This window comes from Microbispora hainanensis, from assembly GCF_006874475.1.
GTDB lineage: Bacteria > Actinomycetota > Actinomycetes > Streptosporangiales > Streptosporangiaceae > Microbispora > Microbispora hainanensis.
The window spans coordinates 1-57,671 of sequence record NZ_VIRM01000028.1 but is presented as its reverse complement, the minus strand read 5'-3'; the positions used below and the strand labels follow the sequence as shown (position 1 = coordinate 57,671).

The 57,671-nt window shown below is 68.7% G+C and carries 40 protein-coding genes and 1 pseudogene (1 of these 41 running past the window's edge); 24 read left to right on the top strand and 17 right to left on the bottom strand.

Translation table 11 applies throughout. The features are described 5' to 3' along the window. The 6 genes in view from FLX08_RS22345 to FLX08_RS22320 are tightly spaced (at most 48 nt apart) and all read left to right on the top strand, a layout consistent with a single transcriptional unit that may run on beyond the window. Positions 1 to 73, top strand: partial view of an FAD-dependent monooxygenase gene (locus tag FLX08_RS22345; protein ID WP_142620956.1) — the 3' end only. The gene continues 1,631 nt to the left of window position 1, outside the view; only the last 73 of its 1,704 coding nucleotides appear in the window; its start codon lies beyond the left edge, outside the window; it ends in the stop codon at positions 71 to 73. 30 nt (positions 74 to 103) lie between these two features. Further along, entirely contained in the window at positions 104 to 1,564 is a 1,461-nt protein-coding gene (locus FLX08_RS22340) for a fumarylacetoacetate hydrolase family protein (protein ID WP_142620954.1), read from the top strand. 48 nt (positions 1,565 to 1,612) lie between these two features. After that, on the top strand, positions 1,613 to 3,121 hold the full coding sequence (gene hpaE / locus FLX08_RS22335; RefSeq protein ID WP_142620952.1) for a 5-carboxymethyl-2-hydroxymuconate semialdehyde dehydrogenase: 1,509 nt from the start codon (positions 1,613 to 1,615) through the stop codon (positions 3,119 to 3,121). A gap of 26 nt (positions 3,122 to 3,147) precedes the next feature. Continuing rightward, entirely contained in the window at positions 3,148 to 4,308 is a 1,161-nt protein-coding gene (hpaD, locus tag FLX08_RS22330; protein ID WP_142620950.1) for a 3,4-dihydroxyphenylacetate 2,3-dioxygenase, read from the top strand. Between the two features lie 12 nt (positions 4,309 to 4,320). Then, entirely contained in the window at positions 4,321 to 5,106 is a 786-nt protein-coding gene (gene hpaH, locus FLX08_RS22325; RefSeq protein ID WP_142620948.1) for a 2-oxo-hept-4-ene-1,7-dioate hydratase, read from the top strand. Further along, the gene (locus FLX08_RS22320) at positions 5,091 to 5,894 is read left to right on the top strand and encodes an HpcH/HpaI aldolase family protein (RefSeq protein WP_142620946.1); all 804 of its coding nucleotides are present in this window, start codon (positions 5,091 to 5,093) and stop codon (positions 5,892 to 5,894) included. The genes hpaH and FLX08_RS22320 overlap by 16 nt, the downstream gene beginning before the upstream one ends. A gap of 32 nt (positions 5,895 to 5,926) precedes the next feature. On the opposite strand, the gene FLX08_RS22315 is transcribed toward FLX08_RS22320, so the two are convergent. From FLX08_RS22315 to drmA, 5 genes are all read right to left on the bottom strand, one after another. Next, the gene (locus FLX08_RS22315) at positions 5,927 to 8,197 is read right to left on the bottom strand and encodes a GmrSD restriction endonuclease domain-containing protein (RefSeq protein ID WP_142620944.1); all 2,271 of its coding nucleotides are present in this window, start codon (positions 8,195 to 8,197) and stop codon (positions 5,927 to 5,929) included. Between the two features lie 95 nt (positions 8,198 to 8,292). After that, positions 8,293 to 9,801, bottom strand: coding sequence for a serine/threonine-protein kinase (locus FLX08_RS22310; RefSeq protein WP_142620942.1), 1,509 nt, complete (start codon positions 9,799 to 9,801; stop codon positions 8,293 to 8,295). 56 nt (positions 9,802 to 9,857) lie between these two features. Beyond that, complete coding sequence (gene drmC, locus FLX08_RS22305; protein WP_142620940.1) at positions 9,858 to 10,616, bottom strand: DISARM system phospholipase D-like protein DrmC; 759 nt, start codon at positions 10,614 to 10,616, stop codon at positions 9,858 to 9,860. Next, positions 10,613 to 12,529, bottom strand: coding sequence for a DUF1998 domain-containing protein (gene drmB / locus FLX08_RS22300; protein ID WP_142620938.1), 1,917 nt, complete (start codon positions 12,527 to 12,529; stop codon positions 10,613 to 10,615). Before drmB ends, drmC begins: the two co-directional genes overlap by 4 nt. Further along, positions 12,529 to 16,446 carry a DISARM system helicase DrmA gene (drmA, locus tag FLX08_RS22295; RefSeq protein WP_142620937.1) on the bottom strand — a complete coding sequence of 1,306 codons (3,918 nt, stop codon included), beginning with the start codon at positions 16,444 to 16,446 and terminating at the stop codon, positions 12,529 to 12,531. Before drmA ends, drmB begins: the two co-directional genes overlap by 1 nt. A 198-nt stretch (positions 16,447 to 16,644) precedes the next feature. Here drmA and FLX08_RS22290 point away from each other — a divergent pair, with 198 nt between their 5' ends. Further along, entirely contained in the window at positions 16,645 to 17,151 is a 507-nt protein-coding gene (locus FLX08_RS22290; protein ID WP_142620935.1) for a hypothetical protein, read from the top strand. A gap of 126 nt (positions 17,152 to 17,277) precedes the next feature. On the opposite strand, the gene FLX08_RS22285 is transcribed toward FLX08_RS22290, so the two are convergent. The 7 genes from FLX08_RS22285 to FLX08_RS22255 all read right to left on the bottom strand — a co-directional run bounded on the left by FLX08_RS22285 (position 17,278) and on the right by FLX08_RS22255 (position 20,804). Further along, the gene (locus tag FLX08_RS22285) at positions 17,278 to 18,057 is read right to left on the bottom strand and encodes a DUF6082 family protein (protein WP_142620933.1); all 780 of its coding nucleotides are present in this window, start codon (positions 18,055 to 18,057) and stop codon (positions 17,278 to 17,280) included. 32 nt (positions 18,058 to 18,089) lie between these two features. Further along, positions 18,090 to 18,698 (bottom strand): DUF6879 family protein, encoded by a 609-nt coding sequence (locus FLX08_RS22280; protein WP_142620932.1) that lies wholly within the window; start codon positions 18,696 to 18,698, stop codon positions 18,090 to 18,092. A gap of 4 nt (positions 18,699 to 18,702) precedes the next feature. Continuing rightward, the gene (locus tag FLX08_RS22275) at positions 18,703 to 18,972 is read right to left on the bottom strand and encodes a hypothetical protein (RefSeq protein ID WP_142620930.1); all 270 of its coding nucleotides are present in this window, start codon (positions 18,970 to 18,972) and stop codon (positions 18,703 to 18,705) included. 412 nt (positions 18,973 to 19,384) lie between these two features. After that, a complete protein-coding gene (locus FLX08_RS22270; protein WP_142620928.1) occupies positions 19,385 to 19,804 on the bottom strand; it encodes a hypothetical protein in 420 nt (139 codons plus the stop codon). Between the two features lie 84 nt (positions 19,805 to 19,888). Further along, complete coding sequence (locus FLX08_RS22265) at positions 19,889 to 20,107, bottom strand: DUF397 domain-containing protein (RefSeq protein WP_142620926.1); 219 nt, start codon at positions 20,105 to 20,107, stop codon at positions 19,889 to 19,891. Positions 20,108 to 20,253: 146 nt separating this feature from the next. Then, positions 20,254 to 20,589 (bottom strand): hypothetical protein, encoded by a 336-nt coding sequence (locus FLX08_RS22260; protein WP_142620924.1) that lies wholly within the window; start codon positions 20,587 to 20,589, stop codon positions 20,254 to 20,256. After that, positions 20,586 to 20,804 carry a hypothetical protein gene (locus tag FLX08_RS22255; RefSeq protein ID WP_142620922.1) on the bottom strand — a complete coding sequence of 73 codons (219 nt, stop codon included), beginning with the start codon at positions 20,802 to 20,804 and terminating at the stop codon, positions 20,586 to 20,588. The genes FLX08_RS22260 and FLX08_RS22255 overlap by 4 nt, the downstream gene beginning before the upstream one ends. Before the next feature lie 178 nt (positions 20,805 to 20,982). Here FLX08_RS22255 and FLX08_RS22250 point away from each other — a divergent pair, with 178 nt between their 5' ends. After that, positions 20,983 to 22,230 carry an NsdA family TPR-like regulatory protein gene (locus FLX08_RS22250; RefSeq protein WP_142620921.1) on the top strand — a complete coding sequence of 416 codons (1,248 nt, stop codon included), beginning with the start codon at positions 20,983 to 20,985 and terminating at the stop codon, positions 22,228 to 22,230. 12 nt (positions 22,231 to 22,242) lie between these two features. Next, on the top strand, positions 22,243 to 23,793 hold the full coding sequence (locus tag FLX08_RS22245) for a 5-formyltetrahydrofolate cyclo-ligase (RefSeq protein WP_142620919.1): 1,551 nt from the start codon (positions 22,243 to 22,245) through the stop codon (positions 23,791 to 23,793). Positions 23,794 to 23,887: 94 nt separating this feature from the next. Here FLX08_RS22245 and FLX08_RS22240 read toward each other — a convergent pair whose 3' ends face one another. Next, positions 23,888 to 26,755, bottom strand: a complete 2,868-nt coding sequence (locus FLX08_RS22240) for a TrlF family AAA-like ATPase (protein WP_142620917.1) — start codon at positions 26,753 to 26,755, stop codon at positions 23,888 to 23,890. A gap of 321 nt (positions 26,756 to 27,076) precedes the next feature. Here FLX08_RS22240 and istA point away from each other — a divergent pair, with 321 nt between their 5' ends. From istA to FLX08_RS22225, 3 genes are all read left to right on the top strand, one after another. Beyond that, positions 27,077 to 28,450, top strand: coding sequence for an IS21 family transposase (gene istA / locus FLX08_RS22235; protein ID WP_208761589.1), 1,374 nt, complete (start codon positions 27,077 to 27,079; stop codon positions 28,448 to 28,450). Between the two features lie 95 nt (positions 28,451 to 28,545). Further along, positions 28,546 to 29,403: an IS21-like element helper ATPase IstB gene (istB, locus tag FLX08_RS22230; protein ID WP_208761588.1), complete on the top strand. Its 858-nt coding sequence runs from the start codon at positions 28,546 to 28,548 to the stop codon at positions 29,401 to 29,403. Continuing rightward, positions 29,400 to 29,831, top strand: a complete 432-nt coding sequence (locus tag FLX08_RS22225) for a hypothetical protein (protein ID WP_142620913.1) — start codon at positions 29,400 to 29,402, stop codon at positions 29,829 to 29,831. Before istB ends, FLX08_RS22225 begins: the two co-directional genes overlap by 4 nt. 668 nt (positions 29,832 to 30,499) lie before the next feature. On the opposite strand, the gene FLX08_RS22220 is transcribed toward FLX08_RS22225, so the two are convergent. After that, positions 30,500 to 34,657, bottom strand: coding sequence for an Eco57I restriction-modification methylase domain-containing protein (locus FLX08_RS22220; protein WP_208761587.1), 4,158 nt, complete (start codon positions 34,655 to 34,657; stop codon positions 30,500 to 30,502). Between the two features lie 8 nt (positions 34,658 to 34,665). Next, entirely contained in the window at positions 34,666 to 37,809 is a 3,144-nt protein-coding gene (gene drmD, locus FLX08_RS22215) for a DISARM system SNF2-like helicase DrmD (RefSeq protein ID WP_142620911.1), read from the bottom strand. A 268-nt stretch (positions 37,810 to 38,077) separates the two neighbouring features. Between drmD and FLX08_RS43260 the strand changes: the two are divergent. Next, positions 38,078 to 40,222, top strand: a pseudogene (locus FLX08_RS43260) (DEAD/DEAH box helicase); the annotation flags it as partial. A 1,026-nt stretch (positions 40,223 to 41,248) separates the two neighbouring features. Here the strand turns inward: FLX08_RS43260 and FLX08_RS43255 are convergent. Beyond that, the gene (locus FLX08_RS43255) at positions 41,249 to 43,102 is read right to left on the bottom strand and encodes an N-6 DNA methylase (RefSeq protein WP_341874343.1); all 1,854 of its coding nucleotides are present in this window, start codon (positions 43,100 to 43,102) and stop codon (positions 41,249 to 41,251) included. 52 nt (positions 43,103 to 43,154) lie between these two features. Next, a complete protein-coding gene (locus FLX08_RS22200; protein ID WP_142620906.1) occupies positions 43,155 to 44,978 on the bottom strand; it encodes a serine/threonine protein kinase in 1,824 nt (607 codons plus the stop codon). A gap of 207 nt (positions 44,979 to 45,185) precedes the next feature. Here FLX08_RS22200 and FLX08_RS22195 point away from each other — a divergent pair, with 207 nt between their 5' ends. The 11 genes from FLX08_RS22195 to FLX08_RS22145 all read left to right on the top strand — a co-directional run. Further along, positions 45,186 to 45,824 (top strand): DUF4352 domain-containing protein, encoded by a 639-nt coding sequence (locus FLX08_RS22195; RefSeq protein ID WP_142620904.1) that lies wholly within the window; start codon positions 45,186 to 45,188, stop codon positions 45,822 to 45,824. After that, positions 45,821 to 46,852, top strand: a complete 1,032-nt coding sequence (locus tag FLX08_RS22190) for an ADP-ribosylglycohydrolase family protein (protein WP_244312810.1) — start codon at positions 45,821 to 45,823, stop codon at positions 46,850 to 46,852. The genes FLX08_RS22195 and FLX08_RS22190 overlap by 4 nt, the downstream gene beginning before the upstream one ends. A gap of 11 nt (positions 46,853 to 46,863) precedes the next feature. Further along, positions 46,864 to 47,463, top strand: coding sequence for a hypothetical protein (locus FLX08_RS22185; protein ID WP_142620902.1), 600 nt, complete (start codon positions 46,864 to 46,866; stop codon positions 47,461 to 47,463). Between the two features lie 181 nt (positions 47,464 to 47,644). After that, positions 47,645 to 49,438, top strand: a complete 1,794-nt coding sequence (locus FLX08_RS22180) for a methyl-accepting chemotaxis protein (protein ID WP_142620900.1) — start codon at positions 47,645 to 47,647, stop codon at positions 49,436 to 49,438. After that, positions 49,435 to 49,965 (top strand): hypothetical protein, encoded by a 531-nt coding sequence (locus FLX08_RS22175; protein ID WP_244312809.1) that lies wholly within the window; start codon positions 49,435 to 49,437, stop codon positions 49,963 to 49,965. The genes FLX08_RS22180 and FLX08_RS22175 overlap by 4 nt, the downstream gene beginning before the upstream one ends. Positions 49,966 to 49,975: 10 nt before the next feature. After that, on the top strand, positions 49,976 to 50,647 hold the full coding sequence (locus tag FLX08_RS22170; protein WP_142620896.1) for a vWA domain-containing protein: 672 nt from the start codon (positions 49,976 to 49,978) through the stop codon (positions 50,645 to 50,647). A 31-nt stretch (positions 50,648 to 50,678) separates the two neighbouring features. Continuing rightward, positions 50,679 to 51,554, top strand: coding sequence for a protein phosphatase 2C domain-containing protein (locus FLX08_RS22165; RefSeq protein ID WP_142620895.1), 876 nt, complete (start codon positions 50,679 to 50,681; stop codon positions 51,552 to 51,554). Continuing rightward, the gene (locus FLX08_RS22160) at positions 51,555 to 53,123 is read left to right on the top strand and encodes a hypothetical protein (protein WP_142620893.1); all 1,569 of its coding nucleotides are present in this window, start codon (positions 51,555 to 51,557) and stop codon (positions 53,121 to 53,123) included. After that, complete coding sequence (gene brxD, locus FLX08_RS22155) at positions 53,120 to 54,445, top strand: BREX system ATP-binding protein BrxD (protein ID WP_142620891.1); 1,326 nt, start codon at positions 53,120 to 53,122, stop codon at positions 54,443 to 54,445. The genes FLX08_RS22160 and brxD overlap by 4 nt, the downstream gene beginning before the upstream one ends. Next, on the top strand, positions 54,442 to 56,535 hold the full coding sequence (locus tag FLX08_RS22150) for a DEAD/DEAH box helicase (RefSeq protein ID WP_142620889.1): 2,094 nt from the start codon (positions 54,442 to 54,444) through the stop codon (positions 56,533 to 56,535). Before brxD ends, FLX08_RS22150 begins: the two co-directional genes overlap by 4 nt. A gap of 130 nt (positions 56,536 to 56,665) precedes the next feature. Continuing rightward, the coding region (locus FLX08_RS22145; RefSeq protein WP_142620887.1) for a tetratricopeptide repeat protein at positions 56,666 to 57,671 on the top strand (1,006 nt) is incomplete at its 3' end.

Below are 57,671 nucleotides of genomic sequence, written 5' to 3'. Positions count from 1 at the left end.
CGGTGCCGCGCACCGCTCGCCCCGCGCTCGGAGTGGGCAGGGCGTCGGCGTCGTCACCACCTCCACCCGCTGAGATCGTCTGCAGACGCGCGAAGGTCACACCATGAGCACCGCACATCCTTCTCTTCCCGGCCGGCCGGGGAAGATCATTGCCGTCCACGTCAGCCACGAGTCGCGCGCGGCGCAGCGCGGCCGCCGCCCCGCCGCGCCTTCGTACTTCTTCAAGCCGTCGAGCTCCCTCGCGGCCTCGGGCGACGCGGTCGAACGGCCCGAGGGCACGGAGCTGCTCGCCTTCGAGGGCGAGATCGCCCTCGTCATCGGCACGCCCGCGCGCCGCGTCGCCCCCGCCGACGCCTGGAGCCACGTGGCATGGGTGACGGCGTCGAACGACTGGGGGCTGTACGACCTGCGCGCCAACGACAAGGGGTCGAACGTCCGCAACAAGGGCCGCGACGGCTACACGCCCGTCGGCCCGCGGCTCATCGACGCGCGCGCGGTCGACCCCGCCGCGCTGCGCGTACGGACGTGGCTGAACGGCGAGCTCGTCCAGGAGGGTGAGGCCGGCGGCCTCATCTTCCCGTTCGCCCAGATCATCGCCGACCTCTCCCAGCACCTCACCCTCGAAACCGGCGACGTCGTCCTCACCGGCACCCCGGCCGGAGCTTCGGTGGCCGTCCCCGGAGACGTCGTCGAGGTCGAGGTCGACGCGCCGGGCGGGCCGAGCTCGGGCAGGCTGGTCAGCCGTGTGATCGACGGCCCCGGCGGCTTCGATCCCGCCGTCGGTTCCCTCCCCGCGGTCGACGACCTCCAGCGCGAGGAGGCGTGGGGTTCGCGCGAGGCGGCAGGGCTGCCCGCCGCCGTCCCGGTCATCTCCCCCGGGCTGCGCGACAAGCTGCTCAAGGCGCCCGTCGCCGGGCTGTCGCAGCAGCTGCGCAGGCGCGGCCTCGACAACGTCTCGATGGACGGCCTGCGCGCGACCCGGCCGGGCACCAAGCTCGTCGGCGTCGCCACGACGCTGCGTTTCGTCCCGAATCGCGAGGACCTCTTCCGCAGTCACGGCCGCGGCTACAACGCGCAGAAGCGCGCCTTCGACTACGTGCGGGAGGGCGAGGTCATCGTCATCGAGGCGCGCGGCGAGCGCGGTGCCGGCACCCTCGGCGACGTGCTCGCCCTGCGCGCCCTCGCACGCGGCGCGGCGGGTGTCGTCACGGACGGCGGCGTGCGCGACTACGCGACGGTCGCCGGCCTCGACCTGCCCGTCTTCAGCCAGGGGCCGCACCCCGCCGTGCTCGGCCGCAGGCACGTGCCGTGGGACACCGGCCTCACGATCGCGTGCGGCGGCGCCACGGTGCAGCCCGGCGACGTCATCGTGGGCGACGACGACGGCGTCGTCGTGATCCCCCCGGCGATCGCCGAGGAGGTGGCCGACGCCGCGCTCGCCCAGGAGGCCGAGGACGCGTGGATCGCCGAGCAGGTCGCCGCGGGTCACCCCGTCGACGGCCTGTTCCCCATGAACGCGGAATGGCGCGCGAAATACGAGGCGGCCACCGAGGACGGGGCCTGACGACCCGATGCGCCGTCCGATCACATCACCTCCGAACGGGAAGACCAGATGACCGACACCGCGACATCCGCCCGGCACGTCCCCGCCGGCCTGCCCGAACGCATCCGGCACTACATCGACGGCCGGTTCGCCGACTCGCTCGACGGCGACACGTTCGACGTGCTCAACCCCGTCTCGAACGAGGTGTACGTGCGGGCCGCGGCCGGCAAGAAGGCCGACATCGACCAGGCCGTCGCCGCGGCCCGCCGTGCGTTCGAGGAGGGCCCGTGGCCGCGCATGCTGCCGCGCGAGCGCTCGCGCGTGCTGCACCGCGTCGCCGACATCGTCGAGTCGCGCGACGCCCGCCTCGCCGAGCTCGAGTCGTTCGACTCGGGACTGCCGATCACGCAGGCGCTCGGCCAGGCGCGCCGCGCGGCCGAGAACTTCCGGTTCTTCGCCGACCTGGTCGTCGCGCAGGCCGACGACACCTTCAAGGTCCCCGGCCGCCAGATCAACTACGTCAACCGCAAGCCGATCGGCGTCGCGGGGCTCATCACGCCGTGGAACACGCCCTTCATGCTGGAGAGCTGGAAGCTCGGCCCCGCCCTCGCGACGGGCAACACCGTCGTGCTCAAGCCGGCCGAGTTCACCCCGCTGTCGGCGTCGCTGTGGGCGGGGATCTTCGAGGAGGCGGGGCTTCCCCAGGGCGTCTTCAACCTGGTCAACGGCCTCGGGGAGGAGGCCGGCGACGCGCTCGTACGCCACCCCGGCGTGCCGCTCATCTCGTTCACGGGCGAGAGCCGTACGGGGCAGATCATCTACGGCAACGCCGCGCCCCATCTCAAGGGCCTCTCGATGGAGCTCGGCGGCAAGTCGCCCGCCGTCGTCTTCGCCGACGCCGATCTCGACGCGGCGATCGACGCGACCATCTTCGGCGTCTTCTCCCTGAACGGCGAGCGCTGCACGGCCGGCAGCCGCATCCTCGTCCAGCGAGAGGTGTACGACGAGTTCGTCGAGCGGTACGCCGCGCAGGCCAGGCGCGTGAAGGTCGGCTACCCGCACGACCCCGCCACCGAGGTCGGCGCGCTCGTGCACCCCGAGCACTTCGAGAAAGTCATGAGCTACGTCGAGATCGGCAAGAGCGAGGGCCGTCTCGTGGCGGGAGGCGGCCGCCCCGAAGGGTTCGAGTCCGGCAACTTCGTCGCGCCGACCGTGTTCGCCGACGTCGCTCCCGATGCCCGCATCTTCCAGGAGGAGATCTTCGGTCCCGTCGTCGCGATCACGCCGTTCGACACCGACGAGGAGGCGCTCGCGCTCGCGAACGACACCAAATATGGCCTGGCCGCCTACGTCTGGACGAACGACCTCAAGCGCGCGCACAACGTCGCCCAGGCCGTCGAGGCGGGCATGGTGTGGCTCAACTCCAACAACGTCCGCGACCTGCGCACCCCCTTCGGCGGGGTCAAGGCGTCGGGCCTCGGGCACGAGGGCGGCTACCGCTCGATCGACTTCTACACGCACCAGCAGGCCGTGCACATCACGCTCGGCACGGTCCACAACCCCACCTTCGGCAAGTAGCACCCCACGAAAGCAGGGACGCCGGCATGACCATCGACGACCGCACCCCGACCTCCTCCGGCTTCCACGTCAGCGCGGAGGCGCCCATCCACGCGGACAACCCCGTCCCCACGCCCGCCTCGCCCGCGCCCGACATCGTGCGCTGCGCGTACATGGAGCTCGTCGTCACCGACCTCGCCGCCTCCCGCGCGTTCTACGTCGACGTCCTGGGCCTGGTCGTCACGGAGGAGGACGACGAGGCGATCTATCTCCGGTCGCTTGAGGAGTTCATCCACCACAACCTCGTGCTGCGCAAGGGCCCGGTCGCCGCCGTCGCGGCGTTCTCCTACCGGGTGCGCACCCCCGAGGACCTCGACAAGGCCGTCGCCTTCTACACCGAGCTGGGATGCCGCGTCGAGCGCCGCGAGGAGGGCTTCGTCAAGGGCATCGGCGACTCCGTGCGCGTGGAGGACCCGCTCGGCTTCCCGTACGAGTTCTTCCACACCGTCGAGCACGTCGAGCGCCTCGCCTGGCGTTACGACCTGCACACGCCCGGCGCCATCGTCCGCCTCGACCACTTCAACCAGGTCACGCCCGACGTGCCCAGGGCCGTCCGCCACTACCAGGACCTCGGGTTCCGCGTCACCGAGGACATCCAGGACTCCGACGGCATCGTCTACGCCGCGTGGATGCGCCGCAAGCCCACGGTGCACGACACCGCGACCACGGGCGGCGATGGTCCCCGCATGCACCACGTCGCGTTCGCCACGCACGAGAAGCACAACATCCTCGCGATCTGCGACAAGCTCGGCGCGCTGCGCCGTTCCGACGCCATCGAGCGCGGCCCCGGCCGCCACGGCGTCTCCAACGCGTTCTACCTCTACCTGCGCGACCCCGACGGGCACCGCGTCGAGATCTACACCCAGGACTACTACACGGGCGACCCCGACAACCCCGTCATCACCTGGGACGTGCACGACAACCAGCGCCGCGACTGGTGGGGCAACCCCGTCGTGCCGAGCTGGTACACCGAGGCCTCGCTCGTGCTCGACCTCGACGGCAACCCGCAGCCCGTCGTCGCCCGCACCGACGCCAGCGAGATGGCGGTCACGATCGGCGCCGACGGCTTCTCCTACACCCGCAAGGACGACACCGAAGCGATGCCCGAATATAAGCAGGGTGAGTACAAGCTGGGCCACCAGCTCTAGGGCGGGAGAGTCATGCTGTCGAAGGACATCATCGCGTCCCTCGCGGAGGAGCTCGCGAAGGCGGAGCGGACGCACGGGGTCGTCCCCCGCATCACCGCGCGGTTCCCCGAGGCCACGGTCGAGGACGCGTACGCCATCCAGGCGGTGTGGAGGGAGAAGAACCTCGCGGCCGGGCGCCGCCTCGTCGGCCGCAAGATCGGGCTCACCTCGCGTGCCATGCAGGCCGCGACCGGCATCACCGAGCCCGACTACGGCGTCATGTTCGACGACACCGTGTGGGAGAACGGCGCGCGCATCCCGCACGACCGGTTCTCCAACGTCCGCATCGAGGTCGAACTCGCCTTCGTGCTGAAGGAGCCCCTGGAGGGCCCGCACTGCACGCTGTTCGACGTCATGCGCGCGACGGAGTACGTCACGCCCGCCCTTGAGGTGCTCAACTCCCACATCGAGCTCGAGGGCCGCACGATCGTCGACACCATCTCCGACAACGCCGCGTACGGCGGGCTCGTGCTCGGCGGCAATCCGGCGAGCCCCCACGCGGTCGATCTGCGGTGGGTGTCGGCCCTCCTCTACCGCAACGAGACGATCGAGGAGACGGGTGTCGCCGCCGCGGTCCTCAACCACCCCGCGACCGGGGTCGCGTGGCTCGCGAACAAGATGCACCAGCACGGTGACCGGCTGGAGGCGGGCGAGATCATCCTCGCGGGCTCCTTCACCCGTCCCGTGTGGATCGAGAAGCGCGACACGGTGCTGGCCGACTACGGACCGATGGGGACCATCTCATGCCGCTTCGTCTGAGCCCGACCCTCCGCGACCGTCTCGCCGCGGCCGCGCGTCCGCTGTTCGGCGGCTGGGTGTGCTCCGGCTCCCCCGTCATGGCGGAGATCATGGCGGGCTCCGGCCTCGACTGGGTGCTCATCGACATGGAGCACGCCCCCAACGGCCTGGAGTCCACCCTCGCGCAGCTGTACGCCGTCTCGGCCTACCCCGTCACGCCCGTCGTCCGCGTCCCCGCCGCCGACCCCGTGACCATAAAGCAGGTCCTCGACCTCGGCGCCCAGACGATCCTCGTGCCGATGGTCTCGACTGCCGGCGAGGCCCGGGCCGTCGCGGAGGCCGCGCAGTATCCGCCCGCGGGCCGCCGCGGCGTCGGCAGCGCCCTCGCCCGCTCCGCCCGCTGGAACCGCGTCGACGGCTACCTCCAGAACGCCGCCGACCACGTCTCCGTGCTCGTGCAGATCGAGACGGCCGAGGGCGTCGCGGCCGCGGAGGCGATCGCGGCGACCCCCGGCATCGACGGCGTCTTCGTCGGCCCGAGCGACCTCGCCGCCTCCATGGGCCTCCTGGGGCAGCAGACGCACCCCGACGTCGTCGCCGCCGTCCACCGCGCCTTCGCCGGCGTCGCCGCCGCCGGCAAGCCCGCCGGCGTCAACGCCTTCGACCCGCAGGTGGCCCGCGCCTACGCCGAGGCCGGGGCCCGCTTCCTGCTCGTCGGCGCCGACGTCGCCCTCGTCGCACGCGCGTCCGAGTCCCTCGCGACGACCTTCATCCACGACAACGACGACGCGACACGCACCTCGTACTGACCACCTGCTGCGGCGGCTTCCTGGTGAGCGGGTCAGGCGACTGCGGCACTCCAGCCGAACTGTTCGAGACGGTGCCGGGCGACCTCGGTCTCGGCGGGGGTGAACAACTCCGCGAACCTCGGCTGCACGACCAGCGCCTCGACCGTGAGGTCGAGCCGACCGCGCTCCCACAGGGCCGCGAACCCGTCGGACACCGCCGGCGAGCGCAGCAGCCTGCGGGCCGTCGCCAGGCTGCCATGCTCGGCCAGCATGCTGAGGAAATAGGAGGCGTGATAGTTGGCCTCGCTCCGCGCCCGGTCGTAGACGGACCGCATCGCGGCGTCGAACTCCGCGTGCACGCCGCTGCTCGCCGAAGGCGGAGGGGCGACCGGCTCCTGCTCGTCTCCCGCCGCGGTCTCGTTGCGGCGCGTCGCGTAGCCGAGCAGCGCGTCCACGGAGGTGAAGACCTCATACCCCAGCTCTTCCAGCCTCGGCAGGTCCGCCACCTCGGGGTCGAGCTCCAAGACGACGGGCTTGCCCTGGCCGGGCTGCAATCCGTCGGGCCAGAACGCCTCGGCCATCGCCAGCGCGCGGCCGCTCGCGGGGTCGGCGATCTCGCTGTCCAGCGCCGGCTCGGCGTAGCCCAGCCGTGCCAGCTCCTCGACCATCGCCTTGATCTGGGCGGCCCGTACGTCGTCCTGCTCGTCGGCGATGACGGCCACCGGACGCAGCTCTCCCCCGGCCTCCACGGGGGCGGCGCCGTCACGCAGTTGCGTGAGGAAGGACTGGGCGGCCTGGGCGAGCAGCTCGCGCCGGGCTTCGAGGAAGTCGAGATAGCGGTCCACGCGCCACAGATCCGGATCCATCGGAATCCACTGGGAGGCGAGGACGCCGGGGTGCTTGTCCTCGGCCTCGGCGAAGTAGTCCTCCGGGCTCCGCTTTCCGATGGCGAGGTTGGTGTTCTGGGTCAGGAAGCAGAAGTTGGCGACGGCGTTGACGTGGACGCGGTCATACCCGGCCTTGTACAGCAGCGCCTTCGGGAAGATGTGATGCACCTGAAGTGAGGTCAGCTTGCCGAGCATCTCGGCGTGCAGCTCCAGCCCGCTGCCGAAGTCACGGGCGCCGTGCACCCGGGTGAGCATGTAGAGCAGCGGGTAGAACCGCGACCCGCGCGTCGAACCCTCGAAGTCGTGCGGCCTGACCTCCAGGTTGCCGCCGCGCCACCGTTCGAGGGCGGCGATGAGGCCGTCGATCCCGGACCGTTCCACGGTGTCGTAGTCCTGAGCCAGGATGGTCTCGGTGGAACCGGCGAAGCGCCCCCACAGCGCGGCGTGCACGTACCAGAACAGCACCTTGTCGCGGTGGGCACTGTCGAGGAACGTTCCGCCGGGCGTGAGATGGAGCAGGCGGGAGACGACCGGGATCGCGTATCGGCCCATGACGACCTGGTCGTGGTCGAGTCCCAGCCGCCCCGACACCGCGCCGAGCAAGGTGTTCACATAGCCGACCGACCTCGTCAGGGCCGTCTCGAACTCGGTGTCCGTCACGGTGTCGAGGGCGGTGAAGACGGCACGGCCGGTGGCGACGGCGGTGATGTTGCGCAGCAGCCAGTCCAGCGAGAAGTCGAAGCCCTTCGCCTGCCACTCGTTCAGATGGTCGCGCATCACCTGACGCGCGGGCGCCCACTGCGCGCAGATCTTCGCCAGGGCGAGATCGCCCTTGGAAAGAGCGGTTCCTCCGGAGTTGACCCGGTTGAAGATGTCGACGACGACGTCGACGTTCTTGTCCGGGCCGGTGATCTTCTCCTCGTGGAACTCCCGGTTCTCCAGGTTCTTCAGCTTGTTCAGCCGCGCGATGTAGGTGGCGAACGTGTCCGAGTGCTGCGCGAACGCGCCGATGAACGGCTCCAGCCCCTCCATGAACAGGCGGGTGACGTCCACCCAGCGTGGATCGTCACGCATCTTCGCCGGGCCGTAGAACTCGAACGTCTCGTCCTCGACGTTGAACCGCAGGCCGGTGAAGGCGGACGAGTCCCCGTCGAAGAAGGCCGGGGGCTTGCCGCGCATGATCCCGTACAGCGACGTGATCCGCTGCTGTCCGTCCAGGAGCAGGAGACGCACACCGCCGCCGGTCGCGGCGCCGCGGACGGAGGCCATCTCGGGCTCGGTCGCCCACAGCAGCAGACCGCCGACCGGATAGCCGCGGTACAGCGAGCGCATGAGCCCGCGAACCTGGTCGCGGGTCCACACATACCCGCGCTGGAACTCGGGGAGAAGCACGGTGCCGTCGTCGATCTGGTGAAGGAGCACAGAGAGCGTGGCCAACAGTCCGTCCCTTGGTGAATCCGTTGACGATCTTCGGAACTTCACTGTAGGCACGCACTCACCCAGGTTTCAGGCGGTCATGTAACGATCCAGGGTCAGCGCGCGGTGGCGAGGCCGGCGAGCAACTCCCGGACCTTGCTGACGTTCGGGTGCCCCGAGCCGTACCGGCGTTCCAGGTCCGGCAGCAGGTCGCGCAGAGTCCGGCCGGCCCGGTCGCGGTCGCCCGCGCCGAGCTCCAGCAGCCCGATGCGGCGCCGTAGCTCAAGGATCCGGTCCTCGTCCACCCCGAACCGTTCCTCGTCCGTCAGCAGCCGCCGCATCTGTTCGAGCGCGAGCGCCGTGTCGCCCAGTGCGGCGTGACAGTTCGCCTCCATCAGGCGGAACCGCAGGACGAGATGATCGTCCTCACCTCTGCGAGTGGCCAGGTCGGCGGCCAGTCCCTGGAATTCGGACGCGGCGCGCCGGTAGTCCCCGGCGAGGAACAGCACGTCGGCCAGTTCGATCCGCAGCTCCACCGCCCTGTCGTCCGTCGGCTCGGTGGAGCGGACGGCCTCCGCCAGCAGTTCGGCCGCCTGCCGGAAGCGGGACTCGGCCTTGAGCGTGCCGGCCTCCCTCCGTACGCGCTGGATGTCCTCGCCGCCCAGCACCCGTCGCCCGGGTTCCCGGGCTTCCACCGCCGGCGCCTTCGTCCCCATCACGGCGACCCGCCCGACGACGGCCGCGTACATCCGCACCGGATGAACGGCGGAATCGTCCACGAAACCCGGCAGCGGCGGCAGGTCATGACAGAACGGCAGCAACCGCTCGTAGACGAGTGCGGCGCTCTGCGGACGGTCGGAGGGCCGCTTGGCCAGCAACCAGAGGATGAGCCGTTCGAGGCCCTCGGGCACGTCCGGGCGCGGTTCGCGCACCGGCCGCGGCGGCTCGTCCACGTGTTTGCGCATGCAGGCGAGCGGAGTCCCCGCGGCGAACTGGTTCTCGCCGGCCAGCAGTTCGTGGAGTATCACGCCGAGGGAGTACAGGTCGGTCTGCGGGCTTGTCGTGCCGCTCATGGTCTGCTCGGGCGCCATGTACTCCGCGGTGCCGATGACGACGCCGGTGGCGGTCAGCTTGGTCGCCGACGGCGACAGCGCGGCGGCCACCCCGAAGTCGAGCACCTTGACCGTGCCGTCAGGGCAGAGCATCAGATTGGCGGGCTTGAGGTCGCGGTGCACGAGCGAGTTGGCATGGGCCACGGCCAGGACCGAGCACACCTGGGCGGCGATCGCCGCGGCCCAGCCCACCGGCACCCGGTCCACTTCGGCGATCAGGTCGGTCAGCGGGTTGCCGTTGATGAGCTGCATGACGAGGTAGAGGTCGTCGCCGTCGGTGCCGCAGTCGTAGACCGCGGGCACCCCGGGATGCTCCAGCCGTGCGGTGATGCGAGATTCGCGGACGAAACGCTTGGTCAGCTCGTCGTCCGGCATGCCGTCCGGCAGGCGGTCCACCCGGATGAATTTGATCGCGATCGGCCGGTCGAGCCGCTTGTCGTAGCCGAACCAGACCTCCCCCATCCCGCCCTTGCGGCGCGAGTTCGGGTCGAGTTCGTACCGGCCACCGATCATCTTTCCCTGTGCCACCACACCCTCGTCTCACGCAACGATTTCACGAACTTCGCCTCCTACCGGAGACGCCGCAGCACGCCTCGGCCGCGCAGGCGGGCCACGTGCTGGGCGGCCCGCTGTGGTGCCGTGCCGCCGCGGACCAGCAGCCCGGCCTCGATGTTCCTCGTGACCCCCGACTGGGTCAGGTTCGCGCTCGACACCAGCAGCACCCTCTGGTCGGCCACGGCGATCTTGGCATGCATCTTCGCCCCCTGCTCCGTGCGCGCGTCAACCGGCCAGTGCCACACCTGAACGCCCTCGACGCCGCCGAACGCGTGCGCGGGCTCCGGGCCGTTCAGCGCCGAGCCCGCACCCTGCAGCGTCTCGACCACCACCATCACGGTCACACCGCGCCCGACCGCCCCGCTCAGGGCCTTGAGCAGCGGCTCGTACGCCGCGGCCGAATACGTCATGAGGATCAGTTCGTACGACGCCTCGTTCACCAGGTCGACCAGCACCTGCGCCGTGGAGCGAACGGGCACGGCGTGCGTCGCCGGGCCGGTCCACACCGACTCGACCGTGGTCGTGGCCCGGTGCCGCTCGTATCCGGCTGCCACTCCACGCAGGTAGACGGCGGCCTCCCCCGCGGACATTCGTACGGACGCCAGGCCGGCCAGCACCTGGCGGGCGGCGTCGGGGAAGTCCGGCAGCGGCACCGCGCCGACGATCCCGGCCGCCGGACCGCCCTCGGCGATCCGGTCGGCCAGGGTCCGCAGGTGCACCGGCCCGATGCGCTCCACCGCGTCGGCCGCCGCCTTCTCGAATGCGCTCGTCACGGTAACTCGGGATAGATCGCCAGGGCCGGGTCGTCGATCGGCACCACGAACCGCCGGTCGAGGAACCGGTTGCCGCGCTCGCAGGTGGTTTCGGAGACGAACAGGCACACGTGGCAGGCCGCGCCGTGCAGGAAGTCCTCCGGCGTACGCGGGAGCCGTTCGGAGCACAGCGGGTCGGACGAGCAGCTCATCGCCCCGGTGAGCGCCCGCCTGGTCAGCCGCGCCAGTTCCTCGGGCTGGGCGAGCGACACCAGGCCGCCGAGCGTGCCCTCGGCGTCCGGCACAGCCGTGTAGATGAGGATCCCCGAGCGCTTGTCGTCCTCCGTGGTCCCCGCGTAGATCCGCTCGGCCAGGCTGGCGGAGTTGTAGCCGCATTCGAGCGCGATCGTACGGATCAGCAGGTGCGACAGCGTGTGCAGGACGTAGTAGCGCGGGAGGGGCCAGTAGCCGTACCTCGTCGACTCGTCGAACGGCTGGCCGGTCCGGGCCGAGTAGCGATACTCGCGGAAGCGGCCGTACGCCTCCTTGTGCAGCCGCAGGGCCTCGGACTTCTCCACCTGCCTCTCCCACCGCGACAGCAGGTCCTCGGGCAGCCGCAGGAAGATGCCCTCACCTCTCACCTCGCTCGCCGGCACCCAGTCGGGCTTCGATCTTCTCAGGGGGACACGCTTGACGAGCGTCGGGTCCTCGGGGTCGGGAGCGTCGAGCCGGGTGAAGCCGATCATGGCCCGCACCTCGCGCAGCCGCTCGACCTGGACGACGTCGGAGTAGAAGCCCTTGAGCAGCGGTGGAACGGGCGCGTCCGGGTCCCGGTGGGCGGTGAAGTCGTCACTCGGCGGCGGCAGCACAGGGCTGGAGAAGATCTCCCACTCCGGAGTGAGCAGGTCGGGGTAGCTCTCCGGGCCCTGGTCCTGCCCTGCCGCCTGCTCCCCCCGGCGCCGTTCGATGGCCGCCCAGACCTCCTCGTCCGTCCATTTCTCGAACTCGAACGAGAACGGCGGAACCGTTCGCATGAACGGGAGCATCTGCGGGCCGGGAAGGTTTTCCAGGTTGGCCCAGAACTTCGCCACCTGCGTGTCGAGCTCGCTCCCTCCCGTCTTCGGCACCGCGAGGGCCGACAGCGTCTGCGCGAACCACTGGTTCGACGCGCCGACGACGAGCACGTACGGCTGCTCCTGACAGGGCGTGAACGTGCCGAGGTGGGGATGGCGTCCTCGGCACTGCGGCAGCTGGTCCCGGCCGCGCTTGCCCATCGCCTGCCGGATGTTGCGCTCCGCTCCGCAGCGCTGGCAGACGATGCGCACGTTCGCCCCGATGTTGCCGCCGCGGTCCTCCATCAGCAGGTTCGGCTTTGCCGCCTTCTCGCAGAGACCGCCCTCGTGGACGAACTCCAGGTAGGGGAAGTCGTCCAGGTGCCCGTCGGTGCAGGCCAGCACGAACCGAGCGCCGACGACGAGGCGCTTCTTGTTGCCCTTGCCGCACTCGTGGAAGAACCGCGCCTCGTGCGGCTTGCTCGGCTTGTCGTTCTCGAAGCCGAACGCCCGGGAGTCGACGCGCGCCAGCAGGTTGCACGCGGTGCAGCGCATCCATCCCGGGAACGGCACGACCGGCACACCGGTCCTTGCCGCCTCACCGTTGGGGTTCGTGTCGGTGCCCGGCATCCAGGGCGCGGGGCGCAGTTCCCGCACGGTCTTGCTGAGCAGCGATTGCACGGCCGACAGGAGCCGGGGCTCGGTGATGAGCGCGGAGTTGTTCTCCGGGTCCTCGGGGGCCCTGTATTGCCAGTCGTCGAGACCCTTCACCAGCACGGAGAAGTTCGGCAGGTCGACGAGCGAGCCGACCCCCGAGGTGAACATCAGGTGGCTGGGCCGCACCGCGCCGACCCGGCGCCGATAGGTGGAGTACGCGGCCATCACTTGCCCTTCCCGTCCATGGTGGTCACGCCCATCTCGTCGCCCACCGGCTCGTCGTCGCCGTCCCCGGCACCGCCGGGGAAGCCCCATTCCGGTGCGCCTATCGGCCCGAGGAAGATCTCGTCGTTGGGCGGCAGGAGCAGGTTGATCTCGTTTTCCGTCTCCCGCATCGAGTTGCCGACGGTGAGCCTGTCCCAGGGGCCGTTGCCCGCCCGGTGCAGCAGGCCGTCGACGATCTCCTTCGCGTGGCCCTTCTTCCGCTCGTAGCCGAGCCGCGCGGGGCCGCTCTTGGCGGTGTTCCATAGGTCGACGAGCATCTTGAGCCGCTCGTCCACGGCCTGTCTCGCGCGCGGGCCGCCCACGACCTCGGCTCTCGCCACGATCCGGCCCGCGATGCGGGTCACGACACCGCCGTTGAGATCCACGTCCTCCGCGTCGCGATTGCGCGAGTGCGCCTCTTCGACGTTGCGAACGGCCGCGACGAACGCGGCGGTCGTGCCGCGGTCCAGCGCCCGCGCCGTGTACGGCGTGACCGACAACGCCTCCACCTGGCGGTAGAAGGTGGCGTGATAGTGCTCGAAGTCCTCGTAATGCGCGAGGTCGCGCGGGCGCGACCAGTTGTAGAGCGTGACCACCAGCCCGGGGCGCGCGGCGTCACGGCCGACCCGGGAGGACGCCTGGATGTACTCGGCCGTGTTCTTCGGCTGGCCGGTCATCACCATGAGTCCGAACCGGGACACGTCGACGCCGACCTGCAGCATCGACGTGGCGAGCACGACGTCGACGGGTGGCTGCGCGGACCGCAGGCTCCGCAGGGCCCGGTAGCGATCGGCGAGCGGGTGCGCTCGCCGGCGCTTGGACTCGTCCCTCTCCCTCATGACCTCGGCGATCTCCTCGCGGCACTCCCGTCTGCGGCGCGAGGTGTCCAGCTCCTGGTCGAACCCGATCTCCAGTTGCTTCAGCACCTCGCTGATGTCGCCCGAGGAGATGCGCGAGGTGAGCTCGACGATGTTCAGCAGGTCCGTACGGCCCGGCAGCCGGTTGGACAGCTTCTTGCGCCTGCCGTGCATGCGGATCCTGGTGGTGACGTCGTCGTCCAGGTAACGCCGCATGCCCGCCAGCTCACGGGTGGCGTTGAAGTATCCGACGAGCGTCATGTACGGATCGGCGGGCTCGCCGTACCGGTCGAAGAGCGTCTGCCCGGCCAGCAGCAGGATCTCGGCGAGCCGGATCTCTGCCTGCTTGAGGCGCACGCCGTGCGCGCACACCCCGAGGTAACGCCGCCCGGGGTTGTCGGGGGTGACCGGGACCTGCCGGGAGAAGAACGTGTCGGCAACGTCGATGACCTGCGGCGGGAACACGGCGAGGTCCCGGCCGAAGATGCCGAGCACTTGCGCGTCGGCCCGCTTGGTCGTCGCGGTCGACGCGATGATCTTCGGCCCGGTCGGCCTGCCGTCGACGGTCCACGTGCACAGCTCGTCGACGGCCGCCTCGAACAGGCCGACCACGGTGCCGAGAGCGCCCGAGATGAGGTGCAGCTCGTCCTGGATGATCAGGTCCGGCGGCCGGAGCCGGACGACGGGGCGGCTCTCGACCTTGGGCAGCCTGCCCTTGGCGTTGTGCCTGCCGCCGCAGCCGATCTGGTCGTCCATGTCGTCGTGCCGGTAGCCGTGCCGGGGGCAGCGCCGGCTCACCCGGCCGAACAGGTGCCCGGCGAAGCCGCGCCACGGAAGCTGCGCCAGCTTGTCGACGGTCGCGATGACCAGGCTGGGCGTCAGCCGGTAGATCTCCTCGTCCACGGTGAGGATCGGCAGGCCCTCCCGCCGCGCGTACGCCTCGTCATCACTCGTGACGGACGGCAGGGCCCGCAGCATGCGGTTCTCTCCCAGCCGGGAGAAGGGGCACGGTTCGGCGTCGCCCTCGCTGCCGCGCCCGCAGTAGAGCAGCACGCGCCGGCGGTCCTCGTCGAGGTCGAGGTTGACGTCCGAGGCCAGCTTCTCGCCGCACCACGGGCACGACAGCGTCTGCAGGACGTTGGTCTCGCGACTGGACTCCCTGGCCTCCTGGATCTGGTCCCTGGCGGGGCCGAACCAGTTCGGCGAGACCGCGCTTCCCACCCACAGGCCGATGCGGAACGGCTCCTCGCCCCACGTCGCCGGGTCGTCGCGCCGCAACACCTCACAGGCGCACACCAGCGCGGCGGCCCGCTGGAACTGCTGCGCGGTGAGCAGGCGCAGCGTGTAGCGCATCAGCACCGCCACGCCGTCCAGGCCGCTGCGCGCCTCCGTCCCGGACCCGGCGACCTTCTGCAGCCGCCGGATCGCGAACGTGTACGCCGTGAGGCCGAGGTATGCCTCGGTCTTGCCGCCACCGGTCGGGAAGAAGAGCAGGTCGACGGTGGCCTTGTGGTCGGCGGCCCGCTCCGGGTGGGCGGGATCGGTCAGCGAAGGCAGGTTGAGCAGCATGAACGCGAGCTGGAACGGCCGCCACGACGCCGCCTTCTTCCCTTCGGCGTCCACCTTCGCCATCGCCTGCTCGAAGCTCAGCCCCTGCTCGTCGCGGAGCTTCGCCACCGCCGTACGGCGCCGCTGCAGCGCCATCGCCTCGTTGGCGAACTTGAACGCCGCCAGCGCCTGCCCGTGCCCGTCGGTCGTGGCCTGTGTGAGCAACGCGATCCCGGCGCGGATGCGGTCGGCGGCCCGCCGTGCCTTCCGGACGGCGACCTCGGCGGCCTCGCGCAGCGGCTCGGGCAGCTCGGGGATCTTGAGGTATTGCTTATCGAGCCAGGCCGTGTAACCGTCCGCGAGCGGCGTCAGCCCGGCGGCGAGCTCTTCGGGCGAGGCGTCCGCGAGGGCGTCCATCGACAGCTCCACACCGGCGAGGGGCGTGCCCTTCCCCACCGGGGCGACCGTCGCGGGCACGTCATGGTGTGGCAGCCAGGTGGTGCGCAGCTCCGTCGCCCGCCGCTCGCCAGGGGACACCGTCGCGTGTACGGCGACGTTGCGGCCGACGGCATACCTGCGCTCGTTCCGGTAGAGCAGTCGCAGGTGCTTGTCCTCCAGATCCCCCTGATCGCCGTCCTCCCGGCCGCCGTCGAGAGGGTCGTCGATCGGGAGGAAGACGTCCGTGGGTCCGTCCGACGGAGCGACGGCGACGAGTTCGGGCTGGAACAGCCACGCGGTGTCGGCACTCGTGTCCGGCTCGATCTGCTGGTTGACCAGCGTCAGCTCGACGACGCGCCGGTGGTCGGGACGAGGCCGTACGGCGACCGCGAGCAGGACGCCGGGCTCGTCGGCACGTTCCATTGTGAGAGGAATCTTCTGGGTGGGCTCGTCGAGCCGGATCGTCATGCGGTGCTCGACCGGCCTGCGCCCCCAGATGCGTTCGGTCCGCGACTTGCCGTTGGCGCCCTCGATCTGGGTCTCGGCCTTGACGTACTGACCCCAGCGGGCGGTCACCGCGAGCGCGTCGAGGTCGGCGGGCACTGCGAACGACATGCCCATGGACGACGCCCACAGACGCCCGAGGTTCTGCGGAGTCAGCACGTCGGGCAACTCGCCCTCGGCCCCGTCACCCTCCGCGCCGATCTCGATGTCCGGCAGCTCGTCGGCGTCTTCGGCGACCCGCTTCGGCGACGGCTTGGGGCCGAGCATGCCGACCAGGTAGCGCTCGCGCGGGCCGATCGACCGCGGCGGCAGCTCCTCGAAGTCGCCGTCGTACGGCCCGAGCAGGTCGCGCTCGACCAACTGCTGGAAGGCGTCCCTGACCTCGAACGACGTGACCGGCGGGAAGTCCTGCGGCAGGTCGAGCGGATGTCGCGCCTCTTCTGTGGGCTTCGCCGCCGTCTCGTCTCCCAGGCCGGACAGGTCGCCCTGGTCGGCTCCTGCGGCGAACAGCTTCTCCTGCCGATCGAACACGTGGGGGGTGTCCTTCCCTCGCCTGATCTTTGACGCAACGTTAGTTGCTCTTGGTAAGCATCTGCATGACGCGTGGCCGGATCGTAAGGTTGCGCTCGATCGCCGGTTGAGACTCCTTCTACCGAGGAGGAGACAACGATCCCGAGCAGGTCATCGCCCTTCGACGTACGCCCGATTACCGGCTGTAACCTCCTGGCCATGACAGCGATCGACCGCGGAGCGCTCCTGGAGCTCGTCCGCGCCCGCCCCCTGCTCGCGGCAGAGCTTCTCGGGGCCGCCCTCGCCGGCGGCGAGGAAGAGCCGATCGACGGGGAAGCGCTCCGGCGACGGTTCCCCTGCACGGACCTCGCGAGCACGGACGCGCCCACCCTGGCCGCTCCCTACCCGGGGACCATGGCCGGCACAGGCAGGGCTCGCGCGCACGAGGCGGGAGCCGCGTTCGCGAGGTTGATCGCGTTCTTGCGCGCTCGCATCGAGGAGGGCTTGGACCAGGCAGACAGTGCTACGGACGCCGGGGAGCCCGGCACCCACAAGGCAGAGCGGGATCTGGCCGCGAAACGGGACCGCATGGATTTTCTGGAGTCCGTGCTCGTCCACGGCCTCTACCTGACGGTCGAGGAGCACCTCCAGGCGGAGCACCTGCTCAAGCTGGAGGCTGCCGCGTACGACTGGCACGACGACTACCAGGACGCCTGGCAGCCCTGAGTGGCGAGCCCGTCGAGCGAAGGAAACAGCTCGGGGCCACAGTCCGTCGGCAATGGTGGTGACGTGACAGGCTCTGCATGTTTCATTGCGCAGACGCCGTGAGGCGTTTCCCAATGAGGGGCGGGTTCACGTGCGCCGCTGCCGGGACATGGATGCTGCCATCTTGCGCAGGATCTCGATGACGAGCACGACACCCAGCACAGCGAGCAATCGCGTCAAATTGGCCTCACTTACGAAGCGCCGTTCGATGTTCTCCTTGGTATGAGGAAGCGGATCGGCGCTGCCGGGCGGCTCCCAGACAGGGGCGATCGGGTTCAGGCGAACGACTTCTTGGTATTCGGCGTCGATGATCCGGTTGAAACGGCGCTCCCGACGCGTGCCCGAGCTCGACATGCGCAACGCTCTGACGTCTTGCCAGAACCTTCGGCCGATCGGCCCTTCGAGGACCGTGCGAGAAATCTCCCGCAGATGCGTTTCGGTGATCGCGCGCAGCTCCCACATGAGCAGCCAGTGATTGAAAATCATGTTGACGTACATGTGCGCCTTTTGACCGTCCTCCTCATTCGCAGAGAAGAAGGGCCCCCAACATGCACGATAAAGCGGGTCGTCCATCGCCATTCTCATCGGGTCGCCGTGCAGCGCTCGCAAGGCCTGTTCACGAGTGGCCTTGGTCTCTCTCGCCTGCAGAATCAAAGAGAACGACACACCGATCAGGGCGAAGACCGACAAGAGCGCGGACGCCACTCCATAGGTCTGCCCTATGTTGCTCAACAGCAACCAGTCGTCACGCTTGGCTTTCAGCGCGTCGAGAAACAGTGGCGAGGAGATGACGAGAACGGCGATGAGAATGATGGACACGAAGAGGATTGTGCTGATGACGAAGCGACGACCGATGGCACCGGCCATGCGAGTGATCGGACGTCGCTGATTCATTTGGATCAGGCGATGGGAGTGCCGGACTGTTGCAGAGGCGGAGGAAGAACCGCGCGTTCCTCGTTCAGATAGGGAAGCAGATCCCGACCCACGATGAACAAGCTCTCCACGTCGCGTCGGCAAGACTCGATCAAAGCTCTGTCTACGATCTTCCTTGCTCCCGCGAGCGTGCCGTCCTGTGTGTAGAGGACCTCGTACATCACCAACGAATCCAATATCACCAGCTCAGGCAAGCGGTAGGTGAACCCGTGAGCCGGCAGGAGATCCGAGTCGAGGACCCGAATATCTTCACCAGCCTGCGCCCGATGGCGAATGTAATAGAGTTCCCACTGGATATACGGAGTGAAAGGTTTTTCGACGATACGCACTCGCCGCATTTCAAATCCATGCACCTGTTTGACAGGTTCCTGGATCTCTTCGCGACGTTCGTCGATGAGACGTATGGCTTGGTTCCAGTCCCCCGAGTCGAACGCCTGCCAGCTGGAGTCGTCCGGCTCCCGGAAACTCTGATAGGTCTCCAGCTTCCAAAAGACATCCTGCAATCTTTGGAAGTATGGCCAGAAGTCGGAGAGGTACTCTTCCGAGGTCAGCGTGACGGCCTCCGCCTCGGCCACATTCCTAAGCATCTGGGATATCCGGCTTGGCGGCGACGATCATGGTGCGGGGAATGACGACCAGGCGCTCGTCGTCGCCGACGCTCACGCCCGATGGGAGCCGGTCAGCATAGGCATGGGTGAGATCGCGGCCGATTATGGCGATATCTCCGTTGGACAGCTCCCAGATGTCAGGACACGACGGGCTGCCGGTCGTTTCACCCAGTTCGAGCGCGGATTTGCCGAGACGTCTCCGAAGCTCCGCCGTAGCGTCGGCTTCCCATGGACGAGACACGACATACCTCTTTTCCGCCGATACGGGTTGCCCCGAGTGTCGCACGGGATGACAGAACGGGCAAGCATCGACCGTGGAGGCCACTAAAAGTAGGCGGGAAGCATCCGCATATCGCGGATTTATTGCTGTCACTCGACCTGTCGCAGGCATCCTATGCCCCAGGGATTGCCCATGCAACAGTGATCGCATGGCCTGCGATAGAGATTGGCACGCGTGAAGTATCCACGCGGCTACAGCCGCCGCATACACAAATAGGACAGCGTCCTCTTTTGCCCGTTTCCACTTTTCTGACCAGAAGAGAATCAGATAGTCCTGCCCTACCTGCCGATTTGCAGAGAGCTTGCGCCCGCCGACCACGAACGACGGCGACCCGAAACGCCGGCCGTGACCGGAGACCGGCCGGGAGGGCGGTTCAGGTGGCGGGGCAGCGGTGGGCGGCGTCGCGGTTCGGGGAGCAGCAGATGACGGCGCAGGTGACGAACCGGCCGCCCCGCAGCCAGATGCCCCACTGCACATCGACTCCGGCGGACAGGGACTCCCCCGCGTTCTCCAGGCGCAGGCCAAGCCCGATGCGCGCCTCGTCCTCCGTGCGCAGGAACTGCGGCTCGGCGGCGCGGTAGCGCCCGGTCAGCCACTCCAGTGCCTCCCCTACCGACCCTGGCGAGGCGTCGATGCGGTTGCGTGGCTTCAGCAGCCAGTCGCACGTACGCATCGGTGGCAGCGGTGAGGCCAGGAACGGCCCGGGGTCGCCGGACGGCGGAGGCGGGCGGCGTTCGGCCTCGTTGCGGCGGTCGTCGCCGACTCCCGTCCAGGAGTAGCAGTGCAGGTGCATGAGGCCTCTCGGACGTGGTGGTTACAGTGGGGTGCGGTCCCTGCCTGCTATCACCGGGCAGGGGCCGCACCCGGCCTCGTAGGGCTACAGGAGGGCGGTCATCCCGGCGGCGCGGAGTTCGTCGCCGGTGAAGCGAAGCGTCCCGGCGTTGGGGTTCTTGCTGTCACGCAGGGCGAAGGCGTCCGCCGCGCCGGGGATCGGGGCGATCTCGACGCAGGTCTCCTGCTCCTGTTCTTGCTGGTTGCCGCCGCACAGCCGGCGGAACCGCACCCCGGCCAGGTCACGCTCGTACAGGTCGGTCATCCCATTCCTTCTTCCTTGTCGTTCCGTCCCCGCCTCGTGTGGACGGGTTCCTCTGCAGCGGGCGGCCTGCCGCCAAACCCCCTCAGGTGTGCGGCAGGCCGCCCAGACCCCGCCGAACACAGCGTTCGCATGATCGGCGGGAGCCTTTATCGGGCCTGGCCGGCGAGCAGGCGGCGCCACCAGCCGTAGGCCTCCTCGCGCCGCCAGCAGCGGGCCGTCCAGGACACCGGCGGCACATCGTGACGAGCGAAGGCGTGGCGGCGGAACTGGTAGAGGCCGCCGCAGCGGACCAGTTCGTAGGAGGTCATCTGGCAGGCGCAGGTGTGGGCGACGACCCGGTCGCGGCCGAGGCTCTCCTCGATCCACCACAGCCTCGTCCAGCCGGGGCGCGGCACGGCCGGATGCGGCGACACACCCGGACAGTCCTCGTCGCCGTCCTCTTCCGCGGCGGTGACGTCGAGCACCGCGGCAGGCGCGGTCACCGGGCCGCCTGCTCGGCGAGGCCCTCCTGTACGGCGATCACCTGGCACAGTTCGACCAGGTCGTCGGCGTCGACCGTGCGGTGCGCGCCCGCCTCCTCCACGGCCGCGGGGAACGGCCGCTCGCGCGTCGCCCACAACCGCCCGGCGTCGCTCCGCATGATCCGCCACCCGGCGAACACCGGCCGGGCGGCGGCGACGGTTCTACTCTTTGTCATGGGTCAGGACCACCATCCTGATCAAGGGGTCCGCACGGCGGTCGCAACGCCTGCGGACCCCGCTTGTTCGCGTCGTCACCTCCAAGTACAACAGTGCGTAATCTCTCCATCACAGATGTTGGTAGGGGACACTAAGGGCGGTCAGGACGCCCCCGGTCTGACGAAAAAGGTGCACGCAGTGGACGCCGAACTCCCCCCATGGGCCGTACGGCTACGCGCCGAGCGGCGCAGCCGGCTGTGGAGTCAGAAGGAGATGGCCCGCCGTCTCGTCGAGGCCGCTGACGACGAGACGCGCAAGGGCCTTCCCTGCCGGGAGACGATCGTTCGCCGGATCAAGGCGTACGAAGCTGGTCACAACCAGCCGCGCGATCCCTACCGGCTGCTGTACACGCGAGCCTTCGCGGTGAGCGAGGAAGACCTCTTTGGCGAGCGAATATCGCCCGGCAACGAAGCACGGGAGAGTCTGCCCGACGAATACAGAGCATCGGCCGACGAGCGGCTGAACTATGTGATGGAGCGTCCGGGTAGCGTCGATCTGGTTGCGGTCGCACACGTACGCGAGCGGGTTCACGCCCTGGCTGCGCGGTACGACAACGTCTCGGCAGCATCATTGCTGGTGGAGGCCGGGCGGTACTTCGGTCAAGTGGCCTTCCTCCGAACGCACGCCTCTTCCAGCCTCGTACAGCGCGAGCTATGCACGGTGGAAGTTGAAGCCGCGACGCTTATGGGGCAACTCGTCTGGGATACCTCCCAACGACGCGATCACGCGACCACCCGCGCTTACCTTGCTCAGGCAATAGCGGCAGCGAGGCAGATTCGGGATGGGGCCGCCGAAGGGCATGCGCTCCTGCGTATGAGCTTCGTCTCGCTCTACACGGAGAAGAAACCGCAAGTCGCGCTCGACCTGGCCTTGCAGGCAGCCGACCGCGCCGCGCACAGCAGCCTGGTGCTGCGGGGTCTTGGACTGCTCCACGTCGCCGAGGCATACTCGATGCTTGGACGGCGATCGGACTGCGAACACGCTTTGGGTGAATCCGAGACGTGCTTCGAGCAGATCAGCCCGGTAGACGCAGCGATCGAGATGTTCTCACCTGCCCAGCATGGCCGGCTCGCCGGCTCGTGCTACCTGCTCCTCAACGACGCCAAGCGAGCGGAATCGATGCTCGAAAGCGCTGCTCAGTCCCTCCAGGATCGTCCGAAATCCCAAGCGATCGTGCTCGGCAACCTGGCTCTTGCTCGCCTTCGACAAGGGGACCTTGAAATGGCAGCGGCGTCGCTCCACGCCGCCATCGACCTCATAGAAACGACACGGGGTGGCGGTGGGCTGAACGTCGTGTTCAGTGCGGGCCGCGAGCTTCAGCCATGGCGGGAAATGCCGATTGTTCGAGATGTGTTCGACCGGTTGTTTGCGCTCGTCGCTGCCTGAAGGGTGATCGCAATGGTGAAAGACCAGGCCAAGCAAGAGGTCCGGGAGCGCGTGTGGGCACTCTTGGAGCAGGAGCGCGTCGTCCCACCCGGTGTTCGCGGTCGCATCCCGGCATTCGTCGGAGCCGAGGACGCGGCTCAACTGCTCGCGACGCTATCGATCTGGCAGGAGGCGGCGGTTATCAAGGCCGTCCCGGACAAGGCGCAGCTTCCCGTACGGGCGCGGGCCCTGGCCGAAGACAAGCTCGTCTACATGGCCGTACCCAAGCTGGCCGAAGCACAGCCGTTCTATCTCCTGGACCCGGCAGCGCTGACGGTGCCCGCTACCGAGGCTGCATCCAGCAAGGTCGCCGCAACCATGGCACGCAGAGTCGATGTAGAGGAGATGCGGCCGGTTGACCTGATCGTGTGCGGCAGCGTCGCCGTGAACCGGCAAGGCGTCCGGCTCGGTAAGGGCGCCGGCTACTCCGACATCGAGGTAGCGCTGTTACACGAGGCCGGGTTGATCAGCCCGGACACGACGATCGTGACAACGGTGCATTCCCTGCAGGTCGTCCCTGGTGACCTGCCAGAGGCCGACCACGACTTCCGCGTCGATCTCATCGTGACGCCCGACGAGGTCATCGAATGTGGACCGCCTCGCAGACCTCGTGGTCTCTATTGGGACAGCCTGCCCCAAGAAATGATCGACGCGATCCCCGCGCTCGCGACTCGCCGTAAACGCGATGCCCACATCGACGCTGGGGCCTTGGACGGACCGAACGAGGCCCTACGGCCGGTGCTGGAGACGCCAGCGGAACTGCCGGCAGCGCCCCTTCTGCTCAAGCTCGACGAGATAGCAACCGCGCACCAACCAGGGGCCACGGGAAGGGAATCCACGAGGGGATCAAGGCGTTCCGGTCCGACGGCCGAGCGCCTCGGGAAGGGTGATCTCGTGGCGGAACCCGAAGAGCGGATGCGTAATCATTGGTGGTGGCGCCCAGGATGGCGGCAAGGCCGGTCGTTCTACACCTGGCACTTCCCTGTCGGCGATCAACCCGCCCTGCACGCGGTCGCGGCGCGGCTGCGCCCTCATCTCGAAGAGACGGGCGTCCTCGATCCCATCCCGGTCGAGTGGCTGCACATGACCTTGCAAGGCGTTGGCTTCGCGGACGAGGTGAGCGCCGAGGACCTTACAGCGATTGGTATCGCAGTTGCGGAGCGCATGGCCGAACTCCGCCCTATCCCGGTAGAGCTGGGTCCAGTGGTCGCCGACGCCGAGGGCGTTCACCTACCAGTCCGGCCAACCGAGGCCGTGGCCGCAGTCCGCCGAGCCATCCGCGAGAGCATCGCGGGGGTATGGGGCAAGGATCGTGTTCCCGAGGCCGAAAACCGCTTCTACCCGCACGTCAGCGTCGCCTATGCCAACACCTCTGGATCGCCCTTGGCTCCGATCCGGGAGACCCTCAGCCAGCATTCCGAGATCGTTCCCATGACCTTCACACGCATCTCGCTGATCGACCTCAATCGGGACAAGGACATGTACCAATGGAAGCTCATAATGGCACCGCCCCTCGGCAGTTAACCTTGCCAGGTCTCCGCTGTCCTCAGACCCAGCTTTCGGCGCGGCTCGACCTCGCCCTCGCACTCCAAAGTGACTCGACGAAAGCCAGGGAGCCTCAGCCATCAGAGTTGTGCGTCAGACGGGCTACGTCGCGCCTATAAGAACTGACCTCATTGTCGTACTTCATGCCGCGTTTGATGAACGCCTTGACACCGCCTTCCATGACGTTCTGGATGTCCGTTCGTACTTCCGGAACGTCGATCGGGCCGACATGAGCTCTTCCGCTGGTCTTGATCCGGATGGTGTTTCCGACGTTCTCCAGGACGATGACCCTATCGGCGTCGCCGAGCACAGGGATGTTCGCGTTATGGGTGACGACGATGAGCTGCCGTTTCCACCTGCTTTTGCGGAGTTCATTGACGATCAGTTCAGAGATCAGCGTCGTGTCTAAGTCGTCTTCCGGCTGATCGAGGACCAACGGCTCGGTCCCTTGGTGGAGAACGAAGCTGAGCATAGCCGCGCTGCGTTGGCCCGGAGAGCCGTGCACGACATCCTGCCAGTCCTCATCACGTTCCGGTCTGCCTCCACTCTTCAAGAACAGCATCGATACGGTGTCGTTAGCTACCAGGGTGGCGAGCCGGATACGGACGGTTTGGTCAGTACCGGCCAGTTTCCTCCACCATGCGGGTCGCCCGCGGTCCTCGCCGCTGCTGGAGATCTGGCCGCTTAGCTGGCTGTAGGAGTTCGTGATTAGAGCAGACCGCCAGCATCTCAGGCGATCTTCCAAGGTCTCGGTGGGGCCGTTCCACAGCCACCGGGCCAGGCTACGGACCTCTTCCGAGTAACCGTCGCTTCGCAGGTTCAGAATCCTCCGCAAGGTACGGGCCCATTCGGTCCAGTCGGAGTAGGGCCTGACAACGAAGCGCAGAGTCTGGCTGCGGTTCTTGATGTCCTCGACAAGATGCCGACGCCGTTGCCCCCGACGAGTATGGATGAGCATCAGGTCTAGCCACGCTTCGCGCTCGCTTCGCTCAAGCTCGGCAAGTTCTCCTGCTCGCACCGCCAGGTCGTTCAAGCGCTTGCGCGTCAGGGCGAGTTCTTCCCGCAGTGACAGATACTGTTCTTGATCTACGCCGAGGCTGACAAGTTCAGCCTGATAGGCTTCGTCGTCCTCGCGTGCCCCCTGTACCTGCTCAGCCCATTCCCCGGTGCGTCGTGCTGCCTCGGCCGCCCGTAGTTCGGCTTCGGCATCCGACAGGGCCGAAAAGATCTTCTGTCGCAGGATCGTCTTGATGTTCCTGAGCGTCTGATGGTGTGGTTCGGGGCCGGCGCTCTGCACTTCGGTATCCGGGAGCAAGCGCTCGGCGCCATGTCGTAATTCAATGATGGACTGGGAGATCTGGGAGGCAGAGCTTTCGAGTCGTTGATGCTCGCGCAGGATAGCTTCGTTGCGCTCTCGCCGCTCGCGGGTGGCTGGATTGTCGAGGTGGGCGACTTGCCGTCCGAGTTCCGCCTCACGGGCCTGGAGGTCGGCCCGCTGCTCAAGCTCGGCTTGGATCAGAAGCCGACGTGCGACGAGATTATGACAGACGTTTTCGATCTTGGATCGTTCCGTCGAAAAGTCGCCCTGCTGTACCTCGTCAGCGGCGTCGAGGGCCTCGTCGATAAGGGTAAGCAGGTGGCGCGAGGCAGAGTTCGGGTCGTCAGAGTCGGGCGCGATACGCTCATACAATTCCTTCTGACTGAAGACGCGCAGGGGAAAGTTGGTGCGGATCGCGCCGGCACCTCGGTCTGTATGGCTACCATCGGCGGTCGTCCAGACCGCAACCTGGGTCTCTCCGGAGATGGGGAGATGATGCGTGGCGGAGAGCGTGGCCTGTGCGAAAACGCGCTCGTAGAAGTCTTCCAGATCAACCTTGATCTTCTCGGGCAGACCCTCGGTGCTCCCATATACACGGCGGAGCCCGGATACCACGGTTGATTTGCCCGAGCCGCGCCCTCCGATAATCACGTTCAGACCGGGTGCGAACTCCACCTTAAGCGAGGTGGCGGAGTTACCAAGTTTCCCATCAAGGGTGACGTTTTCGACCCAGGCATGGGTCACCTGGTTCGGATCGCGTCCAGGGTACTTGGTGAGGCGTTGGTCCCAGTCACAGATGATGCGTGCGTCAAAGTCCAGGAACGCTTGGCGTAGGCCTTCTAAGGTTGGCTCGGCCATGCGGATCCAGGTAAACCGGCCGCCGAGCGTCTCCAGACTGTAGGCGTCAGAGGTGCTCACGAAAGCGAGCCGCTCCAGACACGGGAAGTTGTCCAGTTTCCGCGCGCGAAACTTCTGGTTCCAGGACCGAATCTCCTCGGACTTCCCGTGATCAACAGGGTCAGCTGGACTCCCCACATCGATCGCGGCGAGTTTGTCGTCATGAAGTACCTGCCAGCGCGCCGTACCCATGATCGTCTTGCCGGAAGCGATGCCGTTGTCACCGAGGGCGTGGGGCCCGATCGCGATCCATCCCGGAGGCAGGTCTCGCAGAATGTCCTGGATGCTTCGTGGGGCGGGAGCGGGAATGGGGGGCCTCCGGGTGCCCGGCACGTACCTTGGGTGGTCGTCGTCGAACCCGCAGACCTTCGCGAGCAGGATGTCAATGTCACGTTCGGTCTTGTCGAGACCGCCGATGAGCAGGAGGTGAACTCCGTCCGAGCCATTGGTGGTGACCACCTCCACCCCGGGGAAGACGGTGATCCCTGCCCGCCCTCCGGCGGCCTTCATCTCCTCCAGCCACTCGGCTGTGTGGTGATCGGCGAGGGCGATGACGTCAACTCCGCGTTTCCGAAGAGTAGCCATGTACATGTCGGCGAAGCTCTGCCGGTACTCGGCCCGTTTGACTGGATCGGGATGCTTCAGGTCCCCCTTCCAGCTGGCGGGCAGCTTGAACTTCCAGCCGGGCGTAGCCACTTGAAGATCACACTTGAACCATCGGGACACGAAGGACCTCCCCGAAAGGCAATGGCTGAGCCGTAGTCAACAGTTGGCGAGAAACCCAGGACCGATTTGCTTGTGCGACTGCTGCTTCTCCTGTGGCCAGGGTGCCACCATACTCAAGCAAAGCGGCCAATGCTGACAACTAGATGAGATGCTGATGAGGCTCTGTGAAAGTCCCCAGGCCTGCTCATTGAAATTCCCCACCTTGGGCGACTCGTTGCCGGAGATCCTTCCGGTCGGCGGGGAGCTCCCCCGACGCTGCGGGTGTCTGCAGTCCGTCAGCGTCGGGAGAGCTCACATCGAATGCTCACACAGGGGGAAGACGTGGAAGCGCATGCGCTGCGCGCGAGAGGCTGGTCGATCTCGGCGATCGCCCGGCATCTGGGGCGGGACCGAAAAACCGTCCGGGCGTATCTGAACGGGGAACGGGAGCCGGGTAAGCGCCGTCCGGCCGGGCCGGATGCGTTCGCGGTGGTGGAGGACTACTGCCGGATCCGGTTGCGTCAGGATCCGCATCTGCAGGCCACCACGCTGTTTGAGGAGGTCGCCGGGCTGGGGTATGCGGGGGCGTACTCGTCGTTCACGCGGGCGATCCGCCGAGGGCGGCTGCGGCCGCATTGCGAGCCGTGCCAGCAGGTCCGTGGCCGTGATGTCGCGATCATCAACCATGAGCCGGGTGAGGAGACCCAGTGGGACTGGGTTCACCTGCCCGACCCTCCGCAGGGGTGGGGGTGGCCGCGTGAGGCGTATCTGCTGGTGGGGTCGCTGCCGTACTCGGGCCGGTGGCGGGGATGGCTGTCACCCTCGACCGATCAGCCGCACCTGGTCCAGGGCCTGCACGAGGTCTGCGTGCGGCTCGGCGGGCTCACGCTGGGGTGGCGGTTCGACCGGATGTCGACGGTGTATGACCGGCACCGCGATGAGGTGTCGGCGACGTTCGCGCCGGTCGCCAAGTACTACGGGGTCCGGGTGGACCTGTGCCCGCCCCGCCGGGGTCAGCGGAAGGGGTCGGTGGAGAAGTCCAACGACTACGCCGCCCAGCGATGGTGGCGCACCCTGGGCGATGAGGTCACTGTCGAGCGGGCGCAGGCGTCGCTGGACGCCTGGTGCGAGCGGACCGGTGATCTGCGGGTGCGATGGAAGAACACGCAGAAGATGACGGTGGCGACCTTCGCCGCGGCCGAGCCGCTGGTGCCGTTGCCGCGCTCGCCGTATCCGGCCGAGTTGCGGGTCGATCGGACGGTCTCTCCGCAGGCTTTGGTGTGTTTCGACGGCAACTTCTACTCCGTCCCGCCCGGCCACCGCGGCCGGCAGGTCACCGTCACCCGCCGGCTGGACGCCGACGTCCTGGACATCGTCTCGGCCGCGGGTAACACGCTGGCCCGGCACCGGCTCCAACCGCGGGGGGCGCACGCGGTCGTGCGCGCCGACGAACACGTGGCCGCGTTGGAGAAGACGGTGCTGGCCGCCGCCTCCGACCAGCGGGCGCCGTGCCGGCGCAAGAAGCGGATCCCGCCCTCCGCCGAGGCGCAGGCAGAGGCCGAACGGATCCGTGCCCGCCTGTCCGGCCAGGTGGGCGCCGCCACCGCCACCGGCGACGGCGGCCAGAGCGGGCCGGTCGTCGACTTCGCCGCCTATGCCGCCGCGGCCCGCCCGCTGACCGGCGGCAACTCGCACCAGGCCGCCGGCGACAACTGAAGGGGCCGCTCCCGGCCCGGCAGCACGCCCGGAGGCGTCCGGGCCGGGACCGGCCCAGCATCTCGACCGACATCGTCAAACGGGGGACCATCATCGTGACCACGACCGCCGCCACCGCCGCCGCGGGGGCCGAACAGGCGAGCAACCGGCAGGCGCAGATCTATCAACGGCTCCGCTCACATCTGGCGTTTTTGAAGATGACCGCGGCGGCCGAGGCGCTGACCACCGTGCTGGACGACGCCCGCGACCGGCACCACTCACCGCTGGAGGCCATCGAGGCCCTGCTGACCATCCAAGTCAACGCCACCGAAGCCCGCCAGCAGGCCTCCCGGCTGCACTTTGCGAACCTGCCCGCGCCCTGGACGCTGGACGACTACGACTTTGCCGCCCAGCCCGGCATCGACGCGGCGTTGATCCGCGAGCTGGCGACGCTGCGGTTCCTTCAGGAGGCCGCCAACGTCGTGTTCATCGGCCCACCGGGGGTGGGCAAGACGATGCTGAGCATCTGCCTGGCCCGCCTGGCCACCCAGGCAGGACACAAGGCGTACTTCACCACCTGCCAAGACGTCGTCGAACGGCTGAAGAAGGCCACCGCCGAACACCGCCTCAAGACCGCCCTGCGGTTCTTCACCCAACCCAAGCTGCTGGTCCTGGACGAGTTCGGCTACCGCCGGCTGGACCAAGACGGCCGTGCGCTGCTGTTCGAGGTGGTCAACGCCCGCTATCTGAAGGGCTCGATCATCACGACCTCCCATGTGGGCATCAACGGGTGGGCCGACCGGCTCGGCGACCCGATGCTGGCCGCGGCCCTGATCGACCGGCTGCTGCACCACGGCATCATCGTCGGCATCGACGGCCCCTCCTACCGGATGCGCTCCCACCAGGCCCGCGCCAACGCGCTGCGCACCGCCACCACCGGCACGCCCACCATCAGGCAGGAGACCGCCCCGTGAGCCGCGCCAAGAACAAGCAGCGCACCGCCACACGGCTGTGCGCGACCTGCGGCACCCCGTTCACCTGGACCAGCCGCAACCCCCGCCGCCGGTTCTGCGACCCGGTCTGCAAGTCCCGCTGGTGGCGCGCCAGCAACACCGACACCACCGTCGCACACGACACCGACGCGGCGGCCGATCCTGCCCCATCCAGCACCCCACAGCGTGAGACGGAACGCGGTACGGACGCCGATACGGCCAGTAGTACGGCAAACGCCGTCCCGCGACCGTACGACCCGTACGTCGCCGGATACGGCAATGGCCAGGCCCCCAGCGCCGTGCAGAACTGCCCGTACTGTTATCAACCGGTCGCGATCGTCAACCTGCTCGTCACCACCACCGCAGCGTACGTCAACACGCCGTCACGATCCGTGACAAACACCAGCTAAAGCCGTACCCTGCTGAACAACCAAGTGGGGAATTCCAGCGAGCACCCTTGGGGACTTTCGGCGAGCCTCATCAATGCGACGTTCTAGAATTTTCGTCCTACTCTGTTCCGTTAATCCTGGTCATCCCAGCATCGACCCAGCAACGAGTCTTCGACCTGGAGTTGCTACACGCTGGCGCTGTCTGTAGCCCATATCGACGGCACCAAGGTGAGGAAAGGCACCATCGACGACGATCGCGGCCACGACCGTACCGAGCGCCCATCGATCCGGACCGCCCCGCCGATCACAGCCTGTTCCCCGGCACGGCTCGGGTCTTCCCGGTCCACCGCGATGCCGGCGGCCTCGATGGCGTCTGGACCGACAAGGAGGTCGTGTACAGCATCACCAGCCTGCCCGCCGATGTGGCCAGCCCGGCTCATCTCATCCCAACCACGGTGAGCGTCGCACCGGGCGATGGAAAACCGGCTTCAATGCTGATCAATAGTCACCAAACCGGACATGCCACAAGAACGCCCGGGCCGTGCCTCGCAGGGGGCGGCACCAGGAAGCGTACGTTGAGAGAACATTCCGCACATTACGTTAGATGGCATCCGCGCGACTCGCTCAGCCCGGTCGGGCGCGCTCGGAGGCAGGCCAGCGAGAGTTGGGTGAGCCGACCCCCGGGGCTACTACAGGTCGAACAGCGAGGGCGGGGCGGCTTCGGGCTCCTTGGAGGCGCGAGCGGGTTTGGCTGGCTTGGGCTTGGCGGACTTCTTCTTGTCGTGCAGGCCCTTGGCCACCTCTTCGGCATAGCGGGCGTGGTTTAGTTCGAGAAGGAGGTCCACGAACTCCCGCTGTGCGTAAGGGCCGACCGTGTAGCGCGTCTCCCGGCCACCGACCGTATGGAAGCCGTGGTCAAGCTTGTCGAGCGTGTCGTTCCAGCCATAGGCCCGGCAAACCGCCGCGTCGATGTCCCGGTGGATGCGGCGCAGCTCGACAATGTCCTCGTCCCGGCACGCCGGGTCGTTGACGAGGTTGTAGGTCGCGGTCAGCCCGGCCTGGCGAGCGAGCAACAGCTCCCGCCGGTACATATCGAGCCGATCTCCGAGTTCCCGCATCTCCTGCGTCAGCTCTGGCAGCGGCAGCGTCTCGAACACATCCGATGGCGTGTAGCGAAGGTCCGCCTTCATAGACGACGCCCGAGCGCGCGCCCACCAGTAATGCGGCGCACTCGACAGCAAGGCCAGCATGGCCGTGTCATCCGTCGCGAACACGCCTAAGGCATGCGAGAACACTTGCCCGGTCGGCACCATCATCGGCATCACGACCTTGCTCACCAGCGTGATCACGATGACGCGCTCCAGCCCCTCTATCGCAAGCTCCAGCCCACGCCGGTAATCGGCGTAACGCCACCAGAACTTCCTGTGCGACTCTCGATTACGCGTCTCTCGCTCGGGTTTGACCAGTTGCCGCACTCTACTCATCGCCCCCGAGTAGCTTTCTGCAGTAGCCAAGTCCCAATCGTGGAATTGAACAATCCATCGAGAAGCCGAATAGTCTGGGCGCGAATTGAGGTCTTGCCCCACAAGATAAGGATGGATGACCCGCTTGCTCCGTGCGTCGTCTGCAGTGAGATTGCCCGCCTCTGCGTCCGTTAGGATAAATCCCATCCCATTCACATGGTGCCCAAGAAAGGCCACGCCGGCATTAGCTATAAGCCGCTGCGGAGCAGCAAGTACACGAGAGGCAGGTTCTAACGACGAATTGATGCCTGCAACCGCGGAACCGTCTGCGATAGGTTGGGCCGCATCGAAAAGAACCTGCATGCTGCTCCAGATAGCACAGTACTCCAGCACGGCTGATCTGGAAGGCCATGGCTTACTTTTTACCGCTCGCCGAATTGCAACCCCCCTTGCGAGCAGCTGATCAAGGCCAACCTGACGAGTGTCACCTTGCGCCAAGGTGTTGGTGGCAATCAATCCAGTCTGCCCGGTAGGGCTTAGCAGAGCATGGACCCGGAGAACGAAGTATGCGACGAGGTCGGTGTTTGTCGCGCGAACATTGTTCGCGACGTGCGAGCTAAGCAGTTCCCTATACGCGAATCCAAGAGCAGGCCGTAGCTTTGGTCCTCCCAGGAAGGGGGGGTTGCCGATGATGGCGTCGAAACCTGCGCCGACCGAAGCCGAGTGGGCCAGGGCGTCACCGGGCTCGGCTGAACCGCCAGCCGGCTTGTCTTCGAAGACCTCGGGGAACACCAGCGGCCAGTGGACGGGCCGGCGGTCGAAGGTGCCGGGGACCTGGTCGGTGGCGAGCCACTCCTTCCGTGCCTCTTCGGCCGCGGGCCAACTGCCGGGCTCGCCGCGAACGACGGCGCTGGCGAGATGTGCCGCCTGCAGCGACGCGCGGTCGAAGCCGCGGAGCTTGCCGATCTCCGGCTCCGCCTCACGATCGCTGATCTTGCCCTGCTCCACCGCGTACTTCAGCGACGCCCCCACCAGCAGGTCGGCGAAGAGGCGGTGCTGGCGGGTCTCGCTGTCGATCTCGAACAGGATGCTGCGCTTCTTGTTCAGCGCGTCGACCCCGTTCTCCTCCACCGAGATGTCGACCAGGCGCCGCCGCTTGTCGGCGGTGCCGCGCACCATGCGCTGCACGTCCGCCGTGAAGTCGAGCGCCGAGTCCTTGAACAGCTTGCGCCCGCGCGACGGCACCAGGTGCATGTATTCGAGCTGCTCCAGCGACGTGATGCCGAGCAACGCGTCGCCGACCACGAGACGGTCGTCCACGAAGGTGAACGGCCGCGACGAGTCCATCGACACCAGCCACAGCGACAGCTTGGCCATCTCGACGGCCATCGGGTTGATGTCCACGCCATAGAGGCAGTGCTCGATGACCTGCCGCCGGGCCTCGATGACGACCGGGTCCGCGTCGGCGTCGGCCGTACGGTCCTCGGCGGTCTCCAGGTAGGCCGCCGCCTCCTCGCGGCCCTCCTGCGACCACGCCTCGACCAGCCGCTCCCCCAGGTAGCGTGCGGCGGCCACCAGGAACGCGGCCGAGCCCATGGCGATGTCGGCGATCTTCAGGCCGCGGTGGCCGTCTCCGCCGACGATCTCGGCCGAGCTGCGCAGCTTCCACTGCGAACGGTCGGCCGTCTGCAGCGGGCCGGGCGAGTAGACCAGCGGCTCCAGGGCGTTCTTCACCACGTCTTCGGCGAGGAACTTCGGCGTGTAGTGGGTGCCGGTGTTCTTGCGCAGCGCCGACTCGGTGACATACAGCGCGCCGGGCAGGATGACCACGGGCAGGCCACGCAGGTCGTCGCGCAGCAGCCCGGCGAACGGCAGCAGCCGCCTGGCCAGATCGGCGTCGCCGCCGGTGACGGCGAGCAGCCTGCGGGTGGCCTCCAGCGCGCCGGCCTCGTTCAGCGGGGCAAGCCGCTTACGCAGCGCGGCCACACTGCCGATGCCCGAGTCCTTGTATTTCTCCGCCAGCTTCTCGGCGAGGTCACCGGAGGCGGTCCGGGCCAGGGCCTCCAGGTCGTGGAGCTCGACCTCCTCCTCCCGGCCGGGCTTGCCGACCAGGCCCACAACGACGTCGGCCGCACGGAAGCCGTCGAAGGACAGCAGGCCCTCGTACACGTAACCGATCTGCTCGACGTCGAGCATGCGGAAGCTGAGCGTGCGGCGCTCGCGGTTCTTGCCGCTGCCGACCTCGACGTACTGCACGGCGCGCAGCATGTGCATGACCGTGCGGTCGTCGATCGTGAGCGGCATCCAGGCGTACGCGTCGGGGTCGAACAGCGACCCGTCGTGGGCGTGCATGGTCAGGCGCGGGTGCTCGACCCCGCTGTGTACGGCACGGAACAGCGCGAGCAGGCGGTGCCAGGCGGCGTGGCTGTTCTCCAGCTCCTCCTCGCTGCCCTCGATCGCGCGCTGCTCCAGCTCGGCGCAGAGGCGCCCGGCCGAGTACGCCGTGGCGTACACCTTGTTGTCGGACGGCAGCAGGCCGCGTTCCTCGGCGAACAGCAGGAAGACGACGCGCATCATGACCGAGACCGCCCCGCGGTAGACCTCGTGCGCGGTGACGTCGTCGGGCACGCCGGCCCGGCCGATGGCGGCCACGAGCAACTCGACGGCCTGGCGCACCTGCACGCCGAGGGCCTCGGTGATGTCCTCCTGGCTGTCGAGGCTGGCCTTGAGCAGCGCCGGCAACCGCTGGGAGTCGGGGAACGAGAAGAACCGGTCGAAGCCGAGCAGCGAGACGAACGCGCGCAGCACGTCGCGCTCGGCCGCCTCCGGCCACGGGATGGCGTCGAAGGTCGCCGTCGTCGTCACGCCGCCGCGCGGCGCCCACACCAGCGTCCACCAGCGGCCATCGGTGACCAGGCCGAGCTCCACGCCGTGGTGACGGCACAGCTGCGCCATCCGGTCGGCGGGGGTGGCGGCCCACTTGGCGTGCTTCATGCGGGCCGTCGGATGCCCGCTGGTGATCATGCCGAGCAGCCGTACGGTGTCGGGCTTGGGCTGGTGGCCCGGCACGGCCAGCGCGAACGACGGCGTGATCGTGGTCTCGTGCTCGGGCACGTCCACGGCCAGGTGATCCAGCCCGCCGATGTGGACGGCATCGTCCCAGCGCAGCAGGCCGCGCAGGACGTGCTCGATCCAGTCGCGGCGGTCGCCGCCCTGCTGCCAGGCGGTGTGGGCGAGGCGGAGCCTGTCGCGCCGCTGCTTGTCGACGGCGTCGAGGGCCGGCCAGGTGGCGCGCAGCACCGGGAGGCTGAGGAACGGCCCGCTCACCTCGACCAGCGCGAGCCACCCCTGGTGGTCGACGTCCTTGGTGCTGACCATGCTCATGAACCTGCTCATCGGACTGCCTCCCGCCTCGGCACGACGAAGACCACGGCCACTGGGAACCGGTGCGGCCTGGGGTCGCGGTAGCGCGCCGCGATCTCCTCCAGCTCCCGGTCACGCTCACGGCCGAGCCCGGCCAGGCGTTCCTCCCAGGATCTGCGGTCTCTGCGGTATTGGTCCCGCTCCTCCTTGGACACCGCCTCGTGGCGGCTGAACAGCGCGTCACCGTCCTGGTCGCCCTCGGCGAGTTTGGCCCGCAGGGTGGCCTCGAACCGCTGCAGATTGGCCTTGACGCGGGCCTGCTCGGCCTCCATCCGCTGCGCCAGCTTGCGTTCGAGCTGGTCGCGCTTCTGCTCGGTGCGCCAGTCGATCGACTGCAGCAGCGGGCCCGCCACGCGCGGCCATGCCTCGGCCAGGCGGTGCTGCACGGGGGCGGAGGCCGGGGTTCCCTGCGTGAGCGCGCGGTCGAGGATGCCGCCGAGCACGGTCAGGTTCTCCAGCCGGCGGAACCGGCCGCTGTCGGACGGCACCCAGCCGCCCGCGTACAGGACCTCCTCATGCAGCCGCACGCCGTCGCCGCCGACCAGCACGAACCGGGAGAACGCCCCGGCCAGGGTGGTCTCCAGGGCAGGGTCGTCGCTGACGACGGCTGTGACGCGATGCAGGCCGATCTCGGCGTTGGAGACGGCGGCGCGAAGCAGCCGGGTGGACATGGCGACCAGCGGGTGCCCCAGGTGGGCGAGCACGACGTCGTCGCGCACCCGGCCCTCGGGGTCGAGCGTGGCCTCGGAGTCGAACGTCACCGGCCGCTGGCGCGGCGTCTCGTCCTTGCGCGTCGTCTTGGCCAGCAGCCCGGCGCCCGCGCGTTCCCACGAGCCGGTCAGCGGCGGCACGCCGTACAGGCCCTCGGTGAGATGTTTCTCGTCGAGGTGCGGCGTGAGCGGCTGCTGCCGGGCCAGCGACAGGGCGGTGTCGACGACCCGCTTGACGTTCGCCGGGGTGATGCCCAGCTCGGCGACGGTCTCGTCCAGGTTGGCGCGGAGCTTGCGCACCTGCTCGCGGACGTTCGCCTCGGCCGGGACCGCGCTCGCCGGATCACCGGCCTGCTCGACGTCGTAGTCGGCGATGTCGCCGAGCATGCGCCGCTGCACAGCTCGCGCGAGCACCGCGTTGACCGAGCCGAGGTCCTCCTCCATCTGCGCGACCTTGTTGGCCACCCGCGACAGGAACTCCAGGTCGGCCTCGTACGAGTCCACGGCCGTGTCCCAGCCGGTGCCGACGAAGTGGCGGATGTCGGGCGTGCGCTTCTGGCCCCAGCGGTCGACGCGGCCGATCCGCTGCTCCAGCTTGTTCGGGTTGAACGGGATGTCGTAGTTCACCAGCCGGTGGCAGTGGTTCTGCAGGTCGATGCCTTCGCTGGCGGCGTCGGTGGCGACCAGGATGCGGACGGGATGCTCACCCGGGTCCTTCTGGAACGCGACCCGGAGCTGCTCGCGCTCGTCGGCCGACATGCCGCCGTGCAGCACGGCGAGGTGCTCGTCGCCGAGGTCCTCCTGCCGCAGCAGATCGACCAGCCACTTCTGCGTGTCGCGATATTCGGTGAACACCACGACCCGCTCGTTCGACCAGTGCTCGTCGGGGCGGCAGACGGCCCGCAGGTAGTTGATGAGCTCGCGCGCCTTGGTGTCGGGCGAGGACTCGTAGTCGCGGGCCCAGGCGCGCATGCGCTGGAGCAGCTCGATCTCCTCGTCGCCGGCGACGCCCTGCAGCGGCGCGGCCAGCGACAGCACGTCGTCTTCGGCCTCGGCGAGCGGCTCGTCGTCGAGGGTGGCCGTCTCCTCCCAGAAGTCGTCCATCCATTCCTCGACGTCGTCGTCCTGCCTGACCTGCTGCTGGACCTGGACGGGTTCGCGTACGCCGTCGAGATAGACGTCGAGGGTGTGGGCGAAGGCGGCGGGGCTGGAGAACAGGCGCTTCTTGAGCAGCAGCGTCACGAGGTCGGCGGCCTTGCGGCCCTTGACGTTCTTGTTGAGCCTGGCCCTGCGCACCTGCGCGAACCGCTTGAGCAGGTCGTGCACCTGGCGTTCGTCAGGCGGGTAGAGGACCGGGATCGCGCTCGCCTCCCGGTCGACGAACCGCTTGGTGCCGTCGGCGTTGACGATGTGGCGCTTGAGCCGGCGGATGACCGTCTCCTTGACGGAGGCCTGGTCGGGGTCGACCCCGCGGGCGAACCGCTGGTCGTCGAGGATCTCCAGCAGCGCGGTGAACGACGCCTGGTAGCCGTTGTGCGGGGTCGCCGACAGGAACAACCGGTGGGTGAAGTGCGGGGCCAGGCGACGGATGAGCTTGGTCTGCTGGGAGTCCACGGCGTACACCTGCTTGGGCGCGGCGGGCGCCACGTGGTGGGCCTCGTCGAGGATGAGCAGGTCGAAGCGGCGCTCCATGGCGCTCGGGTCGAGCACCTCGTCGAGCAGCCGCTGCGCCTTCTGGCCGCGCAGCCAGGGCAGGCTCACGATGCTCAGCGGATAGACCGTGAACGGGTTGGCCGCGCTGCCGTGCGTACGGCGGACCTGCGCGCAGCGCTCGGTGTCGATGATCGTGAAGTCGAGGCCGAACTTCTCGGCCATCTCGTCCTTCCACTTGAGCGTGAGGCCGGCCGGGCACACGATCATCACAGTCCGGGCGCGGTGGCGCAGCAGCAGCTCCTGGGCGACGAGCCCGGCCTCGATGGTCTTGCCGAGACCCACGTCGTCGGCGAGCAGCAGGTTGACGCGGGGCGCGTCGAGGGCGCGGGAGACCGGTTCGAGCTGGTAGTCCTCGATGGCCACGCCGGACCGGTACGGCGCCTGCAGCGTCTTGACGTCGGCGCTGGTGACGGCCGACCAGCGGATGGCGTCGAGGAACGCGGCCAGCCGCTCGGGCGAGTCGAACCCGTCGGGAGTGACGTCGGGCAGCGAGCCGCTGGGCAGCACGCGGCGGCCGGGCTCGATCTCCCAGACCACCTCCAGCGTGTCGCCATACCGGCCGTCCTCGACGCTCTGCAGGGTCACCAGCGTGCTGCTCTCGCCGGGCTCGACCTCCCCGACCACCCATCGCTGCCCGCGTATCGCGACCAGCTCGCCGATAGCCGGTCTTTCCGACGTCGCGCTCGTCACCCGTTCACCCCTCGCCGACGACCCTTGCCAGCTTGCGCCGTGCTCCGCTACACCAAGACACCGTAATGCGGCTTCTGCATCATGGCCTGAAGGATCGGTCCAAAGCCGACTGCGGGAAGATCCCCGCCCGGAAGCACGCGCCGCAATCTACGCCAGATCATCAATACCTGTCTATATCAAGATGGGCTTGTGTCTCGAATTCACAGGTGATCTACTAGTGGCCCCGAACACGTGCTAGGCAGCCCCTACGCCGGCCGATGGGAGTCACATGGCGGATCGCCGGGAGCCGAAGCTCGTCACCGTGGTGCAGAAGGCGCTCGCGTCCGGTCCCGTGCCACGCGACGCGCTGCTGCAGGCGGTGCAGCAGGCGGGCCTGCGGCGCATCGATTTCGGCCTGCTCTGGGAGACCTGCGTCACCCACGGAATCGCCGACCTCGACGGCGAGCTGTGGGTGCCCCGGGGCCGGGCCGCACCGGTCGCCGAAGGACCCCCGCGGCAGGAGCCCCCCGGGCAGAACCTCTTCGAGGAACATGCGGCAGCGGTCGTGCGGCGCCTGGCGGAGGCGGCCGATCTCCCCGCCGTCGAGCCCGTCCCGCCTATCGGGCCCGTCCCCTCCGGCTGGGCGGAGGTGGCCGCGGGGGCGGCCCGAGCGCTCCGCGACGAATTGAAGACCGTGACGAACCGCCGGACGCAGAGCGACGTGCCCTTGTCCGGGGGCGACGAGGCGGGTGCGGCGGGCCGCCGCGTGCTGATGCGGTACGAGGCCCAGGGCGAGCTCGGCGTGGCCGAGGGAAGCCGGGCCACTTTGATCGTCAAGGAGCTCGCCATCGAGGTCGAGGTGGTCTCGGTCTTCGGCAACGTCGTCACCCTCTCGCTGCCTCCGGGAGCTCCTACGGCCCGGGAGGCCACCCTGCGGCTGGACCTGTCGTGGCTGCTGACGGCTCAGAGCAAGCGGCTGGACGAGCTGGCCCACGGCGGCCCCGGCTTCGACGCGGCCGCCGCGCTGGCCGTTGTGACACCGGAGCGCGGCCGCGTCTCGACCGCACGCGGAAGACTGCCCGTCAAAGCGCTGGACGATCTCAACGCCGGGCAGCGCAACGCCGTGGAGCTCGCCCTCGCGCCGACGCTCACGTGGCTGTGGGGCCCGCCGGGCACCGGCAAGACCACGACCGTCTCCGCCCTCATCGCGACGTTGAGCAGGCGCGGGAAGCGTGTGCTGCTCGCCGCGCCGACCAACGCGGCGCTGGATGTGGCGGTCCGGTCACTGCTGAAGCGCATGCCGGAGCTCGCGAACGGCGCCCTGGTGCGCCTCGGCCAGCCGGCCGACCAGTCGCTGGCCGAGCGGACGGAGGGCCACGTCCTCATCGACGAGATCGCCGCCGAACGCGGCGCCCCACTGGCGCAGCACCGCGTGGAGGTGAGCCGGCGGCTGCGCGAACTGCGCAGGACGCTGAACGCGCTGAAGCCGGATCAGGGACAGCTCACGCCCAGGCAGGAGACCACCCGGCTGCGCGCCGAGACGGAGATCGCCGAGCTGCAGGCGGTCGTACGCGAGCTGGACAGGAGCCTGCGCGACGTGCGGCGGCAGATCTGCCGGGAGGCAAACGTGGTCGCCGCCACCGCTCACCAGGTCGTCCTGGAGACGCTGAGGGAGATCTCCTTCGACGTGGTCGTCCTCGACGAGGCCAGCATGACCAGCGCAGCCCTCGCCATGCTCGTCGCCGGGGCCGGCCGCGGGCACACGGTGATCGCCGGGGACTTCCGTCAGCTGCCGCCGGTCACCGTCGCGGACACCCCGGCCGCACAGGAATGGCTGCGGCGCAGCCCTTTCGAAAAGGCGGGGATCGCGAGCGCCGTGTCCGAGGGCCGGATGCCCGCCTGGCTGGCCGCCCTCACCGAGCAATACCGGATGCGTGAGCACATCGGCCACATCGTCAGCACGGCCTTCTACCCCGAGAGCCCGCTCGTCACGGCCCGGAGCGTCGCGGGCAGAGCAGTCCGAAGCCGAGCGCCATGGGCGAACGCCCAACTGGTGGTCGTCGACACCTCCGGGATGAAAGCGCGCACCGCCCGCAGGCAGGGAGTCTTCTCCCGGTACAACCTCATGCACGCCCAGCTGGCGGCCGCGCTGGTGGCCGGGGCGAGCGAACAGACCCAGGACCTCGCTCTGATCAGTCCGTTCGCGCCTCAGGCCCGCCTGCTGGAGTCGCTCCTGCCCGAGGCGCACCGTGACGAGTGGGCGGCCTCCACCGTGCACCGTTTCCAGGGCGGCGAGCGCGACATCGTCGTGTACGACACCGTCGACAGCGGGCGTGGCGTGTCCCGGCTCCACCGGTGGTTCACGGAGGGCCACACCGGAAGCGAGGGAGCGCGCCTGCTCAACGTGGCGGCCAGCCGCGCCCGCGATCACTTGGTGGTCATCAGCGCCCTCGAACACCTGCATCCGCACGGGTCCCACCGAGACCCCGTCTGGACGTTCTTCGCCCACCTGCTCGATCGGGCCACGCACCTGCCCTGGGACCACCTGCCCGCCTTCTCCCACGGTGTCACCGAACGTGTCACGAGCGGGATCGCCGACCGGTTGCGCGACGACATCCGCGGAGCTGCCTCGGTCGACATGTGGCTGCCGGGCTCACCCGTACGGGGACTGATCGAGCTCCTCCCCGCGCTGCGGTCGATCCGGGGCGACGACCCCGAGTCGGAGGCGGTGAACATCTGGGTCGAGCCGGAGGCCGACGGCCACCTGCCCACCGAGGCCCTGTACGCCCGGCGCGAAGGCGTCAATATCCGTCCCTGCCTGCCCGTGCTGGAGTCGTGCGCCGTTATCGGCGACGTGGTGTGGTCCGCCGCCGAATCGCTGCTCGGCCCCAGCACCGGTGTCGTGCTGCGGACCGAGCACCACGCGTTCGCCGACGCCGTACGACGCATGCAGCGGCGGCGCTCGGGATCGGCACCCGGGAGCGGCCGTCCCGGCGACGACTGCGGACGCTGCCGGCGCATGCTCGTCCGCTACGAGCAGGGCCGGGGGGGCAGCCGGACCTTCGCTACGAGTGCCCGGCGTGTGATCGAGCGATGGTGGGGAGCGACGCCAGGCGGCGGCGCCGCTCATGAATGGATGGCACGCACCCGCTGTTGCCGACCGCGAATTCTCCCGAATCACGCATTCGCTCGATTGCGCGAGTTTTTGGCGGCTGCTTCGCCCGCAAGATTCTGCAGCACGAGCACGCGGAGGACTTCAGCCGGCCGCCTCGCTGCGGTCGCTGCCGGCAGCGGCAAATCGATCTGCGTCGCCGGAGCAACGGGAATTGGTATTGGCGCTGCTACAACAAAGCCTGCCAGGAAGGGCCAGGTAAGAAGGCGTGGACGGCCGACGTCGTCTTCTGCGGCAGCCGCGCCGATCGCACCGTCTGAGATCGGGCTGGACGGCCTGGCGAGATTTTCAGGCCGGCGGAGTGAGCTCGCCTGTGCCGAAGCCCTTGACGATGGCGGCGGCGGTGGCGCGGCCGGCGTTGTCCAGGTTTCTGAGCTCGTCTTCGAACTCGAAGACCTTCCGGAAGGCCTCGCCATACCGTCGCTGCTCCTCGATGGGCATGCGCGGAACCAGCACCCGGCGCGCGTCGAATCGGCTGATGCTCGATTGGGAGCCGCCGCCCGGCCCGGCGGAGGTCGCCTTCAGGAATCCCGCGAGGAAGTACGCGTCGATCCGTTGGGGGTCGGGCCGCAGGAGGGTCAGCCGCGGGCCGAGCACGATCCCCTTCTCCGTGACGACTCTTACCGCGAACTCACCTGCTCTGGCGGCTACGACGACGTCACCCGGTTCTGTGATGATGCGGTCGTCCGGCTGGGTGCGAGACTGCGGTGTGGTGCCGGAGAACAGGTCCTGGTCGGTGATGACGGGGTCGCCCGATCCGGATATGTCGAACCGTCCTGAGCTGAACACCTTGATCGCCCCGGCTCGCTCCATCTCGGCGAGGTCGACCGAGGGCATCGTCTTGGCCGGAGCGGGAACGGCCTCGGGGACCATCGTTGTCAACCGCTCCAGACGTTTGAGCAACTGCTCGCGGACCGCCGGAAACTGCTGCGCCGGCGCCTGGTCTTCCGCACTCACATGCCGGCCGGGGGTGAGATCGACGTTCTCGTCCATCAACTCGATGATGGGAACGGCACATACCGGCCCTGCTTGTTCCGCCCGTTGCCCGGGAGCGGAACGGAACTCCCGCCAGCGATCGGCGATCTCGTCGAAGGTCTCCGGCTCGGCCTCGGCCATGAGGACGTGGGACGGGACCGGGTCGCCGTCGGCCGGCTTGCGGAGAACCCAAAGGTGAAGGGGCAGGCCCGTGCCCACGCCCATCCTCGACGGCAGGCCGATGACCGCCTGCAGCGTTCCCTGCCGGAGGAGGTTGCTCCTGATCCGCCGGCCTGACCTGCGGTTGGCGGCCACGGCGGGCATCAGCATGACGGCGATGCCCCCGGGTCTTAGGTGTGCCAGGGCGTGTTGCACCCACGCGAGCTCTGATTCGGCCTTGGGCGGCAGCCCGTACGCCCAGCGGGGGTCGCTGGCCAGGTCGTCGTAGCCCCAGTTGCGCTCGTTGAACGGCGGGTGGCACAAAACCGCATCCACAACGAGATCGGGCCAGGAGTCACCGCGCAGGGAGTCACCGGTCCCCACCGATCCCTCGATCTGCGCCAGAGCCAGCCGTGTCCGGGCGAGGCGTGCGACGGTGTCGTCCGCCTCCTGGCCGTACGCGTGGTCCACGTGGCGGATCGTGGTGAGGAGCGTACCGAGACCGCACGCGGGGTCGAGGACGGATCGGACGTCCGGGCCGGCCAGTCTCGCCATGAACTCCGCGATCTCCGGCGGCGTCTCGAACAGCCGTCGGGAGTGGACGTCGGCGTAGCGGTCGAGAAGGAACCGGGCCGCCTCGGCACTCCCCTGCTCCTCGGCGAGCTCCTGCAGCAGCCGCCAGGCGGGAGCGGCGACGAGACGGCGTTTCCCCTGGCCCAGCAGGAGCTCGGTAGCCTCGGCGACCACCGCTCCCAGGTGCAGGTCGTCGGCGGCGTTCCTGATCTGCTGCCAGGCGCGTTCCCTGAGCGGCACCTCCTCGACCTTGCCCTGGTGGAGAAGCCACTCCTCCACGGCCTTAAGCGAGAACGTGGGGCTGGTCGCGGTGCCGCCGACCGGTGCCGGGAAGTCCTCGTACCGCTTCCGCCAATTGCTCACGGCCGCACGGCCGACGCCGACCATCCTGGCGATATCGGCCGCGGTGACGGTCGCCCCGTCCCCCGCCATCATCGGCCTCCTCATCGTCCCCGGCTCACGCCGTCAAGGTTCACGTGTACGGCGTTCACAGTTTAGCCGCATGCTTATAACCCCGGAGGTCCACCGAAGCGATGATCTGCTTGTAGCCCTTCTCGTCCTCCGGATGCGCGCTCAGCACGTAGAAGGCGACCTTCGACTGCGGGAGATACCAGACCATCATCGTGTACACGAGGTTGACCTCGCAGGCGACCTGCCACTCCCGGTAGTACGCCTTCCTGCCGTCGCGCATCTTCGCCAGTCCCGAATGGACGAGCCGTGAGGCATAGGGATCGATGCCGTAGTACAGCCCCGCCTCTCCCTCGTCATCCGAAATCGATCCGTAGGGATCGCGGAGCACGCTCCCTCCCGTCAGGCAGGGCACGTGCTGCCCCCACATGAAGCCGAATTCGGAGTCCTCGATGCCGAAGCCCGGCCAATCGTCCTTCGTCGACGTGAGCTCGACGGCCATGGAATCGGGACGGCAGAAGAAGTCCCAGGGACCGTCGGCTCCCCCCGACCGGGGAGACTCCACGCAGGCCCGATCGTCGCCGTCGGTGGTCATCCGCCAGCCCTTGGGGAGCGTCAGCGAGACGCCCTTGAACGACACCCTCCTGCCCGCAGCCTCCGGCTTCTTCTTCGGGCTCTCCGCCGGTGCCGGAGTGACCGTGGCCGTCGCGACGGGGGCCGGAGCGACGGTGGCCTGCACCGGGGAAGCAGGCGCTGCCTGCGTGACGACGGGGGTGGAACGCTCCGATGCGGACGCGGCGATGATGGCGGTCACGGTGATCAGGGTGACCGCGGCCGCGGTCGCCACGTAGGCGTGGATCCACGACGCCCTGGATGGCCGGCCGGCGGCTGTCACCGGTGCGTTGTTGGCTCCGGAGACAGCCGCGGCGGCCTCGGCCGTCGCCGGGGCGGTCACCGGCTCCTCCGACCGCAGGAGCCTGGTCGGCGGAGCGGGAGCGACGACGACCTCGGGCCAATCGGGCGCCTCGTGGGACGGGAGCACCCAGGTCCGCTGGATGAACGAGGTGACGTCGCCCGGTTCCGTCCCGGGCTCCTCGCCCTGCCAGGTCTCGGTCACCGCCGCGAGGACGTCGGCAGCGGCGGGCCGCTCCGCGGGGTCCTTGGCCAGCGCCCGGCCGACGAGGTCACGCAGGTCCTCCGGCACGGCCTGGAGGTCAGGGATCTGCTCGCGCACCCGGTAGGCCAGCACCTCGAGACGGCCGGTGCCGTACGGCGGCTCGCCCGTGGACGCGTACAGCACCAGCAGGCCCCAGCCGTAGACGTCGGCCGGGGTGCCGGTATTGCCGTCGCCGTACTCCTCGGGGCTGATCCACCCGGGCGAGCCGATCAACGTGCCGGTGTGCGTCATCGAGGTGGAGTCGAGGACCTTGGCGATGCCGAAGTCGATGAGCCGGGGCCCCTGCGGCGAGAGGATCACGTTCGGCGGCTTGAGATCGCGGTGCACGACCCCGGCGGCGTGCATGGCCACGAGCGCCTCCGCCACCCCGGCGGCCAGGCCGTACAGTGCGTCGCCGGTCAGCGGCCCCTCGGCCTCCACGTGCTGTTCGAGCGTGGGCCCGGGAATGAACTCCGTCGCCAGCCACGGGCGCTCGGTCCCGGCATCGGAGTCGAGCACACGGGCGAGACAGGCTCCCTCGACTCCGGCGAGTACGGAGGTCTCCCGGCTGAAGCGGCGACGGAACTCGAGGTCGACCGACAGGGTCTCGTGGACGAGCTTGACCGCCACGCGCCGGCCGGAGCCGTCCACGGCCGCGTAGACGGCCCCCATGCCGCCCGCACCGAGACGGCCGACGACCAGGTATGGACCGATCCTGCGTGGATCACCCGTCAACAGCGGCTGCACGCACCCTCCGTGCTGATGTCACAAGGCGCGACCGGTTTGGGCGGATTCACCGCTTTGCGCGCCGCAAGTAACATGACACAGAGCCATACGTGAATGCAACCCTCGGATAGGTTGTGTGCGCGATTCACAGCATGCTTTACTTGCAGCCGTCCCCGTTCACACCCCCGCCGCGGACTCCCGGCCGGCAACGACGAAGAAGGCGTCCCCATGCACTCGAACCCGCAGCAGCCGCCGCAGGGCTACCCGCCGCCCTACCCCCAGACCGTCGTCGTGCAGAAGAAGGGCGGCGGCTGCCTGAAAGCGCTCCTGATCGGCGCCGCCGTGCTCGCGGGCCTGATCGTCCTTGGAACGATCCTCAAGGGCGGTGGGCAGAGCGACACCCAGGCGAGCCTGACCGACACACCCGAGCACGCCACCCAGACCCACAAGGCGAAGAAGCCGCAGGTCCCCGGGCTGGGCGACGTGGTCAAGGACGGCAAGTTCGCGTTCAAGGTCACCAAGGTCGAGAAGGGACTGTCCCAGGTCGGTGAGGGCTTCACGGTCTCCAAGGCCCAGGGGCAGTACGTCCTGATCCACCTGACCGTGAAGAACATCGGCGACGAGGCGCAGATGTTCAGCGACTCGGCGCAGAAGCTCATCGACGCCAAGGGCCGCACGTTCGACGCCGACTCCGGAGCCGCCGCGCTCGGGCTCAAGGACTCCAATGCGTTCCTCAACAACATCAACCCGGGGAACTCGGTCAACGGCATCCTGCTGTTCGACGTGCCGAAAGACGTCAGGCTCAAGGCGGTCGAGCTGCACGACTCGCTGTTCTCCGATGGTGTGACCGTCTCCCTGGCACGGTGAGCGTGGGCTACTACTCCAGCGTCATGGGCTGCATGCTCGGCGGCGCCGTCGGAGACGCTCTGGGCAGCCCCGTCGAGTTCATGTCCCTGGCACAGATCCGCGCCACTCATGGACCGGACGGACTGCGCGACATGGTCTCGACCGAGGTCACCGACGACACGCAGATGACCCTGTTCACGGCGGAAGGGCTGATCCGCGCACGGCTTCACCGCATCGACCCCGTCGAGGCCGTCCGGAACTCCTACCTCCGCTGGCTCGACACGCAGCAGTTCCCCGAGCCGCCGGCCGCGGACGACGCCCTGCGCAACGGGTGGCTCAGGCGAGAGAGGTGGCTGTACGCGGTGCGGGCGCCGGGCATGGCCTGCCTGTCCGGGCTGTACGCCGCCGGGCGGCACGTGAACGTCCCCGCCCCCGGCGCCATCGGCGAGATCAACCCGCTCTCCAAGGGCTGCGGGTCCGTGATGCGTTCCGCGCCCTTCGGACTGTCGGTGTTCGACCCGTTCGAGACGGCGGCCCGCTGCTCCTACCTCACCCACGGGCATCCCACGGCCTCGCTGTCCGCCGGAGCGTTCGCCGCGATCATCCACGACCTCGTTCACGGCGACCCGCTGGAGCAGGCCGTACGACGGGCGCTCGGCCGGCTCACCACCTGTCCCGCGCACGAGGAGACCGTCAGCGCGCTGCGCGCCGCCGTCCACCTGGCCGCCGGGCCCGAGCCGACAGCCGAAGCGGTCGAATCCCTCGGGGCGGGGTGGGTCGCGGCGGAGGCTCTCGCGATCGCCGTCTACTGCGCGCTCGCCGAGCCGGACCCGGGAAAGGCCCTCCTTCTGGCGGTCAACCACTCCGGCGACTCCGACTCCACCGGCGCCATCTGCGGCAGCATCCTCGGCGCACGGCACGGGTTCAGGTTCCTGCCCGCCGAATGGGTCGACGCGGTGGAAGGCCGCCGGACCCTCGTGAAGATCACCTACGACCTCCTGACGGAACCCACCTCACACAGTTATTGGACCGACCGCTATCCCCGCTGAGGAGAACGCCCATGTTCCGCCGCATGCTCGCCGTACTGGCCCTGACCACCGCCGCCCTCACGACACCGGCCACCGCCCACGCCGACACGACCTACCGGGGCGATGGTGACGACGTCATCCGCATCCACGCCACGAAGAAGCCCGGCCTCATCCGTTTCACCCACGACGGCGATTCCAACTTCATCGTCCACACGGTCGACCCGCACGGAAAGGCCGGGGAGTACCTGGTCAACGAGATCGGGCCCTACAAGGGCACCGTGCTCTACAACGACTACGGCACCAGGGGCACGATCGGGCTGGAGATCAAGGCCGACGGAGCCTGGACGGCGACGTTCCTGCCCCTGACCAAGGCGCGCTGCTGGTGCTCGGCGACGATCCGGGGCACCGGCGACCAGGTGCTCAAGCTCTCCCCCACCCGCGGGCTGCACACCGTACGCGCCGCGCACGGCGGTGAGTCCAACTTCATCGTGCACGCCTACCCCCGCATCGGCTATTACGGCGACCTGCTCTTCAACGAGATCGGCCGCTACAAGGGCAAGGCCCTCCTGCCCGTCGGCACCCGGCTTGTCACGGTCCACGCCGACGGTGCCTGGACCCTCACCCGGAACTGACGGCCGGGATCCAACGTCACCCCCACCCGCATAGGCATTTCTAACCATTTGCCGGTGCAATAGTTGACACTTGCACCACGCAATCGGGAAGATCACGCCGATTTCTCGCGTCTGGACCGGTCCATCCGGAATCCCCTTTGACGCTGACCCGAATCTAACGAGAGGACATCGGTCTTCCGTGATGGACCAGGATCTTGCCGCTGAACTCCGCGTGCTCGCCAAGCATCCGGGCTTGAAGCCCCGGGCGGAACAGCTTCGCGAGCTGGCGTGGGCCGTCCTGACGCCCGATGAGGCCGAGCGATGGTGCGAGGTGGACCTGTTCGCCGCCTTCCCACCCGGAGAGTCGGTCCGTTCGATCCCGGCCGACTCAAGTATTGGGCACAAGGCACACAAGATCATCGATGTGGTGCAGCCTGTGCTCGTCTTCCTCCCCATCGTCACCACCTGGTTCGGGCTCAAGATGGCCACGACGGCGTACGGCGAGACCCTGGCGGCCGCAGGCGTCGAGGCGGCTCGCCGGCCGTTCCTGGAGATGTGGCAGCAGGGCTTCGACGGAAGGCTGCCGGGCTGGCTGCGGTTCGACAGCATCGCCTTCATGACCCTGGGGGTGATCGGCGCGCTCATCGTCATCACTCTGTGGGAGAGGCTCCTGCGCCGCTCGATCGAGCAGAGGGCCGAGGAAGAGGCGGCCGCCCTTCGCTCACGCCTGCTGGCCGCACTGACCAAGGCGACCTTGCACCTCGGTCAGGTGAAGCTGGCCTCGCCGGCCCGGTTCCAGGCCGAGCTGACCAAGAGCGCGAGCGAGCTGAACAAGGTCGGCAGGACCATGGGCAAGGTTCACACGCAGGTGGTGGAGGAACTCGAGAAGGCGCTGGAGGCCACCGGCCAGGCCACGGACGCGCTGACGGCGGGCGTCGCCGAGGTGCGGGACTCGATCGCGACCCTCGACAAGCACATGGCCGCGGTCTCCTCCGCCGCGGAGACATTGCTGCACTCGGTCGAGCGCACCGCCTACGCCATCGACTCCGTCGGCGAGAAGACGGACAAGGCGGTGGACCGTGTCGGCGACCGGCTCAGCACCGTCATCCTCGACTCGACCAGCGGCGTACGGAAGTCCGTCGACGAGTTGGCGACGCTGACCGAGCAGGCCGTACGCGACATGACGTCGTCCACAGGACAGGTCGTCCGGGATCTGACGACATCCGCGGGGCAGGTCGTGAAGGATCTCGCGGCCTCGACAGGCCTGGTGGTGCGGGATCTGGGAGATTCGACCGGCCAGGCCGTGCGGGACCTGGCGGACTCGACCGGCCAGGTCGTCCGCGACCTCGCGAGCTCGACCGGGCAGGCCGTACGCGACACGGCGGCGAGCCTGGACGCGCGGGTCGGCGAGCTGGTGAGCGCGACGGCCGGGATCGGTTCCGCCGTCGGCCGGGTGGAGACCGCCGCCACCGAAAGCGGCGACCGGATCAGCCATGCGCTCACCAGCGGCAGCGGCACCCTCTCCGCCGTGCTCGGCGGCGCCGGAGCCGACATCAGGGAGGCCCTCGACGACTGGGCCGGGACCGCGAGCGCGCATGCCGCGAGGATCGAGATGGTCTCGGACACCGCCGGCCGCACCGTACGGCTGCTGGAGGAGACGCGGGACGCCCTGGACCGGCTGCCCGCGGACCTTGCCAGGTCTCTCCAGGAGGTTCCGGCGGCCGTCCGTGAGGTCACCGGCCCCGAGATCACCGCATTGCAGGCCGCCATCGCCCGGCTGGACGAGGCGGTACGGCAGGCCGCCGCGGCCGTCACCGCCGGCCTCGTCAGCGGTGCCGCGCGATCCTCCGGCGCCGGCACCCCGCCCGGCCCGGACCGCACGCAGGTCCCGGCCGGACCTGCGGATGATCCGCATGGCCAGGCACCCCTCGACACGGGCGCCGCCCCGGGCACCACGGGGAACAGCGGCGAGCGGTCCGAGGAATGGCACTCGTGATCAGCCGTCGCGGTTCGGCGCCGTCGCTGCTCCTCGCAGGCTGGCTGTTCGCCGACCTGCTGCTGGGGCTCACGATCATCATGCTGGGCGCGCAGGCGCCCCCTCCCATCCCGGCCAAGCCCCTTGCGGGTAAGGGAACCGCCTCGCCCTCGCCGAGCCCGTCCCCATCGCCCTGCGTCACCCGCGCCGCCGGGGTGGCCGCCAAGCCCACCAAGATCTCCTTCCGGGTGAACTCCGGCGCCTCGGACAAGGAGCTGCTCGGCACGGTGCGGCGTGAGCTGCTCAAGCACAGGAAGCGCCTGGCCGGGCGGCACGCCGGCATGGTGCTGACCTTCGGCGCCAGCGGAGGCGCGGGGGAAGGCGTCCATCTGGCCACGCGAGTCAACGCGGCCGCGAGCAAGGCGTTCCCCAACATCTTCCAGACCGCGGCCACCCGCAACTTCCATGACCTCGCCGCCCCGAGCGGGTCGATCTCCATGGAGATCTACTTCGTCTCCGGCGGCTGCTCCCCCATCACCGAGAGCTGAGGACCACCTGATGAGCGAACAGGTACTCCCCTTCTATCTGGTCTGCGACGAGTCGTACTCCATGCAGGGACCGCCCCTCGATGCCATCAACCAGGAGCTCCCCCTGATCTACCAGGAGATCGCGAGCAACCCGGTCGTGGCGGACCGGGCCAGGCTCGGCATCATCGGGTTCAGCAGCACCGCCGAGGTGCTGCTCCCGCTGGCCGACCTCAACGACGTGCACTCCATTCCGCAGCTGTCCCCGCGCGGCACGACGAATTATGGCGCCGCGTTCTCCCTGCTCAAGCGCACGATCGAGCAGGACGTCGCGGGGCTGAAGCAGGCCGGGCACGCGCCGTACCGGCCCACGGTGTTCTTCCTCACCGACGGCCTCCCGACGGACGAGTGGCACGTCGAGCACAAGGAGCTGGTCAGCCGCGATTTCCGGGCTCATCCGACCATCCTGGCGTTCGGCTTCGGCGACGTGGATCCGGCGACTCTGCAGCAGGTGGCCACGTTCCGGGCGTTCATCGCCAACGGCGACATGTCGCCGACACAGGCTCTCCGCGAGTTCGCGCGGCAGCTGCTCAACTCCGTCGTCCAGTCGGCCGTCGCGTCGTCGTCCAATCCCTCGGGCACGGCCCAGCTCATCATCCCCGACCAGGTGCCGGGCTACACGGTCCTCGCCCCCGACCCGCTCTGATCGCGAACCGTACCCGGAAGAGGAACCGCACATGGAACAGGTCCAGGAGCACGAGGCGCCCGCGGCGGCGGAGACGGTGCCCGGGTTTCCCCAGCCGCTCGTCATCGGCCGCGAGCCGCGGGTGATCTCACAGCCGGGTCCGCTGCCTGCGGTACGGCGGCCGGACACCGAAATCGACGGCGCCGCGCTGCCCGGGCTGGAGGTGCGTGCCGCATCGATCCGAGGCGACGCGCACCGCTACTACGGCACCGTACGTCAGGACGCGATGGGGCTCTGGCACGACGGCGAGGGCACGCTGCTGGCCTGCGTGGCGGACGGGCTGGGCAGCAAGGAGGGCTCGCATGTCGGAGCGGCCACGGCCTGCGAGGTCGCGCAGGCGTATCTCTCCACGCTGCCGATCGCCCCTGACTACATGACGGACGCCCGGGAGTTCGTCGACGGCATCGCCGGCGACATCCGCGACCGGGCGGACGAGCGCGGGATGCCGCCGGACGAGTTGTCCACGACGTTCCTCGCCGCCAGGATCCGGGAGGTGCCCGAGACGTCCGTGCACCGCGCCGTGCTGGTCCGGGTCGGCGACTGCATGGCGTGGCACCTGCACAGGGGCGTCTGGACACCGTGCTTCGGCGAGGACGACGCCGACGCGGGGGTCTCGACCTCGGCGACCCACGCGCTGCCTCGCGATATCGAGCACGTGGAAGTCGGCTATGCCGACCTGTATCCAGGCGACATGCTGCTGCTGTGCACCGACGGCCTGGCCAAGCCGATGCGGGGGCCGCAGGTGAGCTCCCGGTTGGCGAGCTGGTGGAGCCGGCCGCCGTCCCTGCCCGAGTTCTTCTGGCAGATGAGCTTCCGGGCGAAGACGCACGACGACGACCGGACCGCCGTGTGCATCTGGAGGGTCTGAATGGCCTTCACGCCCCATCCGCTCGACCGGCACCGTGCGACGCTGCCCCTGGAGTCCGACCCCCTCGACAAGGGCGGCCAGGGGGTGGTCACCCGTGTGCTCGGGCCGGAGAACCTCGTCTACAAGGAGTACATGCCGCAGGCCGGCCAGGTGAACGGCGCGGCACTTGCGGAGCTCGTCGAGTTCGGTCATCGCCAGACGGCCACCGAGGTGCGCGCGCTGCTGCACCAGTGCGCCTGGCCCGTCGCGAGGGTCGTGCACGGGGGCCAGGTGACCGGCTTCCTGATGCCGCACGTGCCCCGGGACTTCTACGGCACGATCGGCGGTAAGCCCAAGCTCGTCGAGCTGCAATATCTGCTGTACGAACCGAACTGGGCGTGGCAGGACCTGCACCAGCCGGACGTCCACGGCCGCCTTGAGATCGCGACGCTGGCCGCCAAGCTGATCGACCTGCTGCACACCCACGGGTGGATCGTCGGGGACCTTTCCTTCCGGAACCTCCTGTGGCGCCCGGGCCAGCCGTACAAGGTCTTCATGCTCGACTGCGACGGCCTGCGCCGGCACGGGGCGGAACCGGTGTTGCGGCAGGCGCACACGCCGGACTGGAATGATCCCTACCAGCCCTCCAGCGGGCCGGACATGGACACCGACCGATACAAGCTCGCGCTGCTGGTCGGCCGGGTGCTCTCGCGGACCCCGTCCGTGCGGCCCGGTGACGAGCCGGCGCTGCTCCCCGGCCTGCCGGACCATGTGGTCACCGCTGTCGGGGAGCTCTTCACCCGTGCGCAGGGCCCGCGCGGCACACGTCCGATCGCGGCCGAGTGGGTCCAGGCTCTCATCGGCCGCAAGCGCATCGCGGTGACCCGGCCCGCTCGGCAACAGCGGTCCGTGCACTCCGGGCCTGACGCCCCGATCCGCCTGCCGGGCACGGGCCGTGTCAGTGTGCCGGTCAGCAGGCCGGCACGGGGAAGCAGACCGCCCCTGCCGCCGCCACCGTCCCCACCGTCCACGGAACGGAGCTGGACGTCGGTCTCTCCCATGGGCGGACCGACGACGCCCGCAAAGGACGGGAACAGGCGTCAGCCCGCGCATCAGCCGCGTGTCTCCCGACCAGGCGAGACCATCTGCGGCCTCCCCGTGGCACACGAACCGGTGCGCTCCAAGCCCGCACCTGCCGCCCCTCCCCCAGCACCGGTGCCCGTAACACCTGCCCAGCCGATTGCACCTCCTGCGGCAGTGACAGCTCTGCCAACCCTTGGTCAGCGGGTGGTGGCCTCGGATACCTATGCCGAGCAGCGGCGGCTGGCTCCCCGGGGCGGCGTCGTCGATGACGATACGGTCGCCCGGATCATCGACCACCTCGCCGGGGGCACCGGACGGGGCTCGGTGGCGGACATCGCGCAGCGGCTCGGCGAGACGCCTGACCGGACGGTCCTGTTGATGCGGGCGCTGAAGAACCTGCTCAACGTGGAGCAGACCGATGTGATCATGCTCAAGGACCGCGACCGTACGGTCGAGCTGAACGTGCGACTGCTGGAAGAGCAGTTCCTCGAGGAGGATGAACCGTGACGGCGAAGGTGAGCCGGGCAAGGCGGCGGCAGATCATCGACGCTCTCGGCCGCGGGACCGTGCCGCGCAACGGCCTGGATCTGTTCGCGGTCGGCATGGAGCGGTTCGAGAAGGCGCTCGACGACGATCTGACGGCGGTGACCGCCGGAAGCTCGGGATTCAAGGCGGTTCGCGGCGAGTACGGCTCGGGCAAGACGTTCTTCGCCCGCTGGCTGGCCGAAAGGGCCAAGCGGAAGAAGATGGCGACCAGCGAGATCCAGATCTCGGACCGGACCACGCCTCTGCACCGGCTGGAGACCGTCTACCGGTCGTTGATCGGTGGGTTGAGCACCGCGAGCTCGCCGCCGAGCGCGTTGCAGGACATCGTGGACACATGGCTTCTCGCTCTGGAGGATGACGCCGGGGTCGCGAAGGACGACCGCAGGGCGATGAGCACCGCGGTCGAGGAGCTCATCGAGTCACGGCTGGCCGAGACCGCGAAGAACGCGCCGGCGTTCGCGACCGCGCTGCGTTTCTACCGCCGCGCCAGGCTGTCGGGCGACCATGCGACCGCGGACGGCCTGCTCGCCTGGGTGCGCGGCGAGCCGAACGTCGCGTCGAGCATCCGCCGCTATGCCGGGCTCAAGGGGGACGTCGACTCGACTTCGGCCCTGTATTTCCTGCAGGGCCTGCTCGTGGTGCTGCGCGACTGCGGTTATCCGGGGCTGCTGGTCGTGCTCGACGAGGTCGAGACCCTGCAGCGGATGCGCAGCGACAACCGTGAGCGGAGCCTCAACACGCTTCGGCAGCTCATCGACGAGATCGACAAGGGCCGCTTCCCCGGCCTCTATCTCGTCATCACCGGCACTCCCGCCTTCTATGACGGTCAGCAGGGCGTGCAGCGATCCCCGGCCCTGGCCCAGCGGCTGCATTCCGACTTCAAGACCGACGCGCGGTTCGACTCCGCCCGCTCGGTGCAGATCCGGCTCACCGGCTTCGACCGCGACAAGCTGGTCGAGCTGGGCTGCGCCGTACGCGACCTGTACGCCCAGGGAGACCCCGCCGAGCAGCGCATCAGGAACCTCATCGACGACGCGTACGTCAAGGACCTGGCCACCGCCGTCGCCGGGCACCTGGGAGCCGGCGTGGCGCCGCGGATCTTCCTCCGCAAGCTCGTCGCCGACGTGCTCTACCGGGTCTCGGACCACGAGGATTTCGACCCCCGGCGGGACTACCGGCAGGTCACGGTCACAGAGGGAGAGCTGAACGACGACGAGCTGAACGCCTTCCGCCGCGGCCGCCCGGCGGTCTCCGCGGACGATGTGGAGCTCGACCTGCCGTGACCTCGCCGACACTCGCACTTCACCCGACGATCGCGTACCACCTCACCAACACGCTCGGCTGGGCCCGGCTGCGGCCGCTGCAGCAGGAGGCGCTACGTCCCATCGGCGAAGGGCGGGACGCGCTGTTGATCGCGCCGACAGCCGGAGGCAAGACCGAGGCGGCGACGTTCCCGCTACTGTCCGTGATGGAGGAACAGACCTGGACCGGCCTGTCGGTGCTGTACGTCTGCCCGCTGAAGGCCCTGCTCAACAACCTGCTGCCGCGCCTTCAGTCGTACGCGGGCTGGCTCGGCAGGCGGGTCGAGCTCTGGCACGGGGACGTGTCCGGCTCCCGCCGTCAGGCGATCCTGCGGGATCCGCCCGACATCCTGTTGACCACCCCGGAATCCCTGGAGGCCATGCTCATCAGCAACGGGGTGGACCACCGCCGCCTCCTGGCGGATCTGCGGGCAGTCGTGGTCGACGAGGTGCACGCCTTCGCCCGCGACGATCGGGGCTGGCACCTGCTCGCCGTTCTGGAGCGCCTCACCCGGCTGGCCGGACGGCCGCTCCAGCGCATCGGCCTGTCGGCGACGGTGGGCAATCCTCGTGAACTGCTTTCCTGGCTCCAGGGTTCGGGCGCGGGGAGCCGGCCTGCGGAAGTGATCGCCCCTGGCATGGGAGCGGATTCCGGAGCGGCCGATGTGGAGCTGGACCACGTCGGCTCCGTCGCCAACGCCGCCCGCGTCATCGCGGCACTGCATCAGGGCGAGAAACGGCTCGTCTTCTGCGACTCCCGCAGGATGGTGGAAGAGCTCGGTCAGTTGCTGCGCGACCACGGCGTCACGACGTTCCTCTCCCACTCCTCCCTCTCGGCCGACGAACGGCGCCGCGCTGAAGAGGCCTTCGCCCAGTCTCGCGACTGTGTCATCGTCTCGACCTCCACGCTGGAACTGGGCATCGATGTCGGAGACCTGGATCGAGTCATCCAGATCAACGCTCCGTGGTCGGTCGCGTCGTTCCTCCAGCGCCTGGGCCGTACGGGCAGGCGCTCGGGAGTCAGGCGCAACTGCCTCGTCCTGGGCCTGACCCAGGAGGATCTCCTCGCCTCCGCGGGGCTCCTGCTGCTGTGGAGCACGGGTTACGTCGAGCCCCTGCAGCCGCCGCCCTCGCCTCGGCACATAGTCGCGCAACAACTCCTCGCGCTCGCCCTGCAGGAGGGCCGGATAGGCGACGCCCTGTGGCCGGACTGGTGGCGCGGCCTCGGCCCTTTCCGTGAGCAGCACGCGCGCCCGGTGCTCGACCATCTCATCGACCAGGGCTTCCTCGAGCGAGACGGCGGCGCGCTGCTCGTCGGCCCTCAGGCCGAGCAGCGCTTCGGGCGCCGGAACTTCATGGACCTCACCGCGGTGTTCACGGCCCCGCCGGAGTTCACCGTCCTGCGCGGCAACGCCGAGATCGGCCGGACGGATCCCAGCCTCCTGACGTCCGCCGTCACGGGGCCGCGCCTCCTGCTGCTGGCCGGCCGCACCTGGGTCGTGGACTGGATCGACTGGAAACGACGACGATGCTTCGTCCAGCCCGTTGAAGGAGGCGGCGGCAAGGCCCGCTGGGCGACCACGATGTCCGGCGGCGCTTCCTTCGCCCTGGCACGCGCCATGCGGGACGTCGTTCTGGGCGCCGACCCTCCGGTGAAACTCACCCGCCGGGCGGTGACCGGACTCACGCGGATACGGGAGGACAGCCACGACCTCGTCCACCCGGGCGGCACCGTGATCGTGCGAAACGACGGCGACCTGCAGTGGTGGACCTGGGCCGGATATCGCGCCAACGCCACGATCAAAGCCACGCTCGGCCCGCTCGCCGATCCGACCCAGCGCGTGGACGACCTGCACGTCAGGCTGAGGAACGACCTGACCGGCACTCGGTGGCGGCAGGACCTCGCCGGCGAGCTCAGCCGACCCGACATCGACGACAGGGCGCTGAACGGCCTCAAGTTCAGCGCATTGCTGCCCCGCGAACTCGCCGTCGAGACGCTCGCGACCCGTCTGGCCGATCTCCCCGCCGCGGCCGCCGTGCTTTCGGAGCCCGCGCATTTCACGCTCCGATGAGCATGCCTATCCGGCGATGACCCGGCCTGATCAGTCTGGACCATCCCAGCCGAGTATCTAGAAATTTGTGCCGGTTTTCGGAATGATCAACCGGTTGTCACGTTCCAAAAGAAAGGGATGACTGACGACTATGTCGATCGGCCACCTCGTCGCGCAGTACCAGGCCTATGCGGCAGCCGAGCCAGAGCGGTTCAGTATGACCATCTCCGAGTCGCTGGACGATCTGGTCCTTCGGCTGGGCGATGAGATTCACGGTCTGGAGCAGACGGTGATCGCCGATCCGGACATCGTCCGGGATGAGTTGTCTCGCTCGCTGAAGGCGCTCGCTGATCGGCTCGCCGAGCAGGGGCACCCCGATAACGAGTTGCTCGCGCGCCGCATAGTGCTCGCCCTCTCGGAGGGCCGTGATCGGCTTCAGCTCGCGCGGGCGCTGAGCGAGCTCGCCGTGCCGCTCACGGCGCTGGGCCGGCTCGACGATGCCGTCTCCGTACGGCGCCGCGCTTTCCGCATCCTTCGCACCCTGGCCAAGGAGGACGTTACCCGCTGGCTGGATGTTGCCGCGGAGGCCGAACCGTACAGTGCCCTGCTCGTCCATGTCGGCAGTGTGCTCGACGCGATGATGGTCTGCCGGCAGACGGTCCGCGGCCTCGCTCCACTCGTCGAGATGGGTTTGGACTGGGCGCGGGAACCGTACGCTCGCTGCCTGCTGCGTCTCGCCCAGCGCGTGGCCGAGGACGACGACCTGAAGGAAGGCATCCGGCTGGCGGAGAAGTCCATCGAGCAGTTCCGGGCTCTGGGAGGGGGCTACGGTCTAGCCCTCGCGCTCAACATCCTGAGCAACCTCAAAGTGGACGACGGTGACCTCGCCGGAGCCCTCACGACCTCCCAGGCCGCGCTGGAAGTGGCAAGGAATCTGGCCGACGGCGACTACCGTATGACACTCGCCATGGCGCTGCAGACCACAGCCTTACGGCATGCGGATCTCGAACAGTGGAACCAGGCACACGAGAGCCTCATTGAGGCTGGGGAACTCTTTCCGCTGCTGCTTGCCGAGGATTCCGGAGCGGCCCCGTGGTACGCGAGTTTCCTCAGCAACCTCTCCCAGGTTCAGGCGAAGCTCGGCGATGCGGACGCCG

Coding starts and splice junctions, on each gene's coding strand:
- FLX08_RS22340 (WP_142620954.1), top strand. CDS start 104: ATGAGCACCGCACATCCTTCTCTTCCCGGCCGGCCGGGGAAGATCATT.
- hpaE (WP_142620952.1), top strand. CDS start 1,613: ATGACCGACACCGCGACATCCGCCCGGCACGTCCCCGCCGGCCTGCCC.
- hpaD (WP_142620950.1), top strand. CDS start 3,148: ATGACCATCGACGACCGCACCCCGACCTCCTCCGGCTTCCACGTCAGC.
- hpaH (WP_142620948.1), top strand. CDS start 4,321: ATGCTGTCGAAGGACATCATCGCGTCCCTCGCGGAGGAGCTCGCGAAG.
- FLX08_RS22320 (WP_142620946.1), top strand. CDS start 5,091: ATGCCGCTTCGTCTGAGCCCGACCCTCCGCGACCGTCTCGCCGCGGCC.
- FLX08_RS22310 (WP_142620942.1), bottom strand. CDS start 9,801: ATGATCGGTGGCCGGTACGAACTCGACCCGAACTCGCGCCGCAAGGGC.
- drmB (WP_142620938.1), bottom strand. CDS start 12,529: ATGGCCGCGTACTCCACCTATCGGCGCCGGGTCGGCGCGGTGCGGCCC.
- FLX08_RS22290 (WP_142620935.1), top strand. CDS start 16,645: ATGACAGCGATCGACCGCGGAGCGCTCCTGGAGCTCGTCCGCGCCCGC.
- FLX08_RS22285 (WP_142620933.1), bottom strand. CDS start 18,057: ATGGCCGGTGCCATCGGTCGTCGCTTCGTCATCAGCACAATCCTCTTC.
- FLX08_RS22270 (WP_142620928.1), bottom strand. CDS start 19,804: ATGCACCTGCACTGCTACTCCTGGACGGGAGTCGGCGACGACCGCCGC.
- FLX08_RS22265 (WP_142620926.1), bottom strand. CDS start 20,107: ATGACCGACCTGTACGAGCGTGACCTGGCCGGGGTGCGGTTCCGCCGG.
- FLX08_RS22255 (WP_142620922.1), bottom strand. CDS start 20,804: ATGACAAAGAGTAGAACCGTCGCCGCCGCCCGGCCGGTGTTCGCCGGG.
- FLX08_RS22245 (WP_142620919.1), top strand. CDS start 22,243: ATGGTGAAAGACCAGGCCAAGCAAGAGGTCCGGGAGCGCGTGTGGGCA.
- FLX08_RS22220 (WP_208761587.1), bottom strand. CDS start 34,657: ATGAGCATGGTCAGCACCAAGGACGTCGACCACCAGGGGTGGCTCGCG.
- FLX08_RS43255 (WP_341874343.1), bottom strand. CDS start 43,102: ATGATGGCGGGGGACGGGGCGACCGTCACCGCGGCCGATATCGCCAGG.
- FLX08_RS22195 (WP_142620904.1), top strand. CDS start 45,186: ATGCACTCGAACCCGCAGCAGCCGCCGCAGGGCTACCCGCCGCCCTAC.
- FLX08_RS22185 (WP_142620902.1), top strand. CDS start 46,864: ATGTTCCGCCGCATGCTCGCCGTACTGGCCCTGACCACCGCCGCCCTC.
- FLX08_RS22180 (WP_142620900.1), top strand. CDS start 47,645: ATGGACCAGGATCTTGCCGCTGAACTCCGCGTGCTCGCCAAGCATCCG.
- FLX08_RS22170 (WP_142620896.1), top strand. CDS start 49,976: ATGAGCGAACAGGTACTCCCCTTCTATCTGGTCTGCGACGAGTCGTAC.
- FLX08_RS22165 (WP_142620895.1), top strand. CDS start 50,679: ATGGAACAGGTCCAGGAGCACGAGGCGCCCGCGGCGGCGGAGACGGTG.
- FLX08_RS22160 (WP_142620893.1), top strand. CDS start 51,555: ATGGCCTTCACGCCCCATCCGCTCGACCGGCACCGTGCGACGCTGCCC.